Origin of the sequence: Streptococcus sp. Marseille-Q6488, assembly GCF_946902925.1 — a bacterium.
Lineage (GTDB): Bacteria > Bacillota > Bacilli > Lactobacillales > Streptococcaceae > Streptococcus.
Map to the genome: position 1 here is coordinate 57,672 of NZ_CAMPPZ010000018.1, position 44,116 is coordinate 101,787.

The 44,116-nt window shown below is 39.7% G+C and carries 42 protein-coding genes and 3 pseudogenes (1 of these 45 running past the window's edge); 6 read left to right on the forward strand and 39 right to left on the reverse strand.

Annotated features, from left to right (window positions below; all coding sequences use genetic code 11):
• The 11 genes from OVN23_RS10360 to OVN23_RS08770 form a co-directional block, all read right to left on the reverse strand.
• Nucleotides 1-865, reverse strand: the beginning of a protein-coding gene (locus OVN23_RS10360) for a thiol-activated cytolysin C-terminal domain-containing protein (protein WP_319946292.1). The gene continues 1,883 nt to the left of window position 1, outside the view; 865 of the gene's 2,748 nt are visible here — the first part of the coding sequence; its start codon is at nucleotides 863-865; the stop codon falls past the left edge of the window.
• Nucleotides 866-908: 43 nt separating this feature from the next.
• Nucleotides 909-1,103: a hypothetical protein gene (locus tag OVN23_RS08725; protein ID WP_138702285.1), complete on the reverse strand. Its 195-nt coding sequence runs from the start codon at nucleotides 1,101-1,103 to the stop codon at nucleotides 909-911.
• A 216-nt stretch (nucleotides 1,104-1,319) separates the two neighbouring features.
• On the reverse strand, nucleotides 1,320-2,129 hold the full coding sequence (locus OVN23_RS08730; protein ID WP_164226959.1) for a purine-nucleoside phosphorylase: 810 nt from the start codon (nucleotides 2,127-2,129) through the stop codon (nucleotides 1,320-1,322).
• Complete coding sequence (locus OVN23_RS08735; RefSeq protein ID WP_164226960.1) at nucleotides 2,126-2,689, reverse strand: DUF1697 domain-containing protein; 564 nt, start codon at nucleotides 2,687-2,689, stop codon at nucleotides 2,126-2,128. Before OVN23_RS08735 ends, OVN23_RS08730 begins: the two co-directional genes overlap by 4 nt.
• A gap of 1 nt (nucleotide 2,690) precedes the next feature.
• The gene (locus tag OVN23_RS08740; protein ID WP_164226962.1) at nucleotides 2,691-3,902 is read right to left on the reverse strand and encodes a phosphopentomutase; all 1,212 of its coding nucleotides are present in this window, start codon (nucleotides 3,900-3,902) and stop codon (nucleotides 2,691-2,693) included.
• Nucleotides 3,903-3,915: 13 nt separating this feature from the next.
• A complete protein-coding gene (gene rpiA / locus OVN23_RS08745) occupies nucleotides 3,916-4,599 on the reverse strand; it encodes a ribose-5-phosphate isomerase RpiA (protein WP_112443519.1) in 684 nt (227 codons plus the stop codon).
• Between the two features lie 281 nt (nucleotides 4,600-4,880).
• Nucleotides 4,881-5,753 (reverse strand): NAD(P)H-hydrate dehydratase, encoded by an 873-nt coding sequence (locus tag OVN23_RS08750; protein ID WP_267240979.1) that lies wholly within the window; start codon nucleotides 5,751-5,753, stop codon nucleotides 4,881-4,883.
• A 13-nt stretch (nucleotides 5,754-5,766) separates the two neighbouring features.
• Complete coding sequence (locus tag OVN23_RS08755; RefSeq protein WP_173217598.1) at nucleotides 5,767-6,588, reverse strand: phosphate ABC transporter ATPase; 822 nt, start codon at nucleotides 6,586-6,588, stop codon at nucleotides 5,767-5,769.
• A 136-nt stretch (nucleotides 6,589-6,724) separates the two neighbouring features.
• Nucleotides 6,725-7,582 carry a bifunctional methylenetetrahydrofolate dehydrogenase/methenyltetrahydrofolate cyclohydrolase gene (locus OVN23_RS08760; RefSeq protein WP_000192089.1) on the reverse strand — a complete coding sequence of 286 codons (858 nt, stop codon included), beginning with the start codon at nucleotides 7,580-7,582 and terminating at the stop codon, nucleotides 6,725-6,727.
• A gap of 158 nt (nucleotides 7,583-7,740) precedes the next feature.
• The gene (locus tag OVN23_RS08765; protein ID WP_112443516.1) at nucleotides 7,741-8,475 is read right to left on the reverse strand and encodes an amino acid ABC transporter ATP-binding protein; all 735 of its coding nucleotides are present in this window, start codon (nucleotides 8,473-8,475) and stop codon (nucleotides 7,741-7,743) included.
• Nucleotides 8,475-9,158: an amino acid ABC transporter permease gene (locus OVN23_RS08770; protein WP_001011642.1), complete on the reverse strand. Its 684-nt coding sequence runs from the start codon at nucleotides 9,156-9,158 to the stop codon at nucleotides 8,475-8,477. Before OVN23_RS08770 ends, OVN23_RS08765 begins: the two co-directional genes overlap by 1 nt.
• Before the next feature lie 189 nt (nucleotides 9,159-9,347).
• Between OVN23_RS08770 and OVN23_RS08775 the strand changes: the two genes are divergently transcribed.
• The 3 genes from OVN23_RS08775 to OVN23_RS08785 all read left to right on the forward strand — a co-directional run bounded on the left by OVN23_RS08775 (nucleotide 9,348) and on the right by OVN23_RS08785 (nucleotide 12,648).
• Nucleotides 9,348-9,578 carry a DUF1797 family protein gene (locus tag OVN23_RS08775; RefSeq protein ID WP_000443574.1) on the forward strand — a complete coding sequence of 77 codons (231 nt, stop codon included), beginning with the start codon at nucleotides 9,348-9,350 and terminating at the stop codon, nucleotides 9,576-9,578.
• Nucleotides 9,579-9,806: 228 nt separating this feature from the next.
• The gene (locus tag OVN23_RS08780; RefSeq protein ID WP_112443515.1) at nucleotides 9,807-12,065 is read left to right on the forward strand and encodes an ATP-dependent Clp protease ATP-binding subunit; all 2,259 of its coding nucleotides are present in this window, start codon (nucleotides 9,807-9,809) and stop codon (nucleotides 12,063-12,065) included.
• Between the two features lie 130 nt (nucleotides 12,066-12,195).
• The gene (locus tag OVN23_RS08785) at nucleotides 12,196-12,648 is read left to right on the forward strand and encodes an NUDIX hydrolase (RefSeq protein WP_267240980.1); all 453 of its coding nucleotides are present in this window, start codon (nucleotides 12,196-12,198) and stop codon (nucleotides 12,646-12,648) included.
• Here the strand turns inward: OVN23_RS08785 and OVN23_RS08790 are convergent.
• Nucleotides 12,645-12,791: a hypothetical protein gene (locus OVN23_RS08790; protein ID WP_000693452.1), complete on the reverse strand. Its 147-nt coding sequence runs from the start codon at nucleotides 12,789-12,791 to the stop codon at nucleotides 12,645-12,647. The genes OVN23_RS08785 and OVN23_RS08790 overlap by 4 nt on opposite strands.
• Before the next feature lie 67 nt (nucleotides 12,792-12,858).
• On the opposite strand from OVN23_RS08790, the gene OVN23_RS08795 reads away from it, so the two are divergent.
• Nucleotides 12,859-13,158: a DUF1827 family protein gene (locus OVN23_RS08795; protein WP_000767194.1), complete on the forward strand. Its 300-nt coding sequence runs from the start codon at nucleotides 12,859-12,861 to the stop codon at nucleotides 13,156-13,158.
• A gap of 185 nt (nucleotides 13,159-13,343) precedes the next feature.
• On the opposite strand, the gene ezrA is transcribed toward OVN23_RS08795, so the two are convergent.
• The 7 genes from ezrA to OVN23_RS08830 form a co-directional block, all read right to left on the reverse strand.
• The gene (gene ezrA, locus OVN23_RS08800; RefSeq protein ID WP_173217600.1) at nucleotides 13,344-15,071 is read right to left on the reverse strand and encodes a septation ring formation regulator EzrA; all 1,728 of its coding nucleotides are present in this window, start codon (nucleotides 15,069-15,071) and stop codon (nucleotides 13,344-13,346) included.
• 81 nt (nucleotides 15,072-15,152) lie between these two features.
• Entirely contained in the window at nucleotides 15,153-17,099 is a 1,947-nt protein-coding gene (gyrB, locus tag OVN23_RS08805; protein ID WP_173217602.1) for a DNA topoisomerase (ATP-hydrolyzing) subunit B, read from the reverse strand.
• A gap of 14 nt (nucleotides 17,100-17,113) precedes the next feature.
• Nucleotides 17,114-17,677, reverse strand: a complete 564-nt coding sequence (locus OVN23_RS08810) for an HAD family hydrolase (RefSeq protein WP_173217604.1) — start codon at nucleotides 17,675-17,677, stop codon at nucleotides 17,114-17,116.
• Nucleotides 17,678-17,761: 84 nt separating this feature from the next.
• Complete coding sequence (locus OVN23_RS08815) at nucleotides 17,762-18,316, reverse strand: DJ-1 family glyoxalase III (RefSeq protein ID WP_112443511.1); 555 nt, start codon at nucleotides 18,314-18,316, stop codon at nucleotides 17,762-17,764.
• 10 nt (nucleotides 18,317-18,326) lie between these two features.
• Complete coding sequence (locus tag OVN23_RS08820; protein ID WP_112443510.1) at nucleotides 18,327-19,550, reverse strand: FtsW/RodA/SpoVE family cell cycle protein; 1,224 nt, start codon at nucleotides 19,548-19,550, stop codon at nucleotides 18,327-18,329.
• A gap of 36 nt (nucleotides 19,551-19,586) precedes the next feature.
• Nucleotides 19,587-22,037, reverse strand: coding sequence for a bifunctional DnaQ family exonuclease/ATP-dependent helicase (locus OVN23_RS08825; protein WP_173217606.1), 2,451 nt, complete (start codon nucleotides 22,035-22,037; stop codon nucleotides 19,587-19,589).
• A 198-nt stretch (nucleotides 22,038-22,235) separates the two neighbouring features.
• Nucleotides 22,236-23,165 (reverse strand): peptidase U32 family protein, encoded by a 930-nt coding sequence (locus OVN23_RS08830; RefSeq protein WP_173217608.1) that lies wholly within the window; start codon nucleotides 23,163-23,165, stop codon nucleotides 22,236-22,238.
• Nucleotides 23,166-23,304: 139 nt separating this feature from the next.
• On the opposite strand from OVN23_RS08830, the gene OVN23_RS08835 reads away from it, so the two are divergent.
• Complete coding sequence (locus OVN23_RS08835) at nucleotides 23,305-23,592, forward strand: DUF3270 domain-containing protein (protein ID WP_112443507.1); 288 nt, start codon at nucleotides 23,305-23,307, stop codon at nucleotides 23,590-23,592.
• Nucleotides 23,593-23,620: 28 nt separating this feature from the next.
• On the opposite strand, the gene ciaH is transcribed toward OVN23_RS08835, so the two are convergent.
• The 17 genes and pseudogenes from ciaH to OVN23_RS08920 form a co-directional block, all read right to left on the reverse strand.
• On the reverse strand, nucleotides 23,621-24,955 hold the full coding sequence (gene ciaH / locus OVN23_RS08840; RefSeq protein WP_173217610.1) for a two-component system sensor histidine kinase CiaH: 1,335 nt from the start codon (nucleotides 24,953-24,955) through the stop codon (nucleotides 23,621-23,623).
• Entirely contained in the window at nucleotides 24,945-25,619 is a 675-nt protein-coding gene (gene ciaR, locus OVN23_RS08845) for a two-component system response regulator CiaR (RefSeq protein ID WP_000590628.1), read from the reverse strand. Before ciaR ends, ciaH begins: the two co-directional genes overlap by 11 nt.
• A gap of 107 nt (nucleotides 25,620-25,726) precedes the next feature.
• A complete protein-coding gene (locus OVN23_RS08850; protein WP_173217612.1) occupies nucleotides 25,727-28,273 on the reverse strand; it encodes a M1 family metallopeptidase in 2,547 nt (848 codons plus the stop codon).
• A gap of 122 nt (nucleotides 28,274-28,395) precedes the next feature.
• Complete coding sequence (locus tag OVN23_RS08855) at nucleotides 28,396-28,836, reverse strand: ASCH domain-containing protein (protein ID WP_173217614.1); 441 nt, start codon at nucleotides 28,834-28,836, stop codon at nucleotides 28,396-28,398.
• Nucleotides 28,811-29,648, reverse strand: a pseudogene (locus tag OVN23_RS08860) (putative PEP-binding protein). The gene OVN23_RS08855 and the pseudogene OVN23_RS08860 overlap by 26 nt, the downstream one beginning before the upstream one ends.
• 74 nt (nucleotides 29,649-29,722) lie before the next feature.
• Entirely contained in the window at nucleotides 29,723-30,451 is a 729-nt protein-coding gene (locus OVN23_RS08865) for a GNAT family N-acetyltransferase (RefSeq protein ID WP_267240982.1), read from the reverse strand.
• Between the two features lie 7 nt (nucleotides 30,452-30,458).
• The gene (locus OVN23_RS08870) at nucleotides 30,459-30,938 is read right to left on the reverse strand and encodes an NUDIX hydrolase (protein WP_112443502.1); all 480 of its coding nucleotides are present in this window, start codon (nucleotides 30,936-30,938) and stop codon (nucleotides 30,459-30,461) included.
• A gap of 9 nt (nucleotides 30,939-30,947) precedes the next feature.
• Nucleotides 30,948-31,646 (reverse strand): 3-oxoacyl-ACP reductase, encoded by a 699-nt coding sequence (locus tag OVN23_RS08875; protein WP_112443501.1) that lies wholly within the window; start codon nucleotides 31,644-31,646, stop codon nucleotides 30,948-30,950.
• Nucleotides 31,639-31,875, reverse strand: a complete 237-nt coding sequence (locus tag OVN23_RS08880) for a DUF2829 domain-containing protein (protein ID WP_000141912.1) — start codon at nucleotides 31,873-31,875, stop codon at nucleotides 31,639-31,641. The genes OVN23_RS08875 and OVN23_RS08880 overlap by 8 nt, the downstream gene beginning before the upstream one ends.
• A 99-nt stretch (nucleotides 31,876-31,974) precedes the next feature.
• Nucleotides 31,975-32,901 carry an aldo/keto reductase gene (locus OVN23_RS08885; protein WP_112443500.1) on the reverse strand — a complete coding sequence of 309 codons (927 nt, stop codon included), beginning with the start codon at nucleotides 32,899-32,901 and terminating at the stop codon, nucleotides 31,975-31,977.
• Between the two features lie 74 nt (nucleotides 32,902-32,975).
• A complete protein-coding gene (locus tag OVN23_RS08890; RefSeq protein WP_112443499.1) occupies nucleotides 32,976-33,791 on the reverse strand; it encodes a hypothetical protein in 816 nt (271 codons plus the stop codon).
• Between the two features lie 3 nt (nucleotides 33,792-33,794).
• Nucleotides 33,795-34,115 (reverse strand): PadR family transcriptional regulator, encoded by a 321-nt coding sequence (locus OVN23_RS08895; RefSeq protein ID WP_112443498.1) that lies wholly within the window; start codon nucleotides 34,113-34,115, stop codon nucleotides 33,795-33,797.
• 96 nt (nucleotides 34,116-34,211) lie between these two features.
• On the reverse strand, nucleotides 34,212-34,484 hold the full coding sequence (locus OVN23_RS08900) for a hypothetical protein (RefSeq protein ID WP_267240983.1): 273 nt from the start codon (nucleotides 34,482-34,484) through the stop codon (nucleotides 34,212-34,214).
• A 49-nt stretch (nucleotides 34,485-34,533) separates the two neighbouring features.
• Entirely contained in the window at nucleotides 34,534-36,531 is a 1,998-nt protein-coding gene (metG, locus tag OVN23_RS08905) for a methionine--tRNA ligase (RefSeq protein ID WP_173217616.1), read from the reverse strand.
• Nucleotides 36,532-36,654: 123 nt separating this feature from the next.
• Nucleotides 36,655-37,914, reverse strand: coding sequence for an ABC transporter permease (locus OVN23_RS08910; RefSeq protein ID WP_173217618.1), 1,260 nt, complete (start codon nucleotides 37,912-37,914; stop codon nucleotides 36,655-36,657).
• 1 nt (nucleotide 37,915) lies between these two features.
• Entirely contained in the window at nucleotides 37,916-38,617 is a 702-nt protein-coding gene (locus OVN23_RS08915; RefSeq protein WP_000811469.1) for an ABC transporter ATP-binding protein, read from the reverse strand.
• Nucleotides 38,601-39,806 carry an efflux RND transporter periplasmic adaptor subunit gene (locus tag OVN23_RS08920; RefSeq protein WP_267240986.1) on the reverse strand — a complete coding sequence of 402 codons (1,206 nt, stop codon included), beginning with the start codon at nucleotides 39,804-39,806 and terminating at the stop codon, nucleotides 38,601-38,603. The genes OVN23_RS08915 and OVN23_RS08920 overlap by 17 nt, the downstream gene beginning before the upstream one ends.
• 288 nt (nucleotides 39,807-40,094) lie before the next feature.
• Between OVN23_RS08920 and gor the strand changes: the two genes are divergently transcribed.
• On the forward strand, nucleotides 40,095-41,441 hold the full coding sequence (gene gor, locus OVN23_RS08925) for a glutathione-disulfide reductase (RefSeq protein WP_136937285.1): 1,347 nt from the start codon (nucleotides 40,095-40,097) through the stop codon (nucleotides 41,439-41,441).
• Nucleotides 41,442-41,606: 165 nt separating this feature from the next.
• Here the strand turns inward: gor and OVN23_RS08930 are convergent.
• The 3 genes and pseudogenes from OVN23_RS08930 to OVN23_RS08940 all read right to left on the reverse strand — a co-directional run.
• Nucleotides 41,607-42,108: pseudogene (locus OVN23_RS08930) on the reverse strand (hypothetical protein).
• Nucleotides 42,105-42,728 carry an ATP-binding cassette domain-containing protein gene (locus tag OVN23_RS08935; RefSeq protein WP_000151028.1) on the reverse strand — a complete coding sequence of 208 codons (624 nt, stop codon included), beginning with the start codon at nucleotides 42,726-42,728 and terminating at the stop codon, nucleotides 42,105-42,107. Before OVN23_RS08935 ends, OVN23_RS08930 begins: the two are co-directional and overlap by 4 nt.
• Nucleotides 42,725-43,993, reverse strand: a pseudogene (locus tag OVN23_RS08940) (ABC transporter permease); the annotation flags it as partial. The gene OVN23_RS08935 and the pseudogene OVN23_RS08940, both read right to left, overlap by 4 nt.
• Nucleotides 43,994-44,116 lie beyond the last annotated feature (123 nt).

Sequence of the window (44,116 nt, forward strand, 5' to 3'; positions counted from 1 at the left end):
TGGTCTCAAATAAGAAAGCATCCAAACCACTATCTGTATGGTAGGCTTTTTTCATTTTCCAGAAAGGAGCCAATTCATTGTGCATGAGTTTGTATTCTTGACGGTCAAGATAGAGACTAGGGAAAGGATTCTTATGATCTAAAATTTTCTCAATATAATCATCGTCTCGATAGGCTAACTCCATAAAGAGAAGAGAATCACGATCTGTGACATACCATTCTTTCTTATTGTCATCTTCTCCATCTGCCAAACCATCCCCATCACTGTCTGCTAGCAAGGGATGACTGTTATATCCTAGATAATCCTTACCATCTTTGTTGTAAACATAAAGTTCATCTTTGTTTTTGATGCCATCTTGGTCATCATCCCCTTCCAAATCAAGAACTTTTTCACCATAGAGAGATTCATCAATCAAATCATTTTCTAAATGCAATTCCCCTTTGGAAATCTTCACCAAATCTTCTGCGGTTAGAGAACGAGTATTTGTTGGTTTTTCTGTCACAACTTCTTCTTTAGTTTCTTCTACAGGAGCATGAACAGGTGAGTCTTGAGCTGGCTCTGTCATCTCTACTTTTGACTCTTCCCTTTTGTTTTCAAGAACTTCACTTGCTTCCGGAAGCGGTTGAGGAGCTAGTCTTGGCTCCTCTCTAAGAGGAGTTTCTAGTTTTGGAGCAACATTTTCCGGCTCTCTCAATTCCTCCTTAGAATCTGGCACTCTTGTTGCCACTTCAGATGTTACATCTTGTTTTACTTCATTGGCTGAAATTCCAGCTGGAGCTAGAAATGCGAAGCCGACTGCAACAGATACAACTCCGATACTTAATTTTTTTATGCCAAAGCGCATAATTCGTTGACCAATTTTCATTATTTCTTATCTTTCTTTTCGTTTATTTATAAGCAGACTCAAACTAAATCTCCTTGTCCCCTATATAAGACAAGGTTGAGAAATTCAGAAAGTAATACTCTTCGAAAATCTCTTCAAACCACGTCAGCGTCGCCTTACCGTAGATATGGTCACTGACTTCGTCAGTCTTATCTACAACCTCAAAACTGTGTTTTGAGCAACCTGCGGCTAACTTCCTAGTTTGCTCTTTGATTTTCATTGAGTATAAATTCATTCTTATCTTTCCTTATCATCCTAGTCTGCTTGGTAGGAAGCTAATGCTAGTATCCTAGAATCTTGTCTTTCACAATGCTAACTGTCAGACTCTTTCAGGTACAAGAGTAGGAAGAACCCCATAGTCTACCTATGTTTCTTCTTTATTCCGAATAGTCAACCATGAAAGGAAAGAGGCATTCCCCCTTTTAAATCTTTTTTCTTACAATTCTGCAAGAATAGCTTTAAGCAAGCCTTTGAAATCACCTTTGACACGTTCGGTTACTTCTACAACTTCTTCGTGATTGAGTTCTTCTTGGAAACCAGCCGCAAAGTTAGTAATACATGAAATTCCTAGAACTTTCAAGCCAGAGTGGGCTGCCACGATCACTTCAGGAACAGTAGACATACCAACTGCATCTGCTCCCAGTGTCTTATAGGCACGAATCTCTGCTGGTGTTTCATAAGTTGGACCAGTTACACCGATATAGACACCTTCATCAAGCTTGATACCCAGTTTTTTAGCTACTTCATGGGCAGTAGCACGGTATTCTGGTGTGTAGGCCTTAGACATATCTGGAAAACGAGGACCAAAGTCATCCAAGTTTTCACCTATCAATGGGTTTTGTCCTGTCATATTGATATGGTCTGAGATAGCCATCAAGGTACCAGGACCAAATCCGATACCACCAGCCGCATTGGTTACAATGACACCTTCACATCCGAGGACTTTCATGACACGAACTGGGAAAGTCACGACTTCCAGAGGATTGCCTTCGTAGAAATGGAAGCGACCTTGAAGAGCCAAGACCTTGCGCCCTGCCAGTTCACCATATACCAATTTCCCAGCGTGACCGACTACTGTAGAGCGGCCCCAGTTTGGAATCTCAGCATAGTCTACTACAACTGGATTTTCGATTTCTTCTGCCAATTCTCCAAGACCTGATCCAAGGATTAGACCGAACTCAGGGGCTGCAACTCCCTTTTCTTTCAGGAAGGCAGCTGTTTCATGGATTTTGTTTAAAAATGTCATTGTGTATTTCCTTTATTATTATTTTTAAGCATTTGACCAATTTTGTCAAAGGTTTTTGCATTGCGAATGGTAATGTGGCGATAGAAAGGCATCTTGAGCAAGTACTTGTGATAGGCAGTCTTAGAGTAGGTTTCTTCAGAGAATTTTCCCCAGAAAATCCCAAGTTTACCAAAATGAACAACTTCATCTTCCAGTTTCAAAACGCCTACTTTCTCGATGACTTGGTCCACATCCAAACCCTCCGTGTAGAAGAGGACATCTTTTCGTGCCAGGTCTTTGGTCCACCAATCTGGCAGATTCTCCACTTCTGCTTCATAGTCTTCTTGACTCAGTAAAGAAAAACTCTGAATAAATGGATAATGGACTGCAAAGAAAGTCTCTAATTTTTCAACCAATCGAGCTTTTGGTTCTGTCGAAGTAAAGAAAATGTTGCCACTGTTGATGTAGCTCTCAACTTTTTCCAGTCCCAAGTTTGTTAATTCTTGACGAAGCTCCGCCATGACGAGCTTGTTCTTACCACCAACATTGATACCTCTCACCAGCAAAGCATAGCGAGTCATCTTATACCAATTTATCTAAGAAACTTTCCCCAATCATGGCTGTTTCAACACCAAAGTTATCGGCAACAGTCGCTGAGATATCTGCAAAATGTCCTACTGGAATGACACCATGTCCTTTAAAAGCAGGACTGTAGGCCAAAAGTGGGATATATTCGCGAGTGTGGTCTGTTCCTGCATAGGTTGGGTCATTTCCATGGTCAGCAGTAATCAAGAGAAGGTCGTTCTCTCTCATAGCTGCGATAATTTCAGATAAGCGTTCATCAAACTCATGCAAACAATCACGGTAGCCGTGAGCATTACGACGGTGGCCATAAAGGGCATCAAAGTCAACCAAGTTTGTGAATGAAAATCCTTTTTCAAACTCAGCAAGGCCCATAGTCTTCAACAGTGTGTCAATTCCGTGGCTATTTGACTTATTGTGACCCATATCATGGTTGATACCAACACCGTTAAAGATATCATTGATTTTACCCACAGCATAAGTATCGATACCAGCTTCATTCAATTTATCCAAAACAGTCGGTGCAAATGGAGAAACGGCTAAGTCACGACGGTTGGCTGTACGAGTGAAGTTACCTGGCTCACCAACATATGGACGGGCAATGATGCGACCAAGAAGGGCAGGGCGCTCAAGTGTAATCGAACGAGCGTATTCACAGATACGATACAATTCATCCAGAGGAATGATGTCTTCGTGGGCAGCAATTTGCAAGACTGGGTCAGCTGAAGTATAGATAATCAACTCTCCAGTTTCCATCTGACGTGGTCCAAAATCATCGATAACGGCTGTTCCTGAGTAAGGTTTGTTAGCTTCACGAATGACCTTGCGTCCTGAGAAATCTTCGATTTTTGTCAAGATTTCTTCTGGGAATCCGTTCCAGAAAGTATCGAAAGGCTCAGTAATATTGAGTCCCATGATTTCCCAGTGTCCAGTCATGGTGTCCTTACCAAGGGACACTTCTTCCAATTTTGTTGCATATCCTGTTGGATTGCTTTCCGCCGGTACAGTCTTAAGAGGTGTTTCACGAGGAATATTTCCAAGACCTATTTTAGCCATGTTTGGGACATTCAAACCAACTGTTTTTGAAATGTGTCCCAGTGTGTCAGAGGCACCATCTGGAACCCCTGCATTGACAAAGTTATTGGCATCTGGTGCAGCTCCGATTCCTACAGAATCCAGTACTACCAAGTGAATACGATTAAATTTAGACATCTTATGCCCCCTTCTATTTTTCTTTTCTTGAGGTTAAAATCTGAACGCCATCTTGTCCAGCAACGATTACCTTATCCACCATTTGGTTGAATAAGCCGTGCTCTACGACACCAACGACATGGTCCAATTCTTGTCCGAAAGCAATTGGATCTTCAATGACATCCAAGGCAAGGTCAATGATAAAGTTCTGCATATCGGTCACAAAACGTTGGCCATCTTTTTCACGGAAACTTGGTTTGTAGCCAGCTCGTTCAAAACGACGAAAGACCTGCTCTGCACCATACTGAACCACTTCTACTGGCAATTTAAAAGCACCTAGTTTGTCTACCAGCTTGCTTTCATCCACCACCCAAATATATTCTTTTGAGGGCGTTGCTACAACCTTCTCCATCAGAAGGGCACCACCACCGCCTTTGATTCCGTTAAACTGGCTATCCACTTCATCCGCCCCGTCAACCGTCACATCAACCAAGTCTACTTGGTCAATAGACTTGAGCGGGATGTTAAGACCTTCAGCCTGTTTACTAGTCACACTAGAAGTTGTTACAGCTGTAATCTGCAATCCTTCTTCCTTGATACGACGACCGATTTCTTCGACAAAATAATAGGCAGTCGAGCCTGTTCCAAGTCCAACGACCATTCCATCGCTCACGAACTCAGCAGCCTTGATACCTGCCATTTTCTTCAGATTTTCCACCGATTTACCTCCATCATTCTCAGTTCTTATTTTACTATGAAACCGCTTTTTATTCAAGTGAAAAGATCAAATTTACATTTTTCATCAATCTTTCTTTAAAAATATGCATTTTCTTTTTACCAAACGAATAAAAATGAGTTTATCTTTTATGTATTTGATTTGTTCATCTCTTTCCAGTTCCAAAAATAAGACCTTAACTTTGATACGTCTAGTTTAGCATTAAAGCAGGCGCATTTCAAGAATCATAAATTAAGAGAAGGAAGTAGGTTTATCTATCTATTTTAAACAAGTTTATCTTTGCTTACCCTCTCTTGTTGACAAATAATTTTCATTACTTTAGGAAGACAATTACTAATTCCCGTCGGCAAGACCACATACTGTTCTTGAGATAGTTCTTGGGCTATAGCTGAATGAAGATGGGTCGCTACTGCCACACTCTCGTAGAGACTGGCTTGTTTAAACTGGCCTGCAAATCCTGCAATCATCCCAGCCAGAGTATCTCCCATTCCCCCAGTCGCCTGATAGGGACCACCAACCTGTAACTGGTAATAATCAGACTGGCCAACTTGCCAAATACGAGTAGCTGGGCCTTTCTCCACCAAAATTGTTCCTTGAGGGAAGGAAGTCAGGGCACTAGCCGTTGCATCTTCCTTTTGCTTTTCAATCGTAATTCCAGATAATTTTTCCCATTCTTTTTGGTGGGGAGTTAGGATAAGCTGGTTAGATGGAAACGACAAACTTGTCCTAGCAAGGATGGTCAAGGCCCCTCCATCTACAATCAAAATCTGATTTTGGCTTAAGTTAGCAAAGACCTGTTTGACTAGATTTTCTCCAAAAGCATCGTCTCGTAAACCAGGTCCCAGCAAGACAACTTCTGCCTTCTCCAATTGCTCTTTTAACAACTGCTGGTCTTGAAGAGAAAAGGCCATAGCCTCAGGTAAATGGCTGTGCAGAGCTGGAATATTTTCCCTGTCCGTTCCAACGGTCACCAATCCTGCACCACTCTTAACAGCAGCTAGTGCAGCCATAATGATAGCACCTCCATAAGGATAAGTCCCACCAAGCAACAGCAGACGACCGTAGTCCCCTTTATGACTGGTACGAGAACGTTTTATAATGACTTTTTCTAATAATGCTTGCTCAATCACTCTCATCGTTTTTCCTCAACTATCCTTTATCTGATTGTTTTAAAACAACTTGATAGACTTTCTTAGTCCACTCTTCTAAGTCTTCTCCAGCATAGTCAAGATAATGCACCCTATCTTGTATTTTAGTTGGAATAATATTTTCAAATTGGCTCTTATTATGAGTTGGAATAATACAAATATACAACTCACTAAATAAATTCAACATGTCCTTAATTTTTGCAACATGGTAGCCATCAAAAATATAACCAGTAACTTTAATCAAATCTGTATAGATAAAATGAAAACTCACTCCAGGAATAAACTTGTCTTGTAATTCTTTCTCTGAAGGAGCTCGACCTAATAAACGCTCCATCGCTAATCGATAACCAGAACTTGTATTTGACCACCCTAACATGACATAGTCAAAATAATCTATCGGATCCGATGCAGCATTTCTACTATCCAAAACCAACTCCTCAGCATCTCGCCCAAAGGCTTTCACAGCAGATAAGAGCTGACCTGTTTTAAAGATAGAAATCGCTGCATCTATAGTCGTAGTATGACTACAGTAGTCCGAAGTCACTAACCTCTTATGTAGATCATAAGTCGAGGCTACTCTTTTATCTGTAGGGGTAAATGGTGGCAGAAAGGGATGCTGATAGATGTAATCTAAAATTTCTTTTTTTAAACAAAAATCAGCACACTCAATACTTGTTTGACGTTTATGAAGTTTTTCGTAAGCTATAAATTTAGCAATTTTTTCTAATTCCCACTCTTGAATATTTGGATAATCAATTAGTGATAAGTAGTATATTCCATCCCATTGTAAACTATATTCCCCATTATAAATTTTTAAAATCATCTAATCACCTCACTCCATTATACAACAAAAAGGAGGCGCAGACCTCCTTTTATAAACTTATTTCTAAAATTTAATACTCATTTCTGCCATTTCAGATATAGCTATAGAAAATACACTCTCTTCAGCGATTTTTCTCTTATTTTCTATCCAATGTCCGAAGTGCTGCTTGATAAGTTTGCTCCATCAGCATAGTAATGGTCATAGGACCGACACCTCCAGGGACTGGCGTAATATGGCTAGCAAGTGGGGCAACTGCCTCATAATCCACATCCCCACAGAGCTTACCATTTTCATCTCGGTTCATCCCAACGTCAATGACTACCGCACCGGGTTTCACAAAGTCAGCAGTAACAAACTTGGCGCGACCGATTGCTACTACAAGAATATCCGCTTTTGCAGCCACCTTAGCGAGATTATGGGTGCGTGAGTGAGTCAAGGTCACTGTAGCATTCTTTGCCAAAAGAAGCTGGGCCATGGGTTTTCCAACGATATTAGAACGACCGATGACGACCGCATTTTTACCTTCCAAGTCAATCCCATATTCATGAAACATTTCCATAATTCCTGCAGGTGTTGATGGAATCATAACTGGATGTCCAGACCAAAGGCGTCCCATATTTAGAGGATGGAAACCATCCACATCCTTTTCTGGGTCAATAGCCAATAGAACCGCCTCTTCATCGATATGTTTTGGTAATGGCAACTGAACCAAAATCCCATGCCAAGCTGGATCTTGATTGTATTTGGCAATCAAGTCTAACAATTCCTCTTGAGTAATGGTCTCTGGAACTCGCACTACTTCGCTACGGAAACCAGCCGCAAGAGCTGACCTCTCCTTGTTGCGAACGTAGACTTGGCTGGCTGGATTGTCCCCAACCAAAATCACTACCAAACCAGGCACTAGACCTGTTTCTTCCTTTAATTTTGCAGTCTTTTCAGCCAACTGCCCCTGCAATTTGGCAGCTAAAGCTTTCCCATCAATAATCTGTGTCATATCACTTCTCTTTTCTTTTCTTTCAAATATCTTCCATTATACCAAAAACTGCTAGTACCCTCTAACACTTCTTTCCTAGGCAATCCTATAGTTTCAAACTATAAGAAAAAGCTCTGGTTGAGCTTTTCACTAATCTTGTCTTGAAATTTTAAAATAGATTATAAAACCTTACTCAAGAAGTCCTTAGTCCGTTGTTCTTGGGTTTGTTCAAAAATCTGTTCAGGTGTTCCGTCTTCAACAACCACACCGTCTGCCATAAAGATAACACGATCTGCCACCTCGCGGGCAAATCCCATCTCATGTGTTACGATAACCATGGTCATTCCTGACTTGGCAAGGTCTTGCATAACAGCCAATACCTCACCTACCATCTCAGGATCCAAGGCTGAAGTTGGTTCGTCAAAGAGCAAAACATCTGGTTCCATAGCCAAACCACGCGCGATGGCAATCCGTTGTTGCTGACCACCTGACAAACTCTGTGGATAAGCGTCTGCCTTATCTGGCAAACCAACTTTTTCCAAAAGCTCTTGGGCTCTCTTCTCAGCCACTGTCTTGCTCTCACCTTTGGTCTTGATAGGTGACAAGGTGATATTTTCCATCACAGTCATATTAGGAAAGAGATTAAATTGTTGGAAAACCATGCCCATCTTCTCACGCATGGCAAACAGGTCATTCTTCTTGTCCGTAATATCGACTCCCTCAAAGATAACCTTCCCCTTTGTTGCTTCTTCCAACAAATTCATAGAGCGAAGCAAGGTAGATTTCCCGCTCCCCGAAGGACCGATGATAACAACAACTTCTCCTCTTTTAATCTCGAGGTTGATGCCCTTCAATACTTCATTCTTTCCAAAGGATTTATGTAAATTTTCAATTTTTATCAAGGTTTCTGTCATTATTTCTTATCTCCTTGTCCCATACGTTTTTCAAAAGCTTTCAAGGCTACTGTCAAAATAGAAGTCATAATCAAGTAATAAAAGGCTGCAAATAAAAGTGGTGTTAAAGGTAGGTAGGTTGTTGTAGAAACTGTTGTAGCACCGTTCCACAACTCCATAACCCCAATAGCTGATAAGAGGGAGCTGTCCTTGATAATGGTGATAAATTCGTTCCCCAATGCTGGCAAAATATTTTTGATTGCTTGTGGCAAAATCACATACCGCATCGCATTTTTAGGACGAATCCCTAGCGAATAAGCCGCTTCTAGCTGACCTTTTGGAACTGCATTGATTCCGGCACGAACAGTCTCAGAAACATAAGCACCACTGTTCATAGAAATAATCAAAATCCCTGGAATCAGACGAGAAAGGTCAACACCCAAAATTCCAACCTGAATAGTCGGAGCATTGATATGCATTAGAGCAAAGGCAATCATAATCTGAACCATCATCGGTGTCCCGCGGAAAATCCAAACGTACAAGTTGGCCAGCCAAACAAGCGGTTTAAACTTTGAACGTTGCCCAAAAGCCAAGACAACACCCAAAATAGTTCCCAAAAAGACAACACAGATAGAAATGAGAACCGTCACAACAGCCCCATAGTTAAAATAAGGTAAATACTTAGGTAAAAAAGAAAAATTCATAGTCACACTGCTTTCTAAAATAGAGTACTGTATGATTATAACATGCATTGAATTAAAATTCAAATCTTTTATCCAATTTATTTAAAAATCTTTAAACTAGCAGAATTAGCGAGAAATCTTAGTTTTTTCTAGTCAAGTTGGCCTCCTTTATGGTAAAATAGTAACGATAAGAAATGAAGGAGAATCAAAATGGAATCACATTTGGTTAGAATCATCAACCGCCTTGAAGCAATGGCAAACGATGGCGGAAATTTAAAACGTAATTTTGAACGCGAAGGAGTTGTTGTTGCAGAAGTTGCATACAGCCACGACGAAGAAAACGGATCAATCTTTACCCTTCGTGATGTAGAAGCTCGCGAAACTTATACTTTTGATAGCATTGACTTAATTGCAATGGAGATTTACGAACTCCTCTACTAATCTAAAGCAAGCTGGGATTGCCCCTGCATGTCTAACCAAAATCCTTTTTGTCTCACAAATAGGATTTTTTTTAGTCCAAATTCACAAAAATTTTCATTGTAACAACTTCTCAAAGCTTCAATCTTTTTACTTGCTTTACACCCCAATCCTGTTATAATGAGAGTATAGGAATTTGACTATTTTTGACCTTTGAACAGGTCAGGCTAAAGAAAGAAATGAGGTAGATGTATGCTTTGTCAAAACTGTAAAATCAACGACTCAACAATTCATCTTTACACCAATCTCAATGGAAAACAAAAACAAATTGACCTCTGTCAAAACTGCTACAAGATTATCAAAACAGATCCTAATAACAGTCTCTTTAAAGGAATGACAGATTTGAACAATCGTGATTTCGATCCTTTTGGTGATTTCTTCAATGATCTAAACAATTTCAGACCTTCTAGCAATACTCCTCCTATTCCCCCAACCCAATCAGGTGGAGGTTACGGTGGAAACGGCGGTTATGGTTCCCAAAATCGTGGATCTGCTCAAACTCCGCCCCCAAGCCAAGAAAAAGGCCTGCTAGAAGAATTTGGTATCAACGTAACTGAGATTGCCCGTCGTGGAGACATTGACCCCGTTATCGGGCGCGACGATGAGATTATCCGTGTCATCGAGATTCTCAATCGTAGAACCAAGAATAATCCTGTCCTTATCGGTGAACCAGGTGTCGGAAAAACGGCCGTTGTCGAAGGTCTAGCTCAGAAAATCGTTGATGGCGATGTTCCACATAAACTCCAAGGCAAACAAGTCATCCGCTTGGATGTGGTTAGCTTGGTTCAAGGAACAGGTATCCGAGGACAATTTGAAGAACGCATGCAAAAACTCATGGAAGAAATTCGCAAACGTGAGGATATTATCCTCTTTATCGATGAAATCCATGAAATTGTCGGTGCAGGTTCTGCGAGCGATGGTAATATGGATGCTGGAAATATCCTCAAGCCAGCCCTTGCTCGTGGAGAACTGCAACTTGTCGGCGCTACTACCCTCAATGAATACCGTATCATTGAAAAGGATGCTGCCTTAGAGCGTCGTATGCAGCCTGTCAAAGTCGATGAACCAACGGTGGACGAAACAATCATTATCCTCAAAGGAATTCAAAAGAAATACGAAGACTATCACCACGTTCAATATACCGATGCTGCAATTGAAGCAGCTGCAACTCTTTCCAATCGTTATATTCAAGACCGCTTCTTACCTGACAAGGCCATTGACCTCCTAGATGAAGCAGGTTCTAAGATGAACTTGACCTTGAATTTTGTGGATCCTAAAGTCATTGATCAGCGCTTGATTGAGGCTGAAAATCTCAAATCTCAAGCTACACGAGAAGAAGATTTTGAGAAGGCTGCCTATTTCCGCGACCAGATTGCCAAGTATAAAGAAATGCAAAAGAAAAAGGTCACAGACCAAGATACTCCTATCATCAGCGAGAAAACTATTGAGCACATTATTGAGCAGAAAACCAATATCCCTGTTGGTGATTTGAAAGAGAAAGAACAATCTCAACTCATCCATCTAGCCGAAGATCTCAAGTCTCATGTTATTGGACAAGATGATGCTGTCGATAAGATTGCCAAGGCTATTCGCCGTAATCGTGTCGGTCTCGGTACACCTAACCGCCCAATCGGAAGCTTCCTCTTCGTCGGACCAACTGGTGTCGGTAAGACAGAACTTTCCAAACAACTAGCTATCGAACTCTTTGGTTCTGCTGACAGTATGATTCGCTTTGATATGAGTGAATACATGGAAAAACATAGTGTGGCTAAGTTGGTCGGCGCTCCTCCAGGTTATGTTGGCTATGATGAGGCTGGTCAATTAACTGAAAAAGTTCGCCGCAATCCATATTCTCTCATCCTTCTCGATGAAGTGGAAAAAGCTCACCCTGATGTTATGCACATGTTCCTCCAGGTCTTGGATGATGGTCGTTTGACAGATGGGCAAGGACGTACCGTCAGCTTTAAGGATGCCATCATCATCATGACTTCAAATGCAGGTACAGGTAAGGCCGAAGCTAGCGTTGGTTTTGGGGCAGCGCGCGAAGGACGTACCAACTCTGTTCTCGGTGAACTCGGCAACTTCTTTAGCCCAGAATTTATGAATCGTTTTGACGGCATCATCGAGTTCAAAGCTCTCAGCAAAGACAACCTCCTTCAAATCGTCGAGCTTATGCTAGCTGATGTTAATAAGCGCCTCTCTAGCAACAATATCCATCTCGATGTGACAGACAAAGTCAAGGAAAAATTGGTTGACCTCGGTTATGATCCAAAAATGGGAGCACGCCCACTTCGCCGGACTATTCAAGACTATATTGAGGACGCAATCACTGACTACTACCTTGAAAATCCAAGCGAAAAAGACCTCAAGGCAGTTATGACCAGCAAGGGCAAGATTCAAATTAAGTCTGCCAAAAAAGCTGAAGTGAAAGCTTCTGAAACAGAAAAATAAATACTATATAAAATAAGTAGAAAATGAAAATTTTCTGCTTCTTTTTTACTAAAATAACTGTAATTTCTTGACAGCTTGCCCTTTGTCCATTATGATAATAATAACGATACTAGATAATGAGGAAAATGCAATGGCAAACCCAACTTTCGGAGAAAAAAAAGCGAATACAGACTATGTTGCACGCTATGGAGTATATGCAGTTATTCCTGACGCTGAACAAAAACAAATAGTTTTAGTTCAAGCTCCTAATGGTGCTTGGTTCTTACCAGGTGGCGAAATTGAAGCAGGGGAAAATCATCAGGAAGCCCTAAAACATGAATTGATTGAAGAACTTGGATTCACTGCTGAAATTGGTACCTATTACGGACAAGCTGACGAATATTTCTACTCTCGTCACCGTGATACCTACTACTACAATCCTGCCTACCTCTATGAAGCGACTTCTTTCAAAGAAGTGCAAAAGCCACTAGAAGACTTTAATCATATTGCTTGGTTCCCTATTGATGAGGCTATTGAAAATCTTAAACGTGGTAGCCATAAATGGGCCATCCAATCTTGGAAAAAACAGCATAAGATTGGCTAATACTCTTCGAAAATCTCTTCAAACCACGTCAGCGTCGCCTTACCGTAGATATGGTCACTGACTTCGTCAGTCTTATCTACAACCTCAAAACTGTGTTTTGAGCAGCCTACGGCTAGCTTCCTAGTTTGCTCTTTGATTTTCATTGAGTATAAATCAAGCGACTTTATTCAAAAAGTGCTATAATAGAATTAGAAAATCGGAGGAAATATTATGAAGCTTATCAATACGACAAACTCACACTCGCAACTTGTAAAAAGCCAGCTAGAAAGTACAGATGCAACCCTTGTTGAGGTTTACTCAGCAGGAAATACTGATGTTATTTTTACCCAAGCGCCGCTTCACTATGAAATCCTCATCTCAAATAAACACCGTGCTATTCGTGAGCCTGAAATCGAAACCATTCAAGAATTTTTCTTGAAACGTAAAATTGATAAGGACTCTATTGATGAAGCCAATATCAAGACACTCTACTCAGAGAAATTGATTGGAATTTCAATCCCAATCAAGTAAGGAAATTGAGTAAAAACTCGATTTGAGAGAAAGTCCAATAAGTCTTTCCATAATAAAACGCATAGTAGCAAGAGTTTTTACACCCGCTATTATGCGTTTTTATCATTTTGAAATCTTTTGCTCACGATATTACTATAGAAAAAGATTTGATTCTGCTCCTCACACAATCAAATCTTTTTCTTTTATTAAAAACGAATCGTTTCACGTGTTTTCTCATATGAGGTAACAAAGCGGTTGGTTACACCAGGCTCTGCCACTTCCAATGCTTGAGAAATCTTGTCAAATGAAGCGCGATAATCAAATTCTTTTTCAAAAATCTCTAAAGCTTCGTTAAATGCTTCTTGAATGCGTTCATCAAATGAGCGATAGCGGTTAGAATATTGTAAGAGTTGCTCTGTCAAGGTTGCATACTGTACAATATTATAAGTTTCCGTTTCTAAAGCTTCCATATCATTCGTTGCAATTTCAAGAACTCGGGTAACAGATTCAATGTTAATCATTTTCTGTTCTAACTCAACCATTAAATCCTCGGTATTATTGCTTGCCGTAAAGAATAACTTCAAGAAAGTTTGTGGAATACCTGGCAGATTGCGTTTTTCCATGTATCGCTTGATAGTATGGAGACGATTGACATAAACATTGGCCTTTTGACGTGCATTGATATCATCTTTCTCAATTTGTGTCAGGCGCTCACTAACTGAAATTTGCTCATCTTCAATATCTTTTAGTTGAGTTTGTAAATCCTCAAGATTTTCTTCAAGAACTGAATAAGCTTGGGTTGGTTCTTCTTGATTTGAAGTTACCTCAACAATAGCTGCCTCAAAACTCTCTAATTCTGTCTGAATACGACGAACATGGCTTGCAGCTGTCTCAGGAAGTAAATAGGTCTTGCTCAAACGTGCAATATCTTCTCCCAATAAAATATTATTCTCTTTCATATGTTGAAGGTAAGTTGGAAGAGTTGCAAGTAGATTTTCCACTACTTTCTGAGCAGCAATTTCTCGAGTAAAAATATCATACAAGGCATTGATTTCCTCTTGTGCCTGTCCATTCTCATATTCGGCATTATCCAATTCCAACTGACGAATATTCTCTTGGTTTTTCTTGAATGCTTCATAAAGCAAGTGGAAACGTGCTTCAATATCCGTTTCAACAAAATGATAATTAGCATCAATTAGTTTACGATAACCATCTTCTAAATCTTCTAGTTGATCTGGTAGCTCTTTAGATAATGTTGTTACAATTGCTGGTATACGATCAACAATATGTGTCAAAGCCAAGATATGATTTTCAGCATTATCCAAAATCACTGCGGCTTCCACAGGGTCACCCGATGAATTCAAGGTTACAAATTGTGAAAATTCAGATTGGATATTTTCTAATTGTTTTTCAATTTCATCCAAGGCTTGACCATACTGTTCTGAATTTTCAGCAACTCTATGCTGAAGTTCCTCAAATAAATCCAAAGCATGGAGAACACGACCACTATTTTTAGATTCTTGCTTCTCTAAGTCTGCCAAAGCATTGCGAATTTCAGCAATATCTTCTTCAATCAAAGTAATTTGACTCTCAATTTGGTCAATTTGATGACTGGCCTTGAGAAAACGAAATGAATGGTTATAGCCTTCTGCTTCAAAGAGATTATTTTCAATATCGGCAAAAGAGTTGAGAGATAAATCGACCCATTTTTGATTCCATTCACGGAAAGCCACTTGACTTTGTCCAATCAAGTGCATATTTTTTACAGCTTCTACTTCATCATTTACTGGAAGATTGTATAGTTCTTCTTTTCTTTCTTCTAGCGCCTCTAATCTTCCCTCGTTTCGCTTACGTAGAAAGATTGCCACTACATAAGCCAGAACTAAAATGACTGCAATTGCAACCATTAAATAAATTAGTTGTCCATTAGACATATCAAACTCCTTTTTTACTTGAAACAATCGTAATGATTATATCATATTTTTTAGACCAAGGGAACTACTTCTCCCAATTTTTTAGACATCCAACGTGCTATAGACAGCATTTTCTTCGATAAACTCACGACGAGGTTCTACTCGATCCCCCATCAACATATCAAAGATTTTATCTGCTTCTGCAGCATCGTCCACAGAAACTCTGGCCATCAAGCGATGTTCGGGATCCATGGTTGTTTCCCATAATTGGTGATCATCCATTTCACCCAGACCTTTATAACGCTGAATGGTTGGTTTGGCACGTCCTTCACTATGGCGGGCTAAAGCTTCTTGGAGTTTAATTTCTTGATCTGCTCCTGGCTGAATATATTCTTTAATCTCGCTTCCAACCTTGACACCATAGATTGGTGGTTGGGCGATATAAACATAACCAGCTTCTAGGATTGGTTTCATATAACGATAAATCAAGGTCAAAAGAAGGGTACGAATGTGGGCTCCATCGACATCGGCATCGGTCATCAAAACGAGTTTTTGGTAACGGGCTTTCGAAACATCAAATTCTGCCCCAAATCCTGTTCCCATCGCTGTGAAAAGACTACGAATTTCTTCGTTAGCTAGAATCTTATCCATACTTGCCTTTTCAACGTTCAAAATCTTACCGCGGATTGGAAGAATTGCCTGAAATTCACGGTTACGACCCGATTTGGCTGATCCACCAGCTGAGTCTCCTTCGACGATGAAGAGTTCTGTTTCAGCAGGATTGTTAGAAGAACAGTCTGCTAGTTTACCTGGAAGGTTGGAAATTTCCAAACCAGATTTTTTACGGGTGACTTCACGCGCACGCTTGGCAGCTACACGAGCCTTAGCAGCTAAAATCCCTTTTTCCACGATACGTTTGGCAATCTGTGGATTTTCCATGAGGAAATCGGAGAAAGCATCACTGAAGAGGCGATTGGTAATCTTGACCACTTCACTATTTCCCAATTTGGTCTTGGTTTGTCCTTCAAACTGCGGATTTGGGTGTTTAACTGAGATAACTGCAGTCAGGCCTTCACGGACATCTTCCCCTGTTAAGTTGTCTTCATTATCTTTCAGTAACTTATTCTTACGTGCATAATCGTTGATAACACGTGTCAAGGCTGTACGGAAACCTTGTTCATGCGTTCCACCTTCATGGGTATGAATATTATTGGCGAAACTCATGACATTTTCATGGTAACCCGTTGTGTACTGCATGGCTACCTCAACTGTGATATCATCCATCTCACCATCTGTATAGATTGGTGTATCAAAGATAACATCCTTGTTCTCGTTGATATATTCAACGTAACTAGCAATCCCACCTTCATAATGATAGTGCTTGGTTTGTTCCAAACCTTCACGCTTATCTGTGATGGAGATTTGAAGACCGCGATTTAGAAAGGCTAACTCTTGAATCCGTTTATTTAATTTATCAAAATCAAAGGTTGTTGTTTCAGCAAAGATTTCTGGGTCTGGTGTGAAGTGAACCGTTGTTCCAGTTCTATCTGTATCTCCGACTACCTCAAGGTCTGCGACAACATGACCACGACGGTATTCTTGGTAATGAATCTTACCGTTTTTGTGGACATGAACATCTAATTGAGTGGAAAGGGCGTTAACTACTGATGACCCTACTCCGTGAAGACCACCTGAGACCTTATAGCCGCCACCGCCGAATTTTCCTCCAGCATGAAGAACCGTAAAGACTGTCTCAACAGCAGGTCGGCCTGTTTTTTCCTGAATATCGACTGGGATACCACGCCCATCATCGACAACAGTAATCGAATCATCTGGCTCAATAAAGACTTGAATATGACTGGCAAATCCTGCCAGGGCCTCATCAATTGAGTTATCAACAATTTCCCAGACTAGATGGTGAAGACCTTCTTTTGAAGTTGACCCGATATACATCCCTGGACGCATCCGAACAGCCTCTAAGCCCTCTAAAACTTGAATTTGACTGGCATCATAATCCTGTGCCTGCAGATTTTTGATTTCTTCTGTCATCTTATTCCTTTTTCTTACATGTCTAATACTTGTCTTAAATTCACGATACTGGTAAACAAGTGGGTATCCAGTCCTGCAGCTTGACCTGCTTCAATATCAATCGGCCGATCACCAATGACAAGACCAGAGCCAATCTGATATTTTTCTCTTAAATAAATCATAGACTCAGGATTTGGCTTTCTCTTAAAGCCTGAGCTAGAAGTCACTACTTCCGTAAAATAGGTTGCTATAGAAGTTTTTTCTAAAATTTCTAAGAGCTGATTATTTCGATGAGAGACCAAAAAATGACGGCCACCTTGATTTGAAATATCTTCCAATAAGTCAGAAACTCCTTCAAATAAAATCGGGTGTTCTAGCTCTCTGGCTTCATTTTCCTTGTATTTTTCTAAAAAATGCTCTAAGTTGGGAGCGAATGTCTCAATCGCAAAATCAGTAGAAACCTTTAAAGCTTGATAGACACTATCGTGGTCTTGTGTGATGCCATACAGTGCCAATGTTTCAACAAAGGCAGCTGTTGAAGTTTCATAATTATCCAGTAAAGTTCCACCTAAATCCCAGATATAATCGTGATATTTCATACCCTTCATTATAGCATTTTTTTATGAAAAAAGCGATGATTTCCCTGATTTTTCCACATGAAAAACGAGAGAATAACTCCCGTTTTACTGATTTTTACCAAAGACATCTCGATAGAGCATTCCTGTTCGTAAAGTCTCTGCGTCTCCTCCTAATTGCTCCACCAACTCGTAGGCAAAGGCAAGGGCTGTTGATGGACCTCGACTGGTTATCAAATGACCATCTACCACTACTGTTTCCTTGACGTAGTGACCATCAAGGATTTGCTCTTGAACACCGTCATAACAAGTGTACTGCTTGTTTTTCAATAGCCCTGCTTGATTGAGGGCAATTGGCGCCGCACAAATAGCTGCCAGTTTCTTCCCTTCTCGTTCGAAACTTTGCAATTCTTGCATCAAAGCCTGATTATCGCGCAAATGTGCAGAACCAGGCATCCCTCCAGGAAGGACAATCATGTCATAGTCTGATAAATCACCATCAAAGACACGATCTGCTCTTACTTGGATTGCGTGCGAGCCTGTCACTTGCTCTTCAAATCCTACCATATGACAAGTGATATTGGCGCGACGCAAGACATCTACAACTGTCAAGGCTTCAATTTCTTCAAAGCCCTGAGCTAACATAACTGCTACTGTTACCATGATTTTCTCCTTATTTGATTTGTTTTAATACAACCTTTTTCCGTTTGAATGGAACTTTTCCGCTCTTTTCTTCAGCTAGATTAGTCTGGTAACTCATCGATAAAAGCAAGCCAACACCAATCAAATTACTGATAATAGCTGATCCCCCTTGCGAAATAAAAGGCAAGGGAATCCCAGTCAAAGGAAGCAAACCTGTTACGGCACCGATATTCTCAAAGATATGAAAGAGTAACATCATAATCAAGCCAGTGGAAATATAGGTGTAGAATTGGTTATTTGATTTCAGAGTAATCTTCAACATACGATAAATCAACATGAGATAAAGGGCGATAACAAGGACAGAGCCAATAAAGCCAAAATCTTCTGCAATGACCGTGAAAATCATATCCGACTCTCGAACTGGGATAAGCAGATTCGAAGCATTAAATCCCTGACCAAATAAGCCACCACTCCCAATGGCAATCTGCCCTTGAGCCTGCTGGTAAGTCGTTGTTTGGGCAAACTCAAAGGGATTGAGCCAAGCCAAAATCCGATTGATTTGGTAGGTCGGCATTCCAATCTGGTGAAGAAAAGCTCGTCCGTCCTTGCTAAGAAAGATTGCTAAGAAACCAGCAACTCCTGTTACAGCAGTCACAAATACTGGGATAATAATTTTCCAAGAAACCCCTGATAATAAAACGATTCCTGAAAAAATGGCTACAAAAACCAAAGCCGTCCCCAAGTCACTTTGAAGTGCCAAAAGAACTAGGACTGGAATGGTAAAGAGAATCATCCAAAAAATTAACAAAAAGTCCAGCGGAACCGTGCGTCTCCATTCCTTATGTTTCTTTGTAAATTGAACTATCACACGAGCCAACATGAGAATATAGGATATCTTCATAAATTCTGACGGTTGGAATAGGGTAATTCCATTTATTGATACCCAGTTTTTGGCACCCGTTGATGCAACCAGGCTTGGATTATAAAAGACGATCGGCAAAACCATGAGTCCCAAGCCTAAAATATATAGAAAGGGGGTCACCTTCCAAAGAAACTCTGTATTGAAGAGCATGACGATAAAACCAATCACAAGCCCCAAGGCAATCCAGGCGACCTGCTGCCCTAAAATGGGCAGAATATTATTTGGATAATCATGACTAACGGCTATATAGATAGCCACCACGCCAATAACCAGTAGAAAAAATACTGGCAAGAGCAAACTATAATCGACTCTAGAGTCGAGAGAACGTTTCATATACACTAACCTTATACTTTCATACAATACTATTTATCAAAGTTCATTTAAAAATCTATCAATAGCCTCATTAACTTCAGATTGAGCAATCGTTGTAACACTCGCTTCTTTTGCTAGAGAAGTCACTATTTGCTTGCCGTATCGTTTTCCGACAATTCTCCTATCCAGAATGAGGGTTAAGGAACGTTGGTGTTCACGTCTCATACTTCTTCCCAAAGCCTGTTTTAAACGAATAATAGCCATCGGCAATTGATAATCATAAAAGGCATTTTTCCCTTCTTGATTCAGTTCCTGATTGATCTTTTTCGTCAAGGGTTCTTGGGGATTTTGGAAAGGAAGTCTTGATACAACTTGAATCACAAAAGGATGACTTGAAAAATCAACTCCCTCCCAGAAACTTGCTGCACCAAGCAGGATTTGTTGTTCACCTTTTTCAAAGCGTTTCTTTAGCTGATGAACATCCCCATTTTTATACTGGGACAAGTGGTTAACTGGAAGTAAATCCGATACTGCTAGAAGCATGTCTTTAGCAGTAAAGAGAACCAAAATCGGTTGCTGGAAAGCTTGAATTTCCACTAGTAAAGCAGCTACCTCTCTGGCATAGACTTCTAAGGAGGTTTCTGTTACCAGGGGAAAATCTTTGACCAAGACCACTTCTTGATCCTGTTTTTTACCAGCTTCAATCTTAACAAATTTGGCTTCAGGATAGCCTAGAAGGTCTGCCAAAGAAACTCTCTGACTAATCTCAAGAGTAGCCGATACTCCCAAGACTTGACATGAATTAGGTACTAAAGAAGATAGGAGAATACGGCCTGATTTTGTAGAAGAAATCTGAATTTTCTTTTGACTCGTTTCAATTGCTTCAAGCCAGTAATCTCGGTCAGCTGTAAAATAGCGAACCAGCTCCTCAAAGCCTTCTACCTCTAATTCTGAAAAATACTGGTGGAGATTGGCAAGAGAATCTAAGATATTTTTCCTAGATTTTCCAGACTGAAATTGTTCTATCAAGTAGAAGCACTCAAAGCGAATACTTTCTAGTATTCGTTGTTGAATCCTGTTTTCTTCTCCTACTAAAGCCTTATCAAGCAAAGCGATAATAGACTGGATATCGTGGGGCTCTTGAAGCAGATTTTCTAGAGCCAACAAGATCTTTTGAACTTCATCAATAATCAATAAACGGTCACTGATAAATTCAGGATTATCTTCCAGTCTGGTTACAAGATAGGCATGATTGGTCACTAAAAGCTTGCAGGTCTCTGCCCTTTCTTGACTACGTTTCCAAAAATCTTCTGTTACAAATAAACTTTTAGAAGATAACTTTCCGTCATGACGAAGATCTGTTAGAAAATGTTGATAACGGTAGAGTTGCCCAATCTCATCCAAATCCCCTGTCTCTGTCTCAGTCAACCAGACCAAGAGTTGCATTTTAAAACGTCTAAATAAGCGATTTTCATCATTTTCCTGCAAGGAACGATAAAAGGTATCCAACTTCAGATAATTGTGTGGTCCCTTTAAAGAATGAATATCTGTATGAAATACTTCCTTGAGACGTTTACCTTCTTCTTCCATGATTTGATTTTGAAGAATCTTTGTCGGAACACTAAGGACAATCTGACGATTTTCCACTTGGGACAAAGCGGGTAAGAGATAGCCATAAGTTTTCCCAATCCCAGTCGGCGCTTGAATCAGAGAGACAGGCTCATCTTTCAATAGCAAGCCAACCTCTTTAGCAAAACTTTCTTGTTCCTCCCTCACTTCAAGGTTCAACAAAGAAATATTTTTAGAAAAATCTTGAGATAGTTTTCGTGGCTCATTGGGAGCTGCAGTTTTCTTGAAATATAGCCCTTGAACTTCAATCAAGTCTGGAGAACTAAGGATAGATTGGTTGCGATAAATTTCCTCAATAACCAGGTAGGACTCATATAAGAGAGCGTCAGCCATTTCCAGCAAGCGTTCCAAGAGACCTTTCGGAAGCTGGGCCATCTTTTCCCGTAGAAATAAGAGTAATTCCGCTGTAGCTTGGGCGTCTGAAAGGGCTGTGTGAGCGTGTTTTAGAGGAATTCCTAATTCTCGGCACAATATCGGCAAACTATATTTTTCCAGTTCAGGGAAAAAGACTTGGGCCAATTCGACCGTGTCAACACGAGGATTTCTTAGTTCATAGCCTTCAAAAAATAAATTTTCCGCCAAAAGATTGGCATCAAACTGAACATTATGGGCTACAAAAAGCCCATCCTCCACCAAGTCAAAGATTTTTCTAGCAACTTGCGAAAAATCAGGTGCTTGCGCCAGACGTTGGTCTGTCAATCCTGTCAGTTCTTTGATATGAGCATCCAAGGGTTCATGTGGATTGACATCCGTCGTATAGTGATCGACGATTTTTCCGTCCTCAATCACGACAATTCCCACTTGGATAATTTTAGCCTTACTACCTGTGCTAGTTGCCTCTAAATCCACCACAACATAGCGATTACCAATCGTTTTCATTATAAAAAATTATACCAAAAAAAGGGCCATTTGGCACCTGCAAACATAGGATAATTTTCAAACTCAAGAAGGTCACTTTTCTTAAAAATCCTAATAAATAGAGCATCCTAGCCTACTTATTTTTTGAAAATATTGGAGAATAAGAAAAATTGAGAGAAGAAATGTTTGCATCTTTCTTCTCTCAACGAATCATTTACTTTATTTAACCATGTCAGGATCGTAGTCATAAAATCCTGTATCAAGGAAACGGTTTTTAGGGTGAAGTTTACGCACTTCTTCATCCAGCAAGAAGGCTTGGTCATGGCTAAAGTTGCCCTCTTGAATCAAGCTACGCACTTGGATAAAGAGTTTTGCAATCTCAACAAAGTTTTGACCTGGAGTATAAAGTCCTTCTAATTTCCAATGGGTAAAACCATGCTCCACCAATTCTGTCAATTTAGTCATCAAATCAAGGTCGTTATTGGCAAAGATATGGGTACCATGATTATCTTCAAAAATGGAATAGTGGCTCTCTGGGTCACTTGGCTCTGCCAAGAAGAGGTCACGCTTGCGCGTCTTTTCATCATCGATATGCGTAAAGTTATAGTAGTTTTGCAAAAGTGGACGTTTAGAATGATGGATGACACTAGCACCGTACACCAAAACTTCAGCAGGAATTTCTAAAATCTCTGGCATTTTGAAGAGTTCAGCCGATGGAATTTCACGCGCCAAAACAGCCTCAGATGCGCCAGCCTTTTGTCCCCAGAAGTTAATCTGACGACTGCTTGTCACCATGGTTGAAGCATCATAGATGGTCTTAAATGAATAACCATCGCGATTGACCACGTAAAAAACGCCTGCATCCCCAATCGTAATGTAATCGGCCTTAATTTCTTCCAAGAAATCGAGGAAGGGCTTAATACGATCCATCATGTCTTGGTGCATAAGGGCATTGACTGCAACAATCAATTCCTTATCAGCATCATGAACCAGCTTAGCGATTTCACGCAATTGGTCATGACTAAAGGTCGTTGGTAGACGAAGGCCAAAATCTTTCTCACCGACATAGATACGGTCTACGCCAGCTTCGAGCAATTGTTTAACTTGTTCAATACTTTCAGCAGTTGCTGTAATGATAATCTTTTCCATAGGAAAAATTATACCATATTTCTCCAAAATCAGCTATTCTTTGAAAATGAAAAGGGACCTTATTCTTTTTGTAACCTTTCTGTAATAATTCTCTGCTGAAAAAATGATAAAATAGGTATGTACTGTTAAGGAGAGAATCATGCCTGTAAGAAAATTACAATCCTATGAAGTAGACTATCAAGAAGAATTAAACCAGCAACTTCCTCATTATCAAGCTTATACACCTGAAGCACAAGCTGATAGCAATCTCAAAGAAATTTTATTTTTTGTCAATATCGCTGTTTTTTGTATCTGCATTGCTATCTTTAGTTTTATCTTTTTATCATTAAAATTAACAACTGTGCTCGCCTTACCTGCAGCAATAGTATCCAGCTTACTTGTTTTAAAAGTCCAACGCTCTATTATCAAACGAAAACTTAAAAAATAAACATATCGCCCCGTCTGGAGCGATATGTTTATTTTTTCTTTTTAGATGGTGTGTGAATGGCAATCTTCACTTCAAAGATTGTTCCCTTTGGCTTATTATCTTTAACAGTAATGGTTCCTTTTAGCGCATCTACAATTTGCTTGGCTAGGGACAATCCTAAACCAAAGCCACCTTTTTGCCGGGTTCTAGCCTTGTCGACTCGATAAAAACGATCAAAAATTTTCTTTTTATCTTCTGTCGAAATACCGACTCCATTATCGGAAACTAGCAAATAAAGATTACGATCGGTCGCCGAGATAAGAAAATCAATTTCACCATCCTCTTCAGTATACTTGACAGCATTATCAAATAAGATAGTCATCAACTGCTTCAAGAGCAGTTGATCCGTCACAATCGGACGATGGATCCGATTTTCAAAACGGAAGACACGATCATTTTCCGAAGCAATCATCTCATAGTTTGTGAAAGTCGTATTGAAAAAACTAGTTGGAACTTCTGCAAGCTCCGGCTTAATCCCATCATCTCTCCGAGCTAAGTTCAGCAAGTTTGTCGTCAAAAAACGCATATTTCGGACTTCTTCCAAACTCGATGCAATGCTTTCGCTCACATCCATAATGGTTGCTTCTGGCTTACGGAAAAGGGTCTCTAAGCGATTTTGCAAAACTGCAAGTGGAGTTCGTAACTCATGACTGGCATTTTCCACAAAGGACTGTTGCTTCTGCATGCTCTCAAGCAAAGGACGAACACTGACCCTAGCTAGATAGAGACTGGCAAGTAAAGACAAAATCCAGAAACTAGCCATCACGACCACAATCAATTGCTCATGCTTTTGACTGGCCTGCTCCAACTGACTGGTGTTAATCAAGACAGCAGCATACTTGATATTGGTTGAAACCGAACTGATATTCGTTTCCATCAAAATCATGCGATAGATTTCTTCTTGTCCATAGCTATTAAAAACTTGAATCTGGTAGATATGGCCTAGTTCTTTTTTCTCTAACTTAATCTTATCCAAGCCCAAAAATCGATTTCCAGAAAGGAGTTGGGTAAAATTCTTATCAAAGAGAATGACTTCCGTATTGGAACTGACATTGGGTTTTATCTCAGTCTTGCTAGTATCTGTAGCGGCATTTTCTAAATCTTTAATCTCTTCTGTTGCCCTATTTACAGCAAGCTGAATAACTGCCTGAGGATTTTCACTCAGTCCGTGGAGCTTATCATCCACTGAAGTATAGAGACTCGAGTGCATGACCTGCAAAATAATCAGAGTCATGGTAGAGAAAATCAGAGTGAAGACACCAAAGTTACGGATAAAATAACTAAAGTCATCCGCATACCATGTTTTTTTTAGTTTATTGAACATCTTTTAAAATATACCCAACACTGCGCAAGGTTTGTAAATTCTCTGCAAAAGTGGTTCCTTTTAATTTCTTACGGACTTTTGAAACATAGACTTCGACAACTGAAATCGTTGTATCACTATCAAATCCCCATAGACGATCAAAAATCTGCGTCTTAGGCAAAATAACATTTTGATTTTGAAGGAAATAAACTAGTAAATCGAACTCTTTCCCCAGCAATTCGACAGTAGTATCTTCAACCTTAACGGTATTGGTTGATAAATTGATGAGAATATCTCCATAAGATAGCGTATTTTCATTAAACTTACCTGAACGTTTGAGAAGGGCCTGAATCCGCATTTTGAGTTCTTCTAGGTAGAAAGGCTTGGTCAGATAATCATCCGCTCCCAGTTCAAATCCATGTCCCTTGTCATCCAAACTTTCCTTGGCGGTCATGATCAGAACTGGAGTCGTAATTCCCTTTTCACGCAATTCTTTCAAGACTTGGAAGCCATTTTTTTCTGGTAACATCAAATCGAGCAAAATCAAGTCATAGACACCACTTTCAGCTTCGTAGAGACCTTCTTCCCCATCAAATACCTGCATGACATCCGCAAAATCGTCTAAAAAGTCGAATACTGAATTTGACAAGCCTAGGTCATCCTCAACTAATAAGATTTTTATCATGAGAAACTCCTCCTTATTAAAACCATTATACCAAATTTGCCTTAAAAAAAACTCAACTCCCTCTCACTTTAAGAGAGAAAGTTGAGTTTTTATTATTTTACGAACGTTTAAGCTTTTCCATATTGAAGAACGACTGCTTCCACTGCAGCTTTTTCACGGTTAATCAAGTCAACACGCGCTGCAATTTCCTTGATTCCCATACCGATGTTACGGCTGAGAGCAAGATCAGAAAGTTGTGGCTCAAAGAATTCCTTGTATTCCACCAAGCGTTGCTGAGTCTTAAATACATGAGCAGGAAGGATAACAAAGCTATCAAAGCTCATATCTCCTCCAAGAGCTGCCTTAATCCAAGCCCAGTTTTCACGCGCCCAAGACCAAGCTGTTTCCTGAGTTGCTTGGTGAGCTAGGAATTGGTAATACCAAGCAGACAAGTCCTGCGGTTTCACCACAAATTTGTCCTTCCAAGCAGCAATCAAGGTTTGGATATTGTCCGCATCTTTACTATAGGCAAGAGCGGCTGCCAACTGACGTTTAAAGACAGCATCTGTTGCGTGCGTATAAGTATCAAGATAAAGTGCTAACAAGTCTTTGGTCTCATGATGTTTCATCTCATTGATCAGAACTTGTGAGCGAATGGCTGCTGGAAGTCCTGAAAGCTGATCCTTGTGAGCTTCGAAGATTTGGCTAGCGACTTGACTAGCTTCTGCATCATTTGATCGAATCATCATAGAAATAGCCAACTGACGAACCAATTCATCCTCATCTGATTCGCCATCTTTAGCTTCAAAACCAAGACGGTCATAATTATGACGAGCCAATTTAGCAACCAAGGCTTTGAAGGCTCTTTCAGCTTCTGTTCCTTCATCGATAAAGCGCTCAAGGGCAGAAATTACTTGAGAAACAGCTGAAACGACAAGGTAAGATTCTTCCTTAGCAAGCTTATCAAGAACTGGAAGCAAGTCAGCATAAGAAATGTGCCCTGCTTCAGCAAGCAAACGACGTTCTTGAACGATTTGCAGTTTACTTGTGTTATCAAGCTCAACTAGGTCAGCAAGAACAGCATCTAACAAGTCTCCTTGATAGTCTGTAATGTAGTGGGCTGTATTTTCAGTGTTGAGACGAAGTGCCGTTTTGTTTTCAGCAAGAAGAGCTGCGTAGCCAGGGATTTCGATACTTTCAGTTTCAAGTGTATCAGGCAAGCCTTTCCAGTTGCTATTGAGTGGCACAACCCAGAGACGGTTCTTGTCTTCATTCTTACCGATGAAGAATTGTTTTTGTGAAATCTTCAAAACATCATTTTCAACTTTGACAGTAAGAACTGGGTAACCAGGCTGTTCCAACCAAGAATCCATGAAGGCTGCGACATCACGGCCTGATGCTTGTCCAAGGGCATTCCAAAGGTCACGACCAATGGTGTTGCTGTATTGGTGTTTTTCAAAGTAAGCGTGCAAACCTTTAGCAAAATCAGCATCTCCTAGCCAACGGCGAAGCATGTGCATGAGACGGCTTCCTTTGGCATAGACGATAGCGCCATCAAAGAGCGTATTGATTTCATCTGGGTGTTTGACTTCGACGTGAACAGACTGAACACCATCAGTCGCGTCACGTTCAAGAGCAAGAGGTACTCCACCTGTTTGGAAATCTTCAAAGATATTCCAGCTTGGTTCAATAGCATCCACACAGACGTACTCCATCATGTTAGCAAAGCTTTCATTGAGCCAAAGGTCATCCCACCATTTCATAGTTACGAGGTTCCCAAACCATTGGTGAGCCAATTCATGGGCCACAACAAGGGCAACTTGTTGACGGCTAGCAAATGTAGAGTTCTCATCGACAACCAAGTAAACTTCACGGTAGGTCACAAGACCCCAGTTTTCCATAGCACCAGCCGAGAAGTCAGGAAGGGCGATGTGGAGAGATTGAGGGATTGGGTACTTAACTCCATAGTAATCTTCGTAAAACTCGATAGAGCGAACAGCGATGTCCAGTGAAAAATCAAGGTTAGATAGTGGGTGGGCTTTGGTTGAGTAAACACCAACAAGGGTACCGTTTTTAGTTTTAGCCGTTACACCTTGCAAATCACCCGCAACAAAGGCTAACAAGTAAGAAGACATACGAGGTGTTGTTTCAAACTTCCAGATACCTGTTTCCTCACGGTTTTCAACATCGATTTCTGGCATGTTAGACAAGGCCAATTCACCTTCTACTTGGTCAAAACGTAGAGAGAGGTCAAAAGTTGCTTTGGCTTCTGGCTCATCCACACATGGGAAGGCTTCGCGCGCAAAATGGCTCTCAAATTGAGTAGACAAGACTTCCTTCTTGACTCCATCAACTGTGTAATAAGAAGGGTAAATCCCTGTCATGTTGTCTGTGATTTTTCCTGAGAAAGCGATAACCACTTCAACTTGACCAGCCTCAGCCAATTCGATATGAAGGGCTTCATTGTCATGGTCAACAGTAAATGGGCGAGCTACCCCTGCAACTTCTACAGAAGCTATTTCCAAGTCTTTTTGATGAAGGGAAATGCGGTCACTCTGTGCTTGACCAGTGATGGTCACTTTCCCAGAAAAAGTCTTGGTCTCACGACTCAAGTCTAAAAATAAATCATAATGTTCAGGAACAAATTGCTTAATAAAATGTTCAACTGCTTGCATAGTTTTCTCCTATTCTAAGTTTAAGAGCTGCTGCTCTTCTTCAAACAAACTTATTATATCATGTTTTGTCTAAGAAAAAAGGATTGGACAGCGATTTCCAAAACTTTCTTCCGTCTAACAGTCTACAGAGGGTAGACCTTGCGAAATTCTTCTAAAACAACCTTGCTGTCAGGTGTAAAAGTCTGTCCTGCCTCCCTCATCCACTCGGTGAAAAAGTCCTCATGAACCTGACGCCAATAGGCTAAAGATTTGTCTCCCTCGCCTTCCTTGTAGGCATGGTCAGCAGAAACTTGATTAAAGGACTGAACGGAAACCTTTGTAATTTCGACAATGCAGACAGCCTGATTTTGACTGTCTAAAATGACATCAAATGTCCCTTCTTGCGGAAGGGGTTCATCTTCTAGTGCGTAGAGGTCGTAGGCTGAAGCTGTTGCCGTCTTTTCTCCTTCTAAAACCAAATCTGCCAAGAGATCGGCTTCCACTCCAAAAGCCCAAGCATCGATTTCATCTCCGATAGAAGGATTGATTTGTTTGTATTCATTCCACATTTCTCGCGGTGTCATGGGTTTCTCCTTTGTAATTTTTTACTTTCTTCTTTTACACGTTTGAGGTGGTCTGGATGGTCAATTTCTAAATCAAAAATCTCCGGAATAGAGCTGTAATGGAGAATGCATTCGATACCCATCTGATTCATTTTTTGTATGAAAGAAGTATTCAGATAGCCTGCTACAGCAAAATCAATCTTGTTCTTTCTTGCTTTATTCTGCATCTGTCTCAACATATCTAACATAATTGGATTTTCCATATCATGCCATTGACTGTTTCTCACAGTGGCAAAAATAAAAGAAGTCAAATCATTCATTCCAACTACAATCTTTAAAATGCCCGTTTCCATTATTCTGTCCAAGTCAAAATATGCTGACGGTAATTCAATCATCGTGGCAATTTTCCCAGTAAAGCCACGCCGACGCAATACTGTAATAGCTTGTTTTAATTGATCGGCATCATTGACAAAAGGAAAGATAACAGACAGATTGGGATTGATTTGATAAACTTCTGTAACGACATGTGCTTCAGCCTGAAATTCATCCAGACACGCCAGTAAACGCCTAGTCCCTCTATAACCAAACAAAGGATGGCGTTCATCAAAATACTCTTTAGTCCCCTTTAGACAATTAGCTTCTATATTCGTTAATTCAGAAAAACGATACCAAACTTCTTCATTTGAGTACAGGGAGCAGATAGTCTCTAGATAATCTTTTACAAATTGCTGACAACTGGGTAATAGGATGTTTTGATTAAGCTCTCTCAACAAGTATTCCCCACGAATCATTCCAATGTAGTGAAATAGTTGAGGATAAACTTTTTCAAGAATTTTTTCGCCACTAAGAGCAAGTTAATTTTGCATGTCCATTCACCTCATCTTAAAAGATATAATATCAGCTATCATTATATGACACTTTTCTCTAGTTCAAAAGCTACATAAGGTCCAATTAACTCATATCCTAAAAATTCTGCTACTTTTTTGGAAGCCTCGTTATGAGCATCCCAAAGTGGAAACATATCTCTATTTAAACTCTCTAGAATCATTGCAGCACCAAGCTTTTTAGCAAATCCATTTCCTTGTTCGTTTGGTCTAGTTGCAACTTCCACTTCAACTGCTTCACTGTAAACTAACCCTGAGGAAATCCCAGCAATCAGTTCATTATTTTTAAGAATCACAAAGCCAAATCCACCTTTTAAAACAAAATCCTGATAGGACTCAAAATCCCCCTGTAAATCCTGTGACCATTCTTCCGTAGAAAAGCAGTTATAAATATGATTATCAATAGGCACAATATTGTAGCCTTCCTCTAAATGAGTAACTAGATCATTTAGAAATTTGACTTGAAAATTTGCCTTATCTTTAAAAGAATAGCGAGTAAAAGAATTTAGCCCCACTTTCCGATGCAGAAAATCTTGCCAATTAGTATTTTCTGAAATAATAATCTTATAATCTAAACCATATTTTCTAACAAAATCTTCCCAAGATCTGGAATCCAACTCCCCTGCTAGGTATAGAAAATTCCCAACATCATAAAAGCTTGTTGCCCTATCATTGTTTCGGTAGACAGTTCCAATTTGAGATTTAAGACCATAGAGAACCATATTTTTCTTCCATGTTTTAAATAGTTCCATTATCCCCCTACTTCACCTTCCAATTCATGTAAGAAGTATTGCCCAGTTCTGTAAATCCTAATAATTCAGACTTAACCTTCAAGACTAATGGCGATGCATTTTCTTCTGTTATCTCTTGAATATCTATCCAAATATATCCAAGTGAATCGTTCGCACCATCAGACACAGCTTCCGAAATCGTAACTTGAGGTGCACTCTCATTCATTTCAACATCATACAAGGCCATGATATGGTGAACCATAAAATTTTTTAACTCTTCCCTGACGAAAACATCGTAGATTCGAGGATTAGAGTAGCTTCTAACAGTAAATCCCGTCTCTTCCATAACTTCTCTAGTCAGCGTTTCCGTCAGGCCTTCACCAAGTTGCTGACTGCCTCCAGGTAGGTCATACCGATGTTGATAAGGGCCTCTCGTTTTTTCAATGCAGAGTAACTTCCCATTTTCAAAGCAAACAGCGTAGACACCAAAGTGTCTTTTGATTTCCATCAGATCCTCCTACTTCAAAGACCAGCCACCATCTATTGTCAAAATTTGTCCTTGCATGGCGCTCGCTTTTCCACTTGCTAAGAAAAGACTAAGCTCTGCTACTTCCTCTGGTTCAATCCAGCGTTTGATTGGTGTTTCACTAGCAACCCAGGTAGCCAATCCACCTGGCTCAAAGTCCGCAGCAGTCATAGCTGTCTTGACTGCTCCTGGAGCGATACCAAATACCTGAATCCCGGTTTCAGCATAGTCTAGAGCCAACTGCTTGGTAAAGCCTGCCAAGGCGTGCTTCGAAGAAGTATAGGCGTGTCCACCGCCACCTGCTAGGCTCGAAGCAATGGAGCACATATTGATAATGGTACCTTTTTTATTCTCCAGCATTTGTGTCAAGTAATAGCGAGTCAACTCAACAGGAGTCATATAGTTGATTTCAAAAATCTCTTGAATTTCCTGCGCTGATTGTTCCAATAGGGGTTTATAAGCATCCAACACTCCAGCAGTATTGCACAAAATATCTACCTGAGGGCACCAGTCAAAAATAGGCTCCAAGTCCAAGGTCAAATCTCTCTGTAAAAAGTGAAAATCACCCTCTAAGAGTGGATTTTCACCTTGGTCAACTCCATAAACTTGATAGCCCTTCTCTAACAAGAGTCGAGCTTGAGCCAGACCAATCCCTGAACTCACTCCTGTAATGAGTACACGTTTAGTCATGCGCTTCTACCCAATCCGTCGCCAAAACATCACAAGGTGTCGGACTCCACATGGAAAAACCTTCTCCCTCCCCAGAAACGTTGATTAGGAAATAAGGTGTCACTTCAAGTGCAACCCCATTTTGCTCGATAGTGTCAAAAAGTTGGACATAGTTTTCAGCACCTCCCCAACCAGTTCGTACATATTTTTTCTTAGCCTTTAACCCAGGTAGAATTTCTTCAAATGTCATGTTTTTCTCCTTTAAAATCAATAATTCTTCCCTTCATTATAACAAAAAAACCGCTTTGCAACGGCTTTTTGACTGTGATTTATTTACATCTGCTTCTACTTACGGCAAATTATTCCCTGCTGCAAGATAAATTTCATACCATTCTTTTCTTGTTAAGCTAAAGTTTGCCGCTTGGCTAACTTCTCTCAAGTGATTAGGATTTGCGGTACCTACGACTGCCTGCATTTTTGCTGGATAACGCAATATCCAAGAAATGGCAATAGTTGAAGAGGTTACTCCATATTTAATAGCTAAACGATCAAGTACTTGATTTAAAGCTTGAAATTTCTCATTTCCAACAAAATTCCCTTTAAAATACCCAAATTGTAAGACAGACCATGCTTGAATGACCACATCGTGTAATTGGCAATATTCAAAAATGCTGCCATCTCGCATAGCTGCTTGACTATCTTCCATATTAACATGAAAACCTGATTCAAATCCTGGAGTAAAAGCCGCACTCAATTGTAGCTGATTAACAGCTAACGGCTGCTTGACATCTTTTTTAAGCAACTCCATCATCATAGGATTTTGATTAGAAACTCCAAAATCTCGAACCTTACCTTGTTTATAAAGAAGATCAAAGGCTTCTGCTACTTGGTCAGATTCCATCAAAGCATCTGGTCGATGAAGAAGCAAGCTGTCCAGATGATCAATCTTCAATCTTTGCAAAATACCGTCTACTGATTTTATAATATAGTCCTTAGAAAAATCAAAATAGGTAAATTCTTCTATGCGAATGCCACATTTGGACTGAATCCACATCTTTTCTCTTAAATCTGGACGATTTTTTAGGACAAGACCTAACAGTTCTTCACAACGACCACGACCATATATATCAGCCAAGTCGAAAGCATTGATTCCAACAGAAAGTGCTGTTTCTACAAGCTCTTCAACTTCTTTTACAGACTTATCTTTTATTCTCATCATTCCGAGAACAATTTCTGATAATTCTTTGTCATCTTGACCAAGAGTTATGTATCTCATCAAATTTTTCTCCTTTAATTTCTAACATTCTTCCCTTCATTATAACAAAAAACCGCTTTGCAACGGCTTTTTGACTATATTTCACTCCATTTTATCTTCTTAAACCCACGGAACAAGAGAAAAATGCCAATAAAAAGAACAGCTAAAGGAATGAATTTTGTAAGGAAAACATTTGAAATGCCCATCCACGCATAATAACGGAGCAGAGAGCCTACAATAAGATGGGCAACAATCATACTGACAAAGGGACGAAAGACCGCTTCTTTCCAATTCCAAATACTGATGACTAGAGAAAGTGTAAAGACAAGGAAACTATCCCAGGGAGCAGGAAGATAAAATGCTCCTTCTTGTATGAAACTTCCTATTCCTACATATCCCAGAACAACTAGAAGGACAAGAATCCCAACGACAATATAAGTGCCAATTTTCATTTTAGAAGAATCTTGGACTAAACTCCATCGTAAGATTGTGGCTACAAGCCAAAATCCAATCAAAAAAAGAAGAAGTTGCCCTAAAAATGTGAGCAAATTGACTGTTAAGAGAGGACCTTTAGAAAAATCACTTAGTAGTTGATAATAACGTAATATCGCTAGGACAAAAATTGGTGTTAAAAGGGACTCCTTGATAGAACTGCGTGGTGCTTCCTTGAGAATCTCTTTCATTATTTTTTTAGGATTCTTACCTAAATAATCCTCTGCACTCATGCCATCTCGTTCTGCTTCTGAGAAATCTAACATCATCAAATAAACCTGCTCTCTGAGATAGTCTTCATCATAGAGAAATCCAGCAAGATTAAAACTATCCCACAGTTCCTCAAAATACTGCTGATTGTCCTCAGAAAATTCATGTAGCAAAGCGCTTGTTTCTTCGTAATACTTCATTTTCTTCATGATTTAATCCCCATTCTTAATTCCTTCTACTTTTTGACTCAAATCATCCCATTGTTGCCAAAAGACTGAGACACGCTCTTCTCCTTCTTTCGTTAATGAAAAATACTTCCGATCTGGACCATCTGGCGACGGGCGCATGTCGCCTCTTATCCATTGATTTTTTTCTAACTTTTGCAACAAAGGATAAATAGTTCCTGGAACGATAGTATCAAATCCAGCCTCTCGCAAAGTCTGAACCAACTCATAACCATATCGCTCTTTTTGACCTATCATATCCAAGACACAACCTTCAAGAACACCTTTTAATAGTTGAGTTTCTTTCATCCCTTCCCCCTTCTATCTATTTTGTAATACTTACTAGTAGCTTCATCTATAATATACCACTTCACACTAGTTTGTAAAGCATAATAGTTGATACTCTTAGAAAATCTCTTCAAACCACGTCAGCGTCGTCTTACCGTAGATATGGTTACTGACTTCGTCAGTTCTATCCACAACCTCAAAACAGTGTTTTGAGCTGACTTCGTCAGTTCTATCCACAACCTCAAAACAGTGTTTTGAGCTGACTTCGTCAGTTCTATCCACAACCTCAAAACAGTGTTTTGAGCTGACTTCGTCAGTTCTATCTACAACCTCAAAGCAGTGCTTTGAGAAACCTGCGGCTAGCTTCCTAGTTTGCTCTTTGATTTTCATTGAGTGTACATAAAAAAACAGAACTAGCATGAACTAGTCCTGTCTACTTTTACCCAATCACACTTCCGTTTGGTACAGCTGGATCAACTGTGAGAAGGGTTAATTTTCCATCATATTCAGCTGAGAGGATCATCCCTTGACTGACATATTTCTTCATCATTTTACGAGGTTTGAGGTTAGCAACGATTTGAACTTTCTTACCAACCAATTCTTGTTCATTTGGATAGTATTTTGCAATTCCTGAGAGGATTTGACGATCTTCTCCATCACCAGCATCCAAGCGGAATTGAAGCAACTTATCTGAACCTTCTACTTTAGACACTTCTTTGACTTCTGCGACACGGATTTCAACCTTGTCAAAGTCTTCAAAATTGATTTCTTCCTTGTTTAGTTTGAGTTCAACTTCGTCTGGATTCCATTCTTTCTCGACTGCTGGTTTGTTACCTTCCATTTGTTCCTTGATATAGGCGATTTCTTCTTCCATATCCAGACGTGGGAAGATTGGTGTTCCCTTAGCAACTACAGTCACACCCGCAGGGAAGTCAGCCAAGCTCAAGTTCTCAAGGCTCGCTACTTCATCCAAACCAAGTTGAGTCAAGACTGCACGACTGGCTTCCATCATAAATGGCTCAATCAAGTGAGCAACGACACGAAGGCTGGCTGCCAAGTGACTCATGACACTTGCCAATTGATCGCGGAGTGCTTCATCCTTTGCCAGTACCCATGGAGCTGTCTCGTCGATGTATTTGTTAGTACGAGAGATCAGGGTCCAGACTGCTTCAAGTGCACGTGGGTAGTCAACTGCTTCCATGTGTGTATGGTAGTCAGCAATTGATTGTTCTGCAACCTCAGCAAGAGCATTATCAAACTCTGTTACACCCTCTACATAGGCAGGAATTTGTCCATCAAAGTACTTGTTAATCATAGAAACCGTACGATTGAGGAGGTTGCCAAGGTCATTGGCCAATTCGTAGTTGATACGGCCTACATAGTCTTCCGGAGTGAAGGTTCCGTCTGAACCAACTGGAAGACTGCGCATGAGGTAGTAACGAAGTGGATCTAGTCCATAACGCTCTACCAACATTTCAGGGTAAACGACATTCCCTTTAGATTTAGACATTTTACCATCTTTCATGACAAACCAACCATGGGCAATCAAACGATCAGGTAATTTAACATCCAACATCATAAGAAGGATTGGCCAGTAGATGGAGTGGAAACGAAGGATGTCTTTTCCTACCATGTGGAAGACTGTTCCATTCCAGAACTTGTCAAAGTTACTATGTTCGTCTTGACCGTAGCCAAGAGCTGTCGCATAGTTAAGAAGGGCATCAATCCAAACATAGACAACGTGCTTAGGATTTGATGGGACTGGCACACCCCATGTAAAGGTTGTACGAGAAACTGCCAAATCCTCTAAACCTGGCTCGATGAAGTTGCGAAGCATTTCATTCAGACGACCATCTGGAGTGATAAATTCAGGATGGGACTTGAAAAATTCGACCAAACGATCTTGGTATTTGCTGAGGCGAAGGAAGTATGATTCTTCAGATACCCATTCAACCTCGTGACCTGATGGAGCAATACCACCAGTTACATTTCCAGCTTCATCACGGAATACTTCCGCAAGCTGGCTTTCTGTAAAGAATTCTTCATCTGATACTGAATACCAGCCAGAGTATTCACCCAAATAGATGTCATCTTGAGCAAGCAAGCGCTCAAAGACCTGTGCGACAACTTTTTCATGGTAGTCATCCGTTGTACGGATAAATTTATCGTATGAGATATCTAGTAATTGCCAGAGTTCTTTAACTCCAACTGCCATTCCATCAACATAGGCTTGTGGTGTAATGCCAGCTTCTTCTGCTTTTTGTTGAATCTTTTGACCATGTTCATCAAGACCTGTCAAATAAAAGACATCGTAGCCCATCAGGCGTTTATAACGTGCTAGGACATCACAAGCAATGGTTGTGTAGGCAGAACCGATATGAAGCTTACCAGATGGATAGTAAATCGGCGTTGTAATATAAAAATTCTTTTCAGACATAATTTTTCCTTTCCAGGCAAATGAAACCTGTTTTTCTAACACTTCATTATATCACATTTTTAAGGATTTTCGATAGGGAAATCTATACAAAAACAAGATAGACGAGTGTCCATCTTGTTTATTTTATTCATAACGAAGGGCTTCGATTGGGTCAAGTTTCGATGCCTTGTTGGCTGGCAAGACCCCAAAAACTATACCCACGCTAGCCGAAACTGCAAGACTAAATAGGGCAACTGGGATCGATACTCCCACTTCTATACCCGCAATCAAACCTTGCAGTAACAAACCTGCTAAGGCAGTTAAACCACTTGCAATTGTCAAGCCAATTAATCCACCTAACAAGGTCAAAATCATGGATTCAATCAAAAACTGGATTAAAATATTAGCACGAGTTGCACCCAAAGCCTTACGGAGACCAATTTCACGGGTACGCTCTGTCACCGAAACCAGCATGATATTCATAACACCAGTTCCTCCAACAAAGAGAGAAATACCTGCAATGGCACTAATAATCGTCGTCATAAAACTAAACGTTTGTTGAACTTCTGCAAATGCAGCTGACTCATCTGATACTTGATATTCTCCCTGTTGCAAGCCAGCAAGCTCTGTCATTTTTCGTGCCAGTTCTGGACCCAGAGTTTGAGTCAAGCTTGTGTCATTCACTCGAAAGACAATATTAGCTATTTCATCTACATTAAAATTCGCAGCAAGGGAGATATTTGTGGTAATAGGTAAGCCACCAAAACCATATATTTTTGAATTTTTAGATTCTGGGCTAGTATAAACACCAATGACTCGATAACTAAAATCATTAACTTCTACAACCTTGTTAATAGCCTCTTGAGGAGATCCAAATAGACTAATGGATAATTCTTCATCAAGCAAAATGACACTTGCAAATTCTTTGAAATCTTGTTCTCTCAAACTACGTCCTGCAATAATTTCATTCTTAACAGCCTCCATATAAGTTCTGTTTCCACCTGTCAAATTGGCATTTTCAACCTTTTTATCTTTATAAGTCAAAATGGCGTTCGTTGAGTTGGTTACATAGTAATTATCCACTCCCTTCAGTTTGGCTGCCTCCTTGACCCAAGATTCTTGCGGTTTTGGTGGTTCAACATGAACTTCCTCTTCTTTTCCAGAAACCGTAAAAGCTGATTGTTTCTGAGTAAAAGACCCATCTTTACTTTTTTTAGAAGAGAAAAAGACACTAATATTCTTCTGAGATTTGGTCATATCTTTGTTGAGTTGACGAGATAGGGAGTCACCTAGAGCCATAATCACAACAACTGATGAAACACCGATAATAATCCCAATCATGGTAAGCAAAGAACGCATCTTGTGAGCCATAATAGATGAAAAGGCAAATTTCAGATTCTGCATCTTAGTTTTCCTCCTTTTCTAACTGAGCACTATCAGACGAAATGACTCCATCTCGAATGACAATCTGGCGTTTAGCATAAGCAGCTATTTCAGGTTCATGCGTTACCATGATAATGGTTTTTCCTTCTTTGTTCAAGTCAACCAATAGTTGCATAATTTGATTCCCTGTTTTAGTATCCAAGGCTCCTGTCGGTTCATCCGCTAGGATGATAGAAGGATTGTTTACCAAGGCACGCGCGATAGCCACACGTTGCTTTTGACCACCAGATAATTCAGAGGGCAAATGGTGACTACGTTCTGTCAATTCAACCTTATCTAGATATTCCTCAGCTAACTTGCGCCGTTTTGAAGCCGAAACTCCCGCGTAAATCAAGGGTAATTCTACATTTTGCAGAGCATTGAGTTTAGACAGAAGAAAGAACTGCTGAAAGACAAAACCGATTTGTTGGTTGCGAACCTTAGCTAGTTGTTTTTCACCCAATCCAGCCACTTCTTGACCTTCAAGATAATACTCTCCACTACTTGGTGTATCCAACATGCCAATCGTATTCATGAGAGTAGACTTACCAGAACCAGATGGTCCCATAATGGCAACAAACTCACCCTCATTCACTTCTAGGTTGATATTTTTGAGAACCTGCAGTTCTTGGTCACCGTTACGGTAGCTTCTGCAGATATTTTTTAGACTAATTAGTTGCTTCATCAGCCTTCACCTCTTTTCCTTCCTCTAGAGAAGACGTTGGGTTACTGATGACCTTGACTCCATTTGTCAGACCTGAAGTGATTTCTTGGTTGTCTGCATCAGCATTGCCCAAACCAACTTCCACTTTCTTGGCCTTTTTCTGCTCGTCAAGCACCCAGACATAGTTCTTATCATTTTCAGTCACAACACTTGTTAGAGGAACCAGAATAGCTTTACTCTTATTCTTGACCTCAACACTTACTGAGAATCCTTGTTTCAAATCACCGATTTCACTTGTAACATCGATGGTATATGGATATTTAGAGCCAGAATTACCGCCTGCTGCTACAGCTGTACTTGCTGCTTCGCCATTGTTTTTAGGGTAATCAGAGATATAGCTAATCTTACCAGTCCAGCTCTTATCTTGGTAAACTTTAGAAGTAAAGGTTACTTCTTGACCTACAGATAGGTTGGCGAGGTTATATTCAGACAGTTCTCCCTTAACTTGCAAGTTTTCATTACTTACGACATGAACGACTACTTGGCTAGCTCCTGTTGGAGATTTAGAAACATTGTGGTTGACTTCGACCACAGTTCCCTCTAGGGTACTGAGAACCGTCATTGCATCTAACTGACTTTGAGCCTTACTTAATTGTGCTGCTGCATCTGCACGAGCATCACGGGCATCACCCAACTGAGCGTCAATAGAAGCAACAGAATTTCCAGCCACTGGAGTTGGGCTTTGCACCGTTGCATCTTCTCCTCCTGCTGGCGCAGAGGTTTGAGGAGCCGGAGCTGAAGCGGCTTCATTTCGTGCTTGATTGAGTTCATTGATATGACGATCTGCCTTCGCAACTGCTCGACTCGCTGAATCATAGGCCGCCTGGGCTTCTGAACTACTGTACTTAACTAAAGCCTGCCCTTCACTGACCTTATCACCCACAGAAACAAGGATTTCATCTAAATCTCCCTTACTAGCATCAAAATAAACATATTGTTCATTTTTTGCTGTTACTGTCCCTGACAATAAAACCGACGAAGCAACAGTTCCCTCTTTTGCCACTACTAGATGTGGTATTTCATCCTTAACATCGGTTTGCGAGGGTTGTCTAAAGAGTAAAATCCCCCCGGCACCCAATACAACTACACTGGCAGCACCGATTGCTGCATACAATTGCCACTTTTTAGCTTTACCATTCTTTTTCATAATGAAACTCCTTTTTGATTTAAAGTTCTTAACAATATTATACAAAAATTATCAATTTGAAACAATAACATTTTAGAACGAAATAATGACATTTCAGGATTTAATTATTGTTCGGAATTTTTGTTTAGTTATTGTACTAGATATATAATGCACTTTATTTTTCCTTTTTGCAAGCCTTTTCTTTAAATTTTTTGAACGTAGCAGATTTTTGCAATCAAATTAAAAAAAAGATAGAATATGACTATCAAAAAATGACACTCTACTATTTAAAAGAGTACAAAGGAGTTTTCAATGAGAGAATACGATATCATTGCTATCGGTGGAGGTAGCGGAGGGATTGCTACCATGAACCGTGCTGGTGAACACGGAGCCAAAGCGGCCGTTATTGAGGAAAAGAAACTAGGTGGAACCTGTGTCAATGTCGGCTGTGTTCCTAAAAAAATCATGTGGTACGGGGCGCAAATCGCTGAGACTTTCCATCAATTTGGAGAAGACTACGGCTTTAAGACTACTGATCTTAACTTTGACTTTGCAACCCTACGTCGCAATCGTGAAGCCTACATTGATCGCGCTCGTTCTTCTTATGATGGCAGTTTTAAACGCAACGGCGTGGACTTGATTGAAGGTCATGCTGAATTTGTAGATTCTCATACTGTTAGCGTAAATGGTGAACTGATTCGTGCTAAACATATTGTGATTGCTACTGGTGCCCATCCAAGTATTCCAAACATTCCTGGTGCTGAACTAGGTGGCTCTTCTGATGATGTATTTGCCTGGGAAGAATTGCCAGAATCAGTTGCCATTCTAGGCGCTGGTTATATTGCCGTTGAATTGGCTGGCGTACTCCACACTTTTGGTGTCAAGACAGATCTCTTTGTTCGCCGCGATCGTCCTTTACGTGGTTTTGATTCTTACATCGTTGAAGGTTTGGTCAAGGAAATGGAAAGAACAAACTTACCACTTCACACTCACAAAGTCCCTGTTAAGTTAGAAAAAACTGCTGAAGGCATTACCATTCATTTCGAAGATGGTACTAGTCACACAGCTAGCCAAGTTATCTGGGCTACAGGCCGCCGTCCAAACGTTAAGGGCTTGCAACTTGAAAAAGCTGGAGTAACTTTGAACGAACGTGGCTTTATACAAGTGGATGAATACCAAAATACTGTTGTTGAGGGAATCTACGCTCTAGGTGATGTAACAGGTGAAAAGGAACTGACTCCAGTAGCTATCAAGGCTGGGCGTACCCTATCTGAACGTCTCTTTAACGGAAAAACAACTGCAAAAATGGACTACTCAACTATTCCAACTGTTGTCTTTTCACACCCTGCTATCGGAACGGTTGGTTTGACAGAAGAACAAGCTATTAAAGAATACGGTCAAGACCAAATCAAGGTTTACAAATCAAGCTTTACTTCTATGTACTCTGCTTGCACTTGCAACCGTCAAGAAACTCGTTTCAAATTGATCACAGCTGGTTCAGAAGAAAAAGTTGTCGGACTTCATGGAATTGGCTACGGCGTTGATGAAATGATTCAAGGATTTGCTGTTGCTATCAAAATGGGAGCAACCAAGGCAGACTTTGATGCAACCGTAGCGATTCACCCAACTGCATCTGAAGAATTTGTAACCATGCGTTAATCGGAATAAAAGAAGCAGAGCAAAAAACACTTCTAAATACCAAAAAGCGAGTATTTCCGTAGTTGGAGATACTCGTTTTCTTATGTCTTATTTTATAGTATGTTGAAATAAGATATGCAAAAATCAATTAACAAACCATAGCAAAATACAAGGATTATAATACAATCATTTATTCTTTTCTTTAAAAGATTCATATATTTTTTTATATAACTCTTTTATATCTTTTTTCTGAGAATTCAACTCTTCTTTACCGTAGTCAAAGTTTGCTACTACAAATCCCCTCGTCAGCATCAGAAAAAGTAAAAAATTCTATTTCAATTAGTTTATTATGCTTAGAGTCCTCTATAGTGTCTCCTAAATCATTATTGAATTTCTTCACTTCTTCTTCACGAACTCCGAACCCCGTAGCAGCTCCATTTGCAATGATGTTTGAAAATACTTCTTCAGAAGACTCTGCTTCTTTCACAATTATGAAGTATATAGCCTCTTCCGTTTCTACTTGTCTCACTTTATTCCATTTTTCTGTATCACTAGAAGAAAGCGTATAGACTGTTAACTCTACCGTTGGCTTATTGATATTTTCTTTTGTAATCATTTGTTTTCCAAAAAAGAAGAAGGCAAGTAACCCAGCTACAAAGATCAAAGCAATATAAATTATCTTTTTCATACATTATACCCTATATCTTTCATGTCAATTATCACATCAACTTCGTTATAGACAGCTGGATCATGCGTCGCTATTATAACATATTTGTCTTCATCTTTTTCATTTAATAACAAACGAATGATTTCTTTTCCAATCTCACCATCTAAAGCTCCTGTGGGCTCATCTGCTAAAATAATTTTACGTGGTTTCATTAACATTCTGGCAATAGCTACACGTTGAGCCTGCCCACCAGACAATTCGTATATTTTTTGATGTAAATAGTCACTTGACAGTCCTACTTTTTCAAGTACGTCAGTTATTGTTTTTTTGTCTTTAGTGATAAGGCTCAGATTATCATATACTGTTTTGTTATCTATTAAAGAATAATTCTGAAATACATATCCAACAGTATTTTTAAAAAAAGTTCTTTCTTTTATCTTCCAAATATCTTGTTTATCAACTAAAACATTCCCACTGTCAATTTTTTCTAATCTTCCTATAATATTAAGAAGGGTACTTTTACCGGAGCCAGAACCTCCAATCAATGCATAGCTTTTTCCAGATTCAAATATTAAATTTAAGTCTGTAAAGATCTTCTTTGAGCCGAAACTCTTTGAAACGTTCAAAAGGTCAATTGTCATGATTCATCTCCTTTTAAAATTTTAGTGTAGCTTTCAGATAATTTCCTAAAACTCATTATGATTGACAACATCAAAACTAGCAGAGAAGCCGCTCCAATATATAACAACTCTATTTGCCCTGTCATAAGAAATGTAAATAGAATAACCATTGTAATAGTCATCATAAAATATTTGAGACTTGAAATTGCTATATATGTTTTTGACAGACCCAAAATGATTTTTTTCACATATTCATTCTGTTTTAGAGTAATAAAAAGTTGGACATATTGATAAATGAGTATAAAGACAATACTGTAAATTATCTTCTGCAAGATTTGTGATAGTAGAATTTGGTGCTCTAAGGATTGGATCTTTAATTTCACAATTTGGTAAACATCTACTGGATTCATTGAGAAATTCAACAGGACAGTCATCTCATTTATTTTTTTTACCGCTTCAGGACTAAAAAGAGATTTATATAGTATGTTACTAGCCAAAGAAAACTTATTATTTTCCATCATTTTGTCTGTATCTAACACAACAACAATGTTATCTTTGCTATCTGCTACACTTGCCATTGGTAAAATATCTTTATTTTTATGATCGATATCAGCATCCTCATTGAAATAAAAAATTTTATTACCATCAGGAATTATTTGTACTGCAAGCTCTTCTTTTGTATAGTTTGTTCCAATAAATTGTTCTGCTACAACTGTATTCTCAATAGATTTCTGATTTTCTTTCCATTTTTCAGGAATATAGATGGTTGCTATCTTATTATCTAAAAGATGATAGTTTGTTCCATTCACTTTATTTTGTAAGTTAGCACCTGTTTGATTGATATAAATCAACTCTTTATTTATTTCTGGATTCGTTATCCCGTCATTTTCTAATTGTTTAGAAAAATTTTCTATAACATGTGAAGTTTTCATGAAATCTGGAACATATGCCGAAGATCGTTCTATATATAAAAAATCTAAGTTTTTTAAGGCAGCAACTATCTGTATATACTTACCATCTGAATCACTAAGTTCTCCATTTTTAGCAGAGTTACTTTCAATTCCAAGGAATTCAATCCTTCTCCAGTCTTTTACTGTGTCCCATGGTACTAAATTCTGTATCTGTATGTTAATACTAGATTGACTACTCTTTGTTTCTTGTAAAAAAATTCCTGAGACAAGGATGATAAGCGAAATAATAGCAAGCCATACGACAAAAATAAGCTTGTTTTTTGCCTTGTTTTTAATAATTTCAATGGGTTTTTCAACCTGAATCGTCAACCAAAATCATAACCACCCGTCAAACGGGTGGTTTGTCTCAGGGCTATAAGCCCAAATTACCAGCCAGCGCCTAAAGACGCTGGCTTTCACTTTGTTCAAGCCTCATTGCTCTTGACTCGTCACTTGCCT

Coding starts and splice junctions, on each gene's coding strand:
- OVN23_RS08725 (WP_138702285.1), bottom strand. CDS start 1,103: ATGAAAATCAAAGAGCAAACTAGGAAGTTAGCCGCAGGTTGCTCAAAA.
- OVN23_RS08730 (WP_164226959.1), bottom strand. CDS start 2,129: ATGACATTTTTAAACAAAATCCATGAAACAGCTGCCTTCCTGAAAGAA.
- OVN23_RS08735 (WP_164226960.1), bottom strand. CDS start 2,689: ATGACTCGCTATGCTTTGCTGGTGAGAGGTATCAATGTTGGTGGTAAG.
- OVN23_RS08740 (WP_164226962.1), bottom strand. CDS start 3,902: ATGTCTAAATTTAATCGTATTCACTTGGTAGTACTGGATTCTGTAGGA.
- OVN23_RS08750 (WP_267240979.1), bottom strand. CDS start 5,753: ATGAGAGTGATTGAGCAAGCATTATTAGAAAAAGTCATTATAAAACGT.
- OVN23_RS08755 (WP_173217598.1), bottom strand. CDS start 6,588: ATGATTTTAAAAATTTATAATGGGGAATATAGTTTACAATGGGATGGA.
- OVN23_RS08760 (WP_000192089.1), bottom strand. CDS start 7,582: ATGACACAGATTATTGATGGGAAAGCTTTAGCTGCCAAATTGCAGGGG.
- OVN23_RS08765 (WP_112443516.1), bottom strand. CDS start 8,475: ATGACAGAAACCTTGATAAAAATTGAAAATTTACATAAATCCTTTGGA.
- OVN23_RS08770 (WP_001011642.1), bottom strand. CDS start 9,158: ATGAATTTTTCTTTTTTACCTAAGTATTTACCTTATTTTAACTATGGG.
- OVN23_RS08775 (WP_000443574.1), top strand. CDS start 9,348: ATGGAATCACATTTGGTTAGAATCATCAACCGCCTTGAAGCAATGGCA.
- OVN23_RS08780 (WP_112443515.1), top strand. CDS start 9,807: ATGCTTTGTCAAAACTGTAAAATCAACGACTCAACAATTCATCTTTAC.
- OVN23_RS08785 (WP_267240980.1), top strand. CDS start 12,196: ATGGCAAACCCAACTTTCGGAGAAAAAAAAGCGAATACAGACTATGTT.
- OVN23_RS08790 (WP_000693452.1), bottom strand. CDS start 12,791: ATGAAAATCAAAGAGCAAACTAGGAAGCTAGCCGTAGGCTGCTCAAAA.
- OVN23_RS08795 (WP_000767194.1), top strand. CDS start 12,859: ATGAAGCTTATCAATACGACAAACTCACACTCGCAACTTGTAAAAAGC.
- ezrA (WP_173217600.1), bottom strand. CDS start 15,071: ATGTCTAATGGACAACTAATTTATTTAATGGTTGCAATTGCAGTCATT.
- gyrB (WP_173217602.1), bottom strand. CDS start 17,099: ATGACAGAAGAAATCAAAAATCTGCAGGCACAGGATTATGATGCCAGT.
- OVN23_RS08810 (WP_173217604.1), bottom strand. CDS start 17,677: ATGAAATATCACGATTATATCTGGGATTTAGGTGGAACTTTACTGGAT.
- OVN23_RS08815 (WP_112443511.1), bottom strand. CDS start 18,316: ATGGTAACAGTAGCAGTTATGTTAGCTCAGGGCTTTGAAGAAATTGAA.
- OVN23_RS08820 (WP_112443510.1), bottom strand. CDS start 19,550: ATGAAACGTTCTCTCGACTCTAGAGTCGATTATAGTTTGCTCTTGCCA.
- OVN23_RS08825 (WP_173217606.1), bottom strand. CDS start 22,037: ATGAAAACGATTGGTAATCGCTATGTTGTGGTGGATTTAGAGGCAACT.
- OVN23_RS08830 (WP_173217608.1), bottom strand. CDS start 23,165: ATGGAAAAGATTATCATTACAGCAACTGCTGAAAGTATTGAACAAGTT.
- OVN23_RS08835 (WP_112443507.1), top strand. CDS start 23,305: ATGCCTGTAAGAAAATTACAATCCTATGAAGTAGACTATCAAGAAGAA.
- ciaH (WP_173217610.1), bottom strand. CDS start 24,955: ATGTTCAATAAACTAAAAAAAACATGGTATGCGGATGACTTTAGTTAT.
- ciaR (WP_000590628.1), bottom strand. CDS start 25,619: ATGATAAAAATCTTATTAGTTGAGGATGACCTAGGCTTGTCAAATTCA.
- OVN23_RS08850 (WP_173217612.1), bottom strand. CDS start 28,273: ATGCAAGCAGTTGAACATTTTATTAAGCAATTTGTTCCTGAACATTAT.
- OVN23_RS08855 (WP_173217614.1), bottom strand. CDS start 28,836: ATGACACCGCGAGAAATGTGGAATGAATACAAACAAATCAATCCTTCT.
- OVN23_RS08865 (WP_267240982.1), bottom strand. CDS start 30,451: ATGGAACTATTTAAAACATGGAAGAAAAATATGGTTCTCTATGGTCTT.
- OVN23_RS08870 (WP_112443502.1), bottom strand. CDS start 30,938: ATGGAAATCAAAAGACACTTTGGTGTCTACGCTGTTTGCTTTGAAAAT.
- OVN23_RS08875 (WP_112443501.1), bottom strand. CDS start 31,646: ATGACTAAACGTGTACTCATTACAGGAGTGAGTTCAGGGATTGGTCTG.
- OVN23_RS08880 (WP_000141912.1), bottom strand. CDS start 31,875: ATGACATTTGAAGAAATTCTACCTGGGTTAAAGGCTAAGAAAAAATAT.
- OVN23_RS08885 (WP_112443500.1), bottom strand. CDS start 32,901: ATGAGATACATAACTCTTGGTCAAGATGACAAAGAATTATCAGAAATT.
- OVN23_RS08890 (WP_112443499.1), bottom strand. CDS start 33,791: ATGAAGAAAATGAAGTATTACGAAGAAACAAGCGCTTTGCTACATGAA.
- OVN23_RS08895 (WP_112443498.1), bottom strand. CDS start 34,115: ATGAAAGAAACTCAACTATTAAAAGGTGTTCTTGAAGGTTGTGTCTTG.
- OVN23_RS08900 (WP_267240983.1), bottom strand. CDS start 34,484: ATGAAAATCAAAGAGCAAACTAGGAAGCTAGCCGCAGGTTTCTCAAAG.
- metG (WP_173217616.1), bottom strand. CDS start 36,531: ATGTCTGAAAAGAATTTTTATATTACAACGCCGATTTACTATCCATCT.
- OVN23_RS08910 (WP_173217618.1), bottom strand. CDS start 37,914: ATGCAGAATCTGAAATTTGCCTTTTCATCTATTATGGCTCACAAGATG.
- OVN23_RS08915 (WP_000811469.1), bottom strand. CDS start 38,617: ATGAAGCAACTAATTAGTCTAAAAAATATCTGCAGAAGCTACCGTAAC.
- gor (WP_136937285.1), top strand. CDS start 40,095: ATGAGAGAATACGATATCATTGCTATCGGTGGAGGTAGCGGAGGGATT.
- OVN23_RS08935 (WP_000151028.1), bottom strand. CDS start 42,728: ATGACAATTGACCTTTTGAACGTTTCAAAGAGTTTCGGCTCAAAGAAG.